This window comes from Flavobacterium sp. ASW18X (assembly GCF_005144745.1).
GTDB lineage: Bacteria > Bacteroidota > Bacteroidia > Flavobacteriales > Flavobacteriaceae > Croceivirga.
Window position 1 is genome coordinate 57,672 of record NZ_SWKK01000004.1, and the last position, 57,671, is coordinate 115,342.

Annotated in this window: 54 protein-coding genes and 1 other RNA gene (2 of these 55 cut by a window edge); 17 read left to right on the forward strand and 38 right to left on the reverse strand. The window is 35.5% G+C overall.

The genetic code is table 11. The features are described 5' to 3' along the window. Positions 1-564, forward strand: the 3' portion of a protein-coding gene (locus FBT53_RS03010; protein ID WP_136949695.1) for a response regulator transcription factor. The gene continues 159 nt to the left of window position 1, outside the view; the window shows 564 of its 723 coding nt (coding positions 160-723); its start codon lies beyond the left edge, outside the window; its stop codon occupies positions 562-564. Between the two features lie 53 nt (positions 565-617). Here the strand turns inward: FBT53_RS03010 and FBT53_RS03015 are convergent, their stop codons facing one another. The 9 genes from FBT53_RS03015 to FBT53_RS03055 are packed head-to-tail and all read right to left on the reverse strand — an operon-like array spanning position 618 to position 9,293. Then, positions 618-1,952, reverse strand: a complete 1,335-nt coding sequence (locus FBT53_RS03015) for a GntP family permease (RefSeq protein WP_136949696.1) — start codon at positions 1,950-1,952, stop codon at positions 618-620. Continuing rightward, the gene (locus tag FBT53_RS03020; protein ID WP_136949697.1) at positions 1,952-2,443 is read right to left on the reverse strand and encodes a gluconokinase; all 492 of its coding nucleotides are present in this window, start codon (positions 2,441-2,443) and stop codon (positions 1,952-1,954) included. The genes FBT53_RS03015 and FBT53_RS03020 overlap by 1 nt, the downstream gene beginning before the upstream one ends. A 6-nt stretch (positions 2,444-2,449) precedes the next feature. Continuing rightward, positions 2,450-3,358: a tRNA (adenosine(37)-N6)-dimethylallyltransferase MiaA gene (gene miaA / locus FBT53_RS03025; protein ID WP_136949698.1), complete on the reverse strand. Its 909-nt coding sequence runs from the start codon at positions 3,356-3,358 to the stop codon at positions 2,450-2,452. Continuing rightward, a complete protein-coding gene (locus FBT53_RS03030; protein WP_136949699.1) occupies positions 3,355-4,215 on the reverse strand; it encodes an ion transporter in 861 nt (286 codons plus the stop codon). Before FBT53_RS03030 ends, miaA begins: the two co-directional genes overlap by 4 nt. A 2-nt stretch (positions 4,216-4,217) precedes the next feature. Continuing rightward, on the reverse strand, positions 4,218-5,510 hold the full coding sequence (locus tag FBT53_RS03035) for an exonuclease domain-containing protein (RefSeq protein WP_136950122.1): 1,293 nt from the start codon (positions 5,508-5,510) through the stop codon (positions 4,218-4,220). 6 nt (positions 5,511-5,516) lie between these two features. After that, positions 5,517-6,179 carry a YggS family pyridoxal phosphate-dependent enzyme gene (locus tag FBT53_RS03040; protein WP_136949700.1) on the reverse strand — a complete coding sequence of 221 codons (663 nt, stop codon included), beginning with the start codon at positions 6,177-6,179 and terminating at the stop codon, positions 5,517-5,519. A gap of 3 nt (positions 6,180-6,182) precedes the next feature. Next, on the reverse strand, positions 6,183-7,418 hold the full coding sequence (locus tag FBT53_RS03045; protein WP_136949701.1) for a DUF1015 domain-containing protein: 1,236 nt from the start codon (positions 7,416-7,418) through the stop codon (positions 6,183-6,185). Positions 7,419-7,421: 3 nt separating this feature from the next. Continuing rightward, positions 7,422-8,309, reverse strand: coding sequence for a 3-hydroxyacyl-CoA dehydrogenase family protein (locus tag FBT53_RS03050; RefSeq protein ID WP_136949702.1), 888 nt, complete (start codon positions 8,307-8,309; stop codon positions 7,422-7,424). 12 nt (positions 8,310-8,321) lie between these two features. Further along, on the reverse strand, positions 8,322-9,293 hold the full coding sequence (locus FBT53_RS03055) for a Gfo/Idh/MocA family protein (protein ID WP_136949703.1): 972 nt from the start codon (positions 9,291-9,293) through the stop codon (positions 8,322-8,324). 90 nt (positions 9,294-9,383) lie between these two features. On the opposite strand from FBT53_RS03055, the gene FBT53_RS03060 reads away from it, so the two are divergent. Then, positions 9,384-10,025, forward strand: coding sequence for a protein-L-isoaspartate(D-aspartate) O-methyltransferase (locus tag FBT53_RS03060; RefSeq protein ID WP_136949704.1), 642 nt, complete (start codon positions 9,384-9,386; stop codon positions 10,023-10,025). Here FBT53_RS03060 and smpB read toward each other — a convergent pair. Beyond that, positions 10,022-10,480, reverse strand: a complete 459-nt coding sequence (smpB, locus tag FBT53_RS03065) for an SsrA-binding protein SmpB (RefSeq protein ID WP_136949705.1) — start codon at positions 10,478-10,480, stop codon at positions 10,022-10,024. The two genes, FBT53_RS03060 and smpB, sit on opposite strands and share 4 nt — an antisense overlap. 79 nt (positions 10,481-10,559) lie before the next feature. On the opposite strand from smpB, the gene FBT53_RS03070 reads away from it, so the two are divergent. Beyond that, entirely contained in the window at positions 10,560-11,294 is a 735-nt protein-coding gene (locus tag FBT53_RS03070; protein WP_136949706.1) for a DUF6503 family protein, read from the forward strand. A 2-nt stretch (positions 11,295-11,296) separates the two neighbouring features. On the opposite strand, the gene FBT53_RS03075 is transcribed toward FBT53_RS03070, so the two are convergent. The 3 genes from FBT53_RS03075 to clpB form a co-directional block, all read right to left on the reverse strand. Then, the gene (locus tag FBT53_RS03075; RefSeq protein ID WP_136949707.1) at positions 11,297-11,875 is read right to left on the reverse strand and encodes a histidine phosphatase family protein; all 579 of its coding nucleotides are present in this window, start codon (positions 11,873-11,875) and stop codon (positions 11,297-11,299) included. A gap of 91 nt (positions 11,876-11,966) precedes the next feature. Then, positions 11,967-12,563 carry a TetR/AcrR family transcriptional regulator gene (locus FBT53_RS03080; protein ID WP_136949708.1) on the reverse strand — a complete coding sequence of 199 codons (597 nt, stop codon included), beginning with the start codon at positions 12,561-12,563 and terminating at the stop codon, positions 11,967-11,969. 97 nt (positions 12,564-12,660) lie between these two features. Beyond that, the gene (gene clpB, locus FBT53_RS03085; RefSeq protein ID WP_136949709.1) at positions 12,661-15,261 is read right to left on the reverse strand and encodes an ATP-dependent chaperone ClpB; all 2,601 of its coding nucleotides are present in this window, start codon (positions 15,259-15,261) and stop codon (positions 12,661-12,663) included. A 133-nt stretch (positions 15,262-15,394) separates the two neighbouring features. Between clpB and ytxJ the strand changes: the two genes are divergently transcribed. Beyond that, the gene (gene ytxJ / locus FBT53_RS03090; RefSeq protein WP_136949710.1) at positions 15,395-15,781 is read left to right on the forward strand and encodes a bacillithiol system redox-active protein YtxJ; all 387 of its coding nucleotides are present in this window, start codon (positions 15,395-15,397) and stop codon (positions 15,779-15,781) included. Positions 15,782-15,816: 35 nt separating this feature from the next. On the opposite strand, the gene FBT53_RS03095 is transcribed toward ytxJ, so the two are convergent. Beyond that, positions 15,817-17,001 carry a hypothetical protein gene (locus FBT53_RS03095; protein WP_136949711.1) on the reverse strand — a complete coding sequence of 395 codons (1,185 nt, stop codon included), beginning with the start codon at positions 16,999-17,001 and terminating at the stop codon, positions 15,817-15,819. Positions 17,002-17,244: 243 nt separating this feature from the next. On the opposite strand from FBT53_RS03095, the gene glyA reads away from it, so the two are divergent. Next, entirely contained in the window at positions 17,245-18,519 is a 1,275-nt protein-coding gene (glyA, locus tag FBT53_RS03100; RefSeq protein WP_136949712.1) for a serine hydroxymethyltransferase, read from the forward strand. A 28-nt stretch (positions 18,520-18,547) separates the two neighbouring features. Here glyA and FBT53_RS03105 read toward each other — a convergent pair whose 3' ends face one another. The 8 genes from FBT53_RS03105 to FBT53_RS03140 form a co-directional block, all read right to left on the reverse strand. Beyond that, entirely contained in the window at positions 18,548-19,198 is a 651-nt protein-coding gene (locus FBT53_RS03105; protein WP_136949713.1) for a hypothetical protein, read from the reverse strand. Between the two features lie 185 nt (positions 19,199-19,383). Then, a complete protein-coding gene (locus tag FBT53_RS03110) occupies positions 19,384-20,052 on the reverse strand; it encodes a response regulator transcription factor (RefSeq protein ID WP_136949714.1) in 669 nt (222 codons plus the stop codon). 60 nt (positions 20,053-20,112) lie between these two features. Further along, positions 20,113-22,185: a sensor histidine kinase gene (locus FBT53_RS03115; RefSeq protein WP_136949715.1), complete on the reverse strand. Its 2,073-nt coding sequence runs from the start codon at positions 22,183-22,185 to the stop codon at positions 20,113-20,115. A 136-nt stretch (positions 22,186-22,321) separates the two neighbouring features. Continuing rightward, positions 22,322-22,585: a hypothetical protein gene (locus FBT53_RS03120; RefSeq protein WP_136949716.1), complete on the reverse strand. Its 264-nt coding sequence runs from the start codon at positions 22,583-22,585 to the stop codon at positions 22,322-22,324. 141 nt (positions 22,586-22,726) lie between these two features. Further along, positions 22,727-23,458, reverse strand: a complete 732-nt coding sequence (locus FBT53_RS03125) for a LytTR family DNA-binding domain-containing protein (RefSeq protein ID WP_136949717.1) — start codon at positions 23,456-23,458, stop codon at positions 22,727-22,729. A 103-nt stretch (positions 23,459-23,561) separates the two neighbouring features. Further along, a complete protein-coding gene (locus tag FBT53_RS03130; RefSeq protein ID WP_136949718.1) occupies positions 23,562-25,058 on the reverse strand; it encodes a hypothetical protein in 1,497 nt (498 codons plus the stop codon). Position 25,059: 1 nt separating this feature from the next. Continuing rightward, positions 25,060-25,449 (reverse strand): thioesterase family protein, encoded by a 390-nt coding sequence (locus tag FBT53_RS03135; RefSeq protein ID WP_136949719.1) that lies wholly within the window; start codon positions 25,447-25,449, stop codon positions 25,060-25,062. Between the two features lie 2 nt (positions 25,450-25,451). Then, positions 25,452-26,489 (reverse strand): glutaminyl-peptide cyclotransferase, encoded by a 1,038-nt coding sequence (locus tag FBT53_RS03140; protein ID WP_136949720.1) that lies wholly within the window; start codon positions 26,487-26,489, stop codon positions 25,452-25,454. Between the two features lie 80 nt (positions 26,490-26,569). Between FBT53_RS03140 and ffs the strand changes: the two genes are divergently transcribed. The 3 genes from ffs to fsa all read left to right on the forward strand — a co-directional run bounded on the left by ffs (position 26,570) and on the right by fsa (position 28,215). Further along, positions 26,570-26,668, forward strand: an RNA gene (gene ffs, locus FBT53_RS03145) — signal recognition particle sRNA small type. 50 nt (positions 26,669-26,718) lie between these two features. Next, positions 26,719-27,528 (forward strand): SDR family oxidoreductase, encoded by an 810-nt coding sequence (locus FBT53_RS03150; protein ID WP_136949721.1) that lies wholly within the window; start codon positions 26,719-26,721, stop codon positions 27,526-27,528. 30 nt (positions 27,529-27,558) lie between these two features. Then, positions 27,559-28,215: a fructose-6-phosphate aldolase gene (fsa, locus tag FBT53_RS03155; protein ID WP_136949722.1), complete on the forward strand. Its 657-nt coding sequence runs from the start codon at positions 27,559-27,561 to the stop codon at positions 28,213-28,215. 76 nt (positions 28,216-28,291) lie between these two features. Here the strand turns inward: fsa and FBT53_RS03160 are convergent, their stop codons facing one another. Next, positions 28,292-29,701, reverse strand: coding sequence for a transaldolase (locus FBT53_RS03160; RefSeq protein ID WP_136949723.1), 1,410 nt, complete (start codon positions 29,699-29,701; stop codon positions 28,292-28,294). Positions 29,702-29,864: 163 nt separating this feature from the next. On the opposite strand from FBT53_RS03160, the gene FBT53_RS03165 reads away from it, so the two are divergent. Continuing rightward, positions 29,865-31,493 carry an ABC-F family ATP-binding cassette domain-containing protein gene (locus tag FBT53_RS03165; protein WP_136949724.1) on the forward strand — a complete coding sequence of 543 codons (1,629 nt, stop codon included), beginning with the start codon at positions 29,865-29,867 and terminating at the stop codon, positions 31,491-31,493. Positions 31,494-31,498: 5 nt separating this feature from the next. On the opposite strand, the gene FBT53_RS03170 is transcribed toward FBT53_RS03165, so the two are convergent. After that, positions 31,499-32,173 carry a hypothetical protein gene (locus FBT53_RS03170; protein WP_136949725.1) on the reverse strand — a complete coding sequence of 225 codons (675 nt, stop codon included), beginning with the start codon at positions 32,171-32,173 and terminating at the stop codon, positions 31,499-31,501. A gap of 210 nt (positions 32,174-32,383) precedes the next feature. Between FBT53_RS03170 and FBT53_RS03175 the strand changes: the two genes are divergently transcribed. After that, a complete protein-coding gene (locus tag FBT53_RS03175) occupies positions 32,384-32,950 on the forward strand; it encodes a fasciclin domain-containing protein (protein ID WP_240729751.1) in 567 nt (188 codons plus the stop codon). Positions 32,951-33,025: 75 nt separating this feature from the next. On the opposite strand, the gene pheT is transcribed toward FBT53_RS03175, so the two are convergent. Then, positions 33,026-35,452: a phenylalanine--tRNA ligase subunit beta gene (gene pheT, locus FBT53_RS03180; protein ID WP_136949726.1), complete on the reverse strand. Its 2,427-nt coding sequence runs from the start codon at positions 35,450-35,452 to the stop codon at positions 33,026-33,028. 129 nt (positions 35,453-35,581) lie between these two features. Here pheT and FBT53_RS03185 point away from each other — a divergent pair, with 129 nt between their 5' ends. Continuing rightward, complete coding sequence (locus tag FBT53_RS03185; protein WP_136949727.1) at positions 35,582-36,805, forward strand: peroxiredoxin; 1,224 nt, start codon at positions 35,582-35,584, stop codon at positions 36,803-36,805. Between the two features lie 31 nt (positions 36,806-36,836). Here FBT53_RS03185 and leuB read toward each other — a convergent pair whose 3' ends face one another. Together leuB and FBT53_RS03195 are read right to left on the reverse strand one after the other, a co-directional pair. Then, positions 36,837-37,955 (reverse strand): 3-isopropylmalate dehydrogenase, encoded by a 1,119-nt coding sequence (leuB, locus tag FBT53_RS03190; RefSeq protein ID WP_136949728.1) that lies wholly within the window; start codon positions 37,953-37,955, stop codon positions 36,837-36,839. A 25-nt stretch (positions 37,956-37,980) separates the two neighbouring features. Next, positions 37,981-39,153 (reverse strand): 2-isopropylmalate synthase, encoded by a 1,173-nt coding sequence (locus tag FBT53_RS03195; RefSeq protein ID WP_136949729.1) that lies wholly within the window; start codon positions 39,151-39,153, stop codon positions 37,981-37,983. A 146-nt stretch (positions 39,154-39,299) separates the two neighbouring features. Here FBT53_RS03195 and FBT53_RS03200 point away from each other — a divergent pair, with 146 nt between their 5' ends. Next, on the forward strand, positions 39,300-40,844 hold the full coding sequence (locus FBT53_RS03200; RefSeq protein WP_136949730.1) for a hypothetical protein: 1,545 nt from the start codon (positions 39,300-39,302) through the stop codon (positions 40,842-40,844). Here FBT53_RS03200 and FBT53_RS03205 read toward each other — a convergent pair. The 4 genes from FBT53_RS03205 to panB are packed head-to-tail and all read right to left on the reverse strand — an operon-like array spanning position 40,834 to position 43,385. Continuing rightward, positions 40,834-41,355 carry a DUF4252 domain-containing protein gene (locus FBT53_RS03205; protein ID WP_136949731.1) on the reverse strand — a complete coding sequence of 174 codons (522 nt, stop codon included), beginning with the start codon at positions 41,353-41,355 and terminating at the stop codon, positions 40,834-40,836. The genes FBT53_RS03200 and FBT53_RS03205 overlap by 11 nt on opposite strands. A gap of 28 nt (positions 41,356-41,383) precedes the next feature. Next, positions 41,384-42,115 (reverse strand): RluA family pseudouridine synthase, encoded by a 732-nt coding sequence (locus FBT53_RS03210; RefSeq protein ID WP_370323663.1) that lies wholly within the window; start codon positions 42,113-42,115, stop codon positions 41,384-41,386. Beyond that, positions 42,055-42,555, reverse strand: a complete 501-nt coding sequence (lspA, locus tag FBT53_RS03215; protein ID WP_136949732.1) for a signal peptidase II — start codon at positions 42,553-42,555, stop codon at positions 42,055-42,057. The genes FBT53_RS03210 and lspA overlap by 61 nt, the downstream gene beginning before the upstream one ends. Before the next feature lie 11 nt (positions 42,556-42,566). After that, positions 42,567-43,385, reverse strand: coding sequence for a 3-methyl-2-oxobutanoate hydroxymethyltransferase (gene panB, locus FBT53_RS03220; protein WP_136949733.1), 819 nt, complete (start codon positions 43,383-43,385; stop codon positions 42,567-42,569). 71 nt (positions 43,386-43,456) lie between these two features. On the opposite strand from panB, the gene FBT53_RS03225 reads away from it, so the two are divergent. Further along, positions 43,457-43,915 (forward strand): nuclear transport factor 2 family protein, encoded by a 459-nt coding sequence (locus FBT53_RS03225; protein WP_136949734.1) that lies wholly within the window; start codon positions 43,457-43,459, stop codon positions 43,913-43,915. On the opposite strand, the gene FBT53_RS03230 is transcribed toward FBT53_RS03225, so the two are convergent. Next, a complete protein-coding gene (locus FBT53_RS03230; RefSeq protein ID WP_136949735.1) occupies positions 43,912-45,336 on the reverse strand; it encodes an L-serine ammonia-lyase in 1,425 nt (474 codons plus the stop codon). The two genes, FBT53_RS03225 and FBT53_RS03230, sit on opposite strands and share 4 nt — an antisense overlap. A 232-nt stretch (positions 45,337-45,568) precedes the next feature. Here FBT53_RS03230 and dnaK point away from each other — a divergent pair, with 232 nt between their 5' ends. Beyond that, positions 45,569-47,488, forward strand: a complete 1,920-nt coding sequence (gene dnaK, locus FBT53_RS03235) for a molecular chaperone DnaK (protein ID WP_136949736.1) — start codon at positions 45,569-45,571, stop codon at positions 47,486-47,488. A 69-nt stretch (positions 47,489-47,557) separates the two neighbouring features. On the opposite strand, the gene FBT53_RS03240 is transcribed toward dnaK, so the two are convergent. The 4 genes from FBT53_RS03240 to FBT53_RS03255 form a co-directional block, all read right to left on the reverse strand. Continuing rightward, on the reverse strand, positions 47,558-48,265 hold the full coding sequence (locus FBT53_RS03240) for a Bax inhibitor-1 family protein (protein ID WP_136949737.1): 708 nt from the start codon (positions 48,263-48,265) through the stop codon (positions 47,558-47,560). A gap of 129 nt (positions 48,266-48,394) precedes the next feature. Beyond that, on the reverse strand, positions 48,395-49,039 hold the full coding sequence (locus tag FBT53_RS03245; RefSeq protein WP_136949738.1) for a response regulator transcription factor: 645 nt from the start codon (positions 49,037-49,039) through the stop codon (positions 48,395-48,397). A gap of 473 nt (positions 49,040-49,512) precedes the next feature. Beyond that, entirely contained in the window at positions 49,513-51,192 is a 1,680-nt protein-coding gene (locus FBT53_RS03250) for a PorP/SprF family type IX secretion system membrane protein (protein ID WP_136949739.1), read from the reverse strand. A 53-nt stretch (positions 51,193-51,245) separates the two neighbouring features. Then, on the reverse strand, positions 51,246-52,340 hold the full coding sequence (locus tag FBT53_RS03255; RefSeq protein ID WP_136949740.1) for a PD40 domain-containing protein: 1,095 nt from the start codon (positions 52,338-52,340) through the stop codon (positions 51,246-51,248). Between the two features lie 276 nt (positions 52,341-52,616). On the opposite strand from FBT53_RS03255, the gene FBT53_RS03260 reads away from it, so the two are divergent. Further along, the gene (locus FBT53_RS03260) at positions 52,617-53,201 is read left to right on the forward strand and encodes a uracil-DNA glycosylase family protein (protein WP_136949741.1); all 585 of its coding nucleotides are present in this window, start codon (positions 52,617-52,619) and stop codon (positions 53,199-53,201) included. On the opposite strand, the gene rluF is transcribed toward FBT53_RS03260, so the two are convergent. Both rluF and FBT53_RS03270 read right to left on the reverse strand, forming a co-directional pair. Further along, entirely contained in the window at positions 53,198-53,917 is a 720-nt protein-coding gene (rluF, locus tag FBT53_RS03265) for a 23S rRNA pseudouridine(2604) synthase RluF (protein WP_136949742.1), read from the reverse strand. The two genes, FBT53_RS03260 and rluF, sit on opposite strands and share 4 nt — an antisense overlap. 58 nt (positions 53,918-53,975) lie before the next feature. Continuing rightward, positions 53,976-54,743, reverse strand: coding sequence for a DeoR/GlpR family DNA-binding transcription regulator (locus FBT53_RS03270; protein ID WP_136949743.1), 768 nt, complete (start codon positions 54,741-54,743; stop codon positions 53,976-53,978). 280 nt (positions 54,744-55,023) lie between these two features. Between FBT53_RS03270 and FBT53_RS03275 the strand changes: the two genes are divergently transcribed. Together FBT53_RS03275 and glpK are read left to right on the forward strand one after the other, a co-directional pair. Beyond that, positions 55,024-56,583 carry a glycerol-3-phosphate dehydrogenase/oxidase gene (locus FBT53_RS03275; protein WP_136949744.1) on the forward strand — a complete coding sequence of 520 codons (1,560 nt, stop codon included), beginning with the start codon at positions 55,024-55,026 and terminating at the stop codon, positions 56,581-56,583. 58 nt (positions 56,584-56,641) lie between these two features. Continuing rightward, a protein-coding gene (gene glpK / locus FBT53_RS03280) for a glycerol kinase GlpK (protein ID WP_136949745.1) crosses the window boundary here: on the forward strand, positions 56,642-57,671 show its 5' portion. Its footprint extends 467 nt past the window's final position; only the first 1,030 of its 1,497 coding nucleotides appear in the window; it begins with the start codon at positions 56,642-56,644; its stop codon lies beyond the right edge, outside the window.

The following is a 57,671-nucleotide window of genomic DNA, read 5'->3' on the forward strand; positions in this document are numbered from 1 at the left end:
ATCTTAGATGTAATGATGCCTTATAAGGACGGATTTACCCTTGCCAAAGAAATTAGAGAAAAGAATGAAAATGTACCTATTGTCTTTTTGACCGCAAAGACAATGAAAGAAGATGTACTAAAAGGGTACAAAGCTGGTGCAGATGATTATCTTAATAAACCTTTTGATTCGGAAGTATTGTTGATGAAGTTAAGGGCTATTTTACAGCGTAAAGCGTCTAGCACTTTAGCAGACAGCAAACAATTTGAATTTAAGATAGGTAACTTTCATCTTAACTCAAAGCTTCGCTTTTTAAAATATATGGAGGAAGAGCCTATTAAACTTTCGCCAAAAGAAAATGAATTACTGCGTTTGTTAGCTTTACATGAGAATGATTTGATGCCGAGAGAACTGGCGTTGACAAAAATTTGGAGAGATGACAATTACTTTACTTCTAGGAGTATGGATGTTTACATTGCCAAATTACGTAAGTATCTTAAAAAAGATGATGTTGTAGAAATACTTAACATTCACGGAGAAGGTTTCCGATTAGTGGTTAAAACTGAAGATGAAGCTGCTAGTTAATAGTAAAAAATAGGATAAAGATGTAAACCGTTACAGCAATGTAGCGGTTTTTTTTATACCATTATAAACAGCACACTAACTGTGATAAACCCTGTCAATGCCAAAATAGTGGTCATTAAGGTCCAAGATTTAAAGGTTTGCTTTTCTGTAATTCTCAAATATTGACCTACCAACCAAAACCCACTGTCGTTTACGTGAGAAAAAATACTTGCACCAGATGCAATAGCAATAACCAAACATGCCAATTGTGGTTGACTATAACTGCTTTCTGCCAGCAAGGGAGCTATTAAACCAGCGGCCGTAATCATAGCCACCGTAGAGGACCCTTGTATAATTCTTACAATTGCAGCGCCAATAAATGCAAATAAAATAACGGGGAAACCCAAATCGTTTAGCGAAGTAGCCAATAATTTACCAGCACCGGTATCTGTAAGCATTTGTTTAAAAACACCACCTGCACCTGTTAGTAGTATAATAGTACCAGCTGGCATTAAAGATTTGCTGGTAATTTTAAACAAATCTTCCTTAGTATATCCTCTTTTTAAGCCAAAAAAGTACCAAGCTAAAAGGTTTGCAATAATCAAAGCAGCAAAGGGGTGGCCCAAAAGCTCCATTGAGGCCACGAACTGCGAATTTTCAATACCTAGTATACCACTTTTAGTCAAGGTGTTTACTAATATGAGCACAATGGGTATTCCTATAATAATTAGCGTTAGTGCAATAGGAGGTGTGGCGGTAGGAGTTTCTTCTGCAACTGCTAAAGGTGCATCGACATGAATTTTTTTTGCGATGAATTTTCCAAAGAGTAATCCACTTGTAATTGCCGTGGGAATACCTACAATAAAACCAATTAAGATTACCCAACCCAACTCAGCGCCAAGAATATCTGCTACAGCAATAGGACCAGGAGTAGGTGGGATAAAGGCGTGGGTGATTGCTAATCCTGCCAAAAGAGGAATAGCATACAACAATAGTGATTTTCCTGTCTTACGCTGTAAAGCATAAATCATAGGAACTAAAATGATAAAAGCTACATCAAAGAATACGGGAATGGCAATTAAAAAACCAGATATAACCATGGCTAAGGGCGCATTTTTTAAACCAAAAGTTTTTACCATAAAATCTGCAATGGTTTTTGCGCCACCAGAACTTTCTAAAATGGCACCAAACATGGCGCCTAAACCCACAACTGTTGCTACAAAGCCAAGCGTGCCACCCATTCCTTTTTGGATGGTGTCTATAATGGTTGAGGGGGGCATCCCTGCAATTATACCGGTGAGGATGCTGCCCATTAAAAGTGCTAAGAAAGCATTTATTTTTAAACGTAAAATAAGGAACAATAACAAGGCAATCCCAGCAACAACAGCTATAAGCAGAGTAGTTTCCATCAATCTATAGCTTTTAAAATATTGTCAACAATCTCTTCTGGACTTGGTAATATAGAAACCGTAATAGCTTCTTTAGGTGGTTCTAAAGTATCAAATTGGGACTGCAGTAATTGTTTAGGCATAAAATGGTCTTTGCGCTTAGCTAAACGCGCTGCTATATCTTCTATTTGCCCTTCCAGATAAATAAATTTGCCTTTAGTCTCAATATTTTTTAGTAAAGAGGTTCTATATTTTTGTTTAAGGGCAGAGCAAGCAATTATAGCTCCATTTTGCAATTGTTCCTTAGCTAAATTGTTTAGCGATTCTAGCCATTCTTTCCGGTCGTTATCATTTAGCGGCTCGCCATTACTCATTTTTCTAATGTTAGCTTCGGGGTGGTAGTCATCACCGTCAAAAAAAGGGTAATTTAACGCTTTAGATAGTAATTTGCCAATAGTGCTTTTTCCGGTGCCAGAAACGCCCATGATAAAGTATATTTTGGTAGAAGGCATTTGGTTTTAAGTTAATTGTTGGTCTATAGTTTGTTTTAGTTTATCTGTGGAGATATCAAATGGAATCCAGCATATTTCTTTGTTCTTACGGTACCAAGTTAATTGGCGTTTGGCAAAGCGTCTTGTGTTCTTTTTTATTTCTTCAATAGCATCTTCTAAGCTAAAATTCCCTTCTAAATACGCAAACAATTCTCTGTAACCTACGGTTTGTAAGGCGTTTAATCCTTTAAACGGTAGTAATTGTTGTACTTCTTCTAGTTGCCCCATCTCTAACATCAAGTCTACTCTTCTGTTAATACGGTCATAGATAATTTTTCGGTCTGCTTCTAGCCCTATTAAAATATGATTGAAAGGTCTGGTTTTTTTTTCTCGTTTTAGAAATTCTGAATAGGGTTTTCCTGTACCTATACATACTTCTAAAGCACGAATTATACGATGGGGATTATGTATATCTACGCGCTGGTGATAATTAGGGTCTTTTTCTTTTAATAAATCTTGTAAAGTGGAAATGCCTTCTTTCTCTAGCGTTTCATTTAATTCTTTTCTAACAGATTCAGCTATTGTGGGGAATTCATCTAAGCCATACAAAATAGCATCAACATATAGTCCGCTGCCGCCAACGACTACCACTGTATTATGTGTTGTAAAAAGTTCTTGTATTTTTTTTATCGCATCTCTTTCAAAGTCGCCCACACTGTAGGGTTCATTAATACTTTTGTGTTGTATAAAATGGTGAGGAGCACTAGCTAATTCTTCTGCTGTTGGCACCGCCGTACCAATACACATTTCTTTATAAAATTGTCTGGAATCTGCAGAAATTATCTCTGTATTTAAATGTTTTGCTATACTAATGGCGGTACGTGTTTTACCAATGGCAGTAGGACCTACAATGGCTATTACAGTTTTGTTTTTCATAATAAATCTCCACAGTTATAGCAATGTTTGGCGTTGTCTCTGTGCCCTTCCGCTGCGCAGCTGGGACAAGACTGTGTATTTACGTGAACGTAATGTGCATTATCTTGCAATCCTCCAGCAGCTTGGTTCTTTTTATATTCTTTAGCAAATTCTGTGGTAACTATTCCGGTTGGTACTGCGATTATTCCGTAACCCAAAATCATAATAACTGTCGCAATAAATTGTCCAAGATTAGTTTGTGGAGCAATATCTCCATAACCCACTGTTGTAAGGGTTACTATGGTCCAATAAATACTTCTAGGAATACTGGTGAAGCCGGCCTCATCACCCTCTATAATATACATGAACGTTCCCATGATAACAGATAGGATTAGAACAACATAAATAAAAACAGCTATTTTGGTTCTACTTGCTTTTAATGCATGGCTCAACTGGGATGCTTCTCCAATGAACTTTACCAATTTGAGTATTCTAAAAATACGTAATAATCTAAAGGCTCTAACGGCTAAAAGTACCTGAGAACCAGCAAAAATATAGGATAGGTACAGTGGTATAGTGGATAGAAAATCGATAACGCCATAAAAACTAAAGATATACTTAAGAGGTTTTTTTATGCTGATAATCCTAGCAAAATATTCTACCGTAAAGAATACTGTTACTACCCATTCTAAAAACCACAAAACATTATGATATTTAGCATCAAACTCATCTACCGTTTCTAACATTACTAGAATTACGCTGATGACTATGAGGATAATCAGGGCAACATCGAACGCTTTACCCTTTGGGGTGTCAGCCTCGTAAATGATTTCGTGGAGCTTATGTCTCCAGCCAGAATGCACTTCGTGCTCTTTCAAAATTATTCTTGATTTAGTTCTAAAATCTTGATGCGCTCATTCTTTCGTAACAAGGATTCCACAATGTAAGTTAAATAAGGGTTTCCTTTTATGGGAGTTAAGAGCGATTCTAAGATAGTTATATTATTAATTTGATGATTTAACTCTGCGTAGCCCATGCCTGCCAATTCACCATTTTTAATGAGAAATACAGATTTTTCCCCTAGTTCTCTACCTTTATCTATTAGAATGATGTTTCTTTTATACGTGCTAAAGTCCAAAAACAATTCGTGCACCAACTCATTTTGATGTTCTTGGTGCCTTTCCATGTTTACTCCATACCGCTCTTTTAATTTTTGTAAAAAACTTTTAGCAGACTTTAAGGAAGAAAAACTACTTAATCTAGCATTTCTGTGGTTAGCACGTTCTGCAACTAGATAAATTATACCATCTTCATTCTCTTTAAGATAAATGCCGTGGCTAAACCCTTTTTGATTTGGCTTTTTATTGTATTTAGGTCTGTTTTTACGTATTTCTATAGCTTCCTTAATCAGCCCAGCCAATTCGCCTCCAGTACGTTCATAGCTTACCCGTTTTGTAGATTTTTGTAGTTTACGGGCAAAATCGCCTACATTGGTAAAGTGTTGATTTACTCTTTTTTTAATGTTACTGCTTTTGCTGATGTAGGTTATCTCCCCATCTTTATCGTGCATGTAATAAACACCAGTAGCAGACGGCAAAGCCTCAATAATATCTATTTGATTAGGAGAGAGTTCACCAAGGTTTTCTTCTTTTATAATCTGTTTTATGATGGTCTTATCGGTATCCTTAGCTAACAATAGCTTAAATAACTTTAAGGTTGCTATAGCATCTCCATTAGCTCGGTGTCTTTCCCCGACAGGGATGCCTAAAGAGCGGACTAATTTTCCTAAGCTATGGGATTCTGCATCTGGAATTAACTGTTTAGATAAATCTACGGTACACAGTGTTTTCCGTTTAAAATCGTATCCCAACCTTCTAAATTCTGTACGTAAAATTCTATAATCAAACTGTGCATTATGTGCTACTAGTACAGCATTTTCCGTTATCTCTACAATTCGTTTGGCAACCTCATGAAATTTAGGTGCAGTAGTTAGCATTCTTTCGTTAATACCAGTAAGCTTTACAACAAAGGGCTGTATATCTCTTTCTGGATTTATTAAACTTATAAACTGGTCTACAACTTGTTCTCCATTAAACCTATGGATAGCAATCTCCATAATGCCTTCTTCATTGTACTTACCACCAGTACTTTCTATGTCTAAGATTGCATACATCATAGATTATTGGTTGTAATTTCTTGCGCCAAAAATACTACTGCCAATGCGTACCATAGTACTACCTTCTTCTATGGCAATTTTATAATCTCCGCTCATCCCCATCGAAAGTATTTCACTTTGTGGTAAAAGGTCTTTTGTACTATCAAAAATGGACTTTAAGTATCTAAATTCCTTCCTTACTTGGTTTTTATTATCTGTAAAAGTAGCCATGCCCATTAAACCATTAATCTTGATGTTTTTCATTGCATTAAATTCATCAGAATTAATTACGGTCAAAAGTTCTTCTTGGTCCATACCAAATTTGCTGCTTTCTTCTGCAATATGCATTTGCAGTAAACATTGGATTGTTCTATCCAATTTTTCTGCCTGTTTGTTTATTTCTTTTAGCAATTTAAAGCTATCTACACCGTGTATTAAACCTACAAATGGTGCCATATACTTTACCTTGTTACGTTGTACATGACCTATCATATGCCATTGAATATCCTTGGGTAGTTCTTCCCATTTCTGGGTCATTTCTTGAATTTTATTTTCACCAAAAATACGCTGACCGGCCTCATATGCTTCTAAAACAGCTGCATTTGGTTTAGTTTTAGAAACAGCAACTAGGGTAACATGTTCTGGTAGGGTAGCGCGTATTGCTTTTAAATTTTCCTGTATTGCCATGGGCTATAGTTCGTATATAGTAAGTCCGCTTCTTAGTTTAGGTTCAATATAAGTGCTTTTTGGTGGCATCACAAGCCCTGCATCTGCAATCTGTCTTATTTCTTCTATTGTAATAGGGACAAGGCTAAAGCCAACTTTAAACTCGCCCTTATCAATACAATCTTTCATTTTTATAAGGTTATGCTTGCCGTAACCATAAGATATACGTTCATCATTCCGTAAATCCGTTATCCCCAAAATCGGCTCTAGAATAGTTTTGTATAGAATTTGAGTGTCTAACTTACTTAAGGCATCTGTAAAAGTATAAGATTGTTTTCTAAGGTAAAGCATGTAAAATTCGCCATCTAAATACATACTAAAATGATGCTTTTTTAAAGGACGATTACCGTTGTTTGAATTTTGCTCAATTCTAAAATAGGTATCTAATTTAATTAGAAACTCTTCTTTGGTTAAACCGTTTAGGTCCTTCACCATACGGTTGAAATCATAGATTTTAACTTGATGTTCAGGTATAAGATAACTCATAAAATAGTTATAGGCCTCTTGCCCTGTATGGTTGGGGTTGTTTTGTTTAATTTCATTTGCCAATAAGCTAGAGGAGGCGCTCCTATGATGCCCATCTGCAATATACATTTGGCTTATTTCTTTAAAAGCATTTTGTATGGCGTTTAATGGGGTATTGTCTGTTACTCGCCATAAAGTGTGGGTGACTTTGTCTGTGCACGTAAAATGGTATTCAGGGTCTTTTTTTGTCTCTGCCTTAAGAAGTGATGCAATAGTTTCGTTGTCTTTATAAGTAATTAAAACGGGTTCCGCATTAAATCCAACCGTTTGCAAATAATTGGCAAAAAGTGTTTCTCTACTTTCTAAGGTATTCTCGTGCTGTTTAATTAATCCCTTATCATAATCACTTACACTGGTAGCGCAGAATAGTCCAAGGCATTTAAAGTTTTCTTTTTTTATTTGATAGAGGTAAAAGCAGGGTGTATTATCCTTTATAAATGTTTTTTCTTCTAAAAATTCCCAATAGCGGTTTTTTACCAATTTAAAACGTTCTTCACCAGATAGACTTTTATGGAATTTAAATCCAGGATTAATTATGTGCAAAAAAGAGAAAGGATTGTGTTCTAAAGTGCACTGTAATTCTTTTTCTGAGTATTCCTCGTAGGAGCGAGAGGCCACCAAGGCCACTTTGTCCTTGGCGGGTCTTATCGCCTTAAAAGGTTTTATCAACGCCATAAATTACGCGAACTGTTTTGCTACTTTTTCTGCCTTTTTGACTTCTGAATAATCATAAAATCCTTCGCCTGACTTTACACCTAATTTACCCGCCATTACCATATTTACCAATAAAGGACATGGGGCATATTTCGGATTTTTGAAACCATCATACATTACTTTCAAAATAGAAAGACATACATCTAGACCAATAAAATCTGCCAATTGTAATGGCCCCATTGGATGTGCCATTCCCAATTTCATTACGGTATCTATTTCTTGAACGCCAGCTACACCATTATACAAGGTTTCAATGGCTTCATTAATCATTGGCATAAGAATTCTGTTAGCAACAAAACCAGGATAATCATTAACTTCTGTAGGGGTCTTACCAAGATTTTTAGAAAGTTCCATAATAGTGGCTGTTACCTCGTCAGTAGTGTTGTAACCACGGATAATTTCTACCAATTTCATGATAGGTACAGGGTTCATAAAGTGCATACCAATTACCTTTTCTGGTCTATTGGTGGCAGCAGCAATCTGCGTTATACTGATAGAAGAAGTATTGGTAGCTAAAATGGTTTTTTCTGAACAAATTAGGTCCAGTTCTTTAAAAATTTTTAATTTGATATCATGGTTTTCTGTAGCAGCTTCCACTACTAAATCTACCTGATTTACACCCTCTTTTAAAATGGTGTGTGTAGCAATATTATTTAGCGTATTTATTTTATCTTGCTCGCTAATACGTTCTTTAGCTAGCATCCGGTCTAAATTTTTGGTAATAGTTAGCATGCCTTTATCTAGAGCATCTTGGCTAATATCTATTAAATTTACTTGATAGCCGTTTTGTGCAAAAACGTGGGCAATACCGTTACCCATGGTTCCTGCACCGATTACTGCAATTGTATTCATTTTATTTAGTCTTTAGTTGTTGTTTTCAAAAGAAGAAATGATGGCTAAAGCCACACGTAAAGCTTCTGTCCCGTCTGCCAAACTAACAACAGGGGTCTTATTGTTGGCAATGGCATCAGCAAAAGTTTCTAGCTCGTCTAAAATGGCATTGTTCGGTGCTATTTCGGGATTTTCAAAATAAATTTGTTTCTTTTCGCCCTCAGCATTTTGTAAAATCATATCAAAATCACCTGGTTGCTCTGGAGCATCTTTCATTTTAACTACTTCTACTTTTTTCTCTAGAAAATCTACAGAGATATAGGCATCTTTTTGAAAGAAACGTGATTTACGCATATTTTTTAAGGAAATGCGACTTGCAGTTAAATTGGCAACACAACCATTTTCAAACTCAATACGAGCGTTTGCGATATCTGGCGAATTACTGATAACAGAAACACCACTAGCGTTTATATTTTTTACTTTACTGGGTACAACGCTGAGAATTACATCAATATCATGTATCATTAAATCTAAAACTACAGGTACATCTGTACCTCTAGGATTAAATTCTGCTAATCTATGGGTTTCTATAAACATAGGGTTATCTACCTTATGTTTTACAGATAAAAAGGCGGGGTTAAAACGTTCTACATGGCCTATTTGTCCTTTAACCTTATGTTTTTCTGCAAGTGCAATTAGGGTTTCTGCTTCTTCTATGGTATTGGTAATAGGTTTTTCTATAAAAACGTGTTTGCCTTTTTCTATAGCTTTCTTTGCACAATCAAAATGAGACAGCGTAGGGGTTACAATGTCTACTACATCTACCTCTTCTATTAAGGTATTAATATTAGCAAAGTAGGTGTAACCAAATTCTTTACAAACTTTTTGAGCATTAATTTCATCTGGGTCATGGAATCCAACAAGTATATACTTCTCTGATTGGTTTAACAGTCTAAGATGTATTTTTCCTAAATGTCCTGCTCCTAAAACGCCTACTTTTAGCATGTACTATAGTTTTTTCAAAAATAAGGATATCGCATTAAAAGGGTGTGATTTTTTTAAAGAGTTCAGTAATTTTGAGAACCAAACCAAAACATGCGAGATACGTTAAAACATAAAGGGATGCGCAATAAGTTGGCAAACTTATTGGCCGCTAAGGGTATAGAAGATGAGAAAGTATTAGCTGCGATAAGAGAGGTGCCTAGACATCTATTTTTAGATAGTAGTTTTGAAGCTCACGCTTACCAAGATAAAGCTTTCCCGATAGGTGCTGAGCAAACTATTTCTCAACCCTATACCGTTGCTTTTCAAAGTCAATTGTTGCAGGTTAAACCAAACGATAAAATTTTAGAGATAGGAACGGGTAGCGGTTATCAAACCTCTGTGTTGCTAAAATTAAAAGCAAGAGTGTATACTATAGAGCGCCAGCTAGAGCTTTTTAAGGCCACCAGTAGGTTTTTTGGCAAAATGGGCTACAGGCCTAAAAAGCATATTTTTGGTGATGGTTACAAAGGATTGCCAGAAGAAGCACCTTTTAACGGTATAATTGTAACTGCTGGAGCACCAGAAGTGCCCAAAGCGCTATTATCACAATTAGCAGTTGGGGGCAGATTGGTTATTCCTGTTGGTATAGAAGACCAAATCATGACTCTTTATGTGCGTAAAAGTGAGAAAGAATTTGAGAAAACTACCTTCGGAAATTTCAGATTTGTACCCTTGTTAGAAGATAAAAATTAGTTATTAAAGTTCTTTTTAACTCGAGCTAAATTACGCTTGCTGTCTCTATCCTTTATAGTTTCTCGCTTATCGTATTGTTTTTTACCTTTTGCCAAGGCAATATTCATTTTAGCAAGTCCTCTATCGTTAATAAACAGATTTAGAGGAACAATGGTTAAGCCACTAGTGGCAACCTCCTTATGTAATTTTTTAAGTTCTCGTTTGTTAAGTAGTAATTTACGTTCAGCTTTAGGTAAGTGGTTATAATGGCCGCCATAACTGTACTCATCTACCTGCATGTTTATAATAAATAACTCTCCTTTTTTGTTAAACTCGCAAAAACTTTGGGAAATAGACGCTTTCCCCAGCCTTATAGATTTTATCTCTGTTCCAGATAAAACAATCCCCGCGGTATATTTATCCAAGATTTCATAATCGAACTTGGCTCTCTTATTTTTTATGTTGATGTTATTCATTAAGACAAAAATAAGGGTTCTACTTTAATTTGTAATGTTGCATTCGTTTTTGCGATTAACTGATAAAATAAAGGATATCATGAAAAGGATTTTGACGGTAATGTTTTGCATTGGACTATTTTATTCTTGTCATCAAGAAGAAAAAATAAATGCACAGCAAATTGTAGATAAAGCAATTGCAGAAAGTGGGGGTATTTTATGGGAGACCCACAAAGTTACTTTTCAATTTAGGGAAAAGATGTATTCCAGTGACTATATTAACGGAAAGATGCAATTAACAAGAGAGTTTGTTAGCGGAGATAGCATAATTTTAGATACGAAGTATGATGGTAAGTTCACTAGGACTATAAATGACTCCATTGCCTTTTTAGCAGATACTACAGCGCGTAAATATGATAACTCCGTAAATTCAGTACACTATTTTGCTAAATTACCTTATGGTTTAAATGATGCTGCTGTAAACAAACAGTTTTTAGGAACAGAAACTATAAATGGAAAACAGTACTATAAAATTCAGATAGATTTTGACCAGACTAATGGTGGAGACGATTTTGAAGACGTTTATCACTATTGGATTGGTAAAGAAGATTTTAAAGTAGATTATTTAGCGTATACGTTTACGGTAAACGGAGGAGGAGTACGTTTTAGAAGGGCCTACAACGAGCGTTATATAGGTAAAATACGCTTTGTAGATTATGAAAATTACAAGCCGCGTAAGCACGTAAAATTTTCTAAAATTGCAGAGGCATTTGTTGGCAAAGAATTAGAATTAGTGTCTAAAATTGAACTGGAGAATATTAGAGTGGAACAATAGTGTTAGTTTTGATAAGCTTGTACATATTCCACCCTAGTTTGCGCAACTTGCCCTGTGCTGTCGGCTAATTTTACAATGTACATATTGCCATTATTATCATCGCTCATAGGCTCATATTTTTCTTTCCCTATAAGCTTATTAGCTAGAGCAGGGGTAGTATTGCTGTGGCCAACAATTAAAACATTGCCGCCAAAATTTTCTCTCAGTAATTGTTTTGTATCTATGGTATTAGGATTATAGAGTTGTATCTCTATATTGTGTTTTACAGACGCAGGAGCAGCCGTCATACGTGTCCTTTTGTAGTCTGTAGAATAGATAGCATCTAGTTGTAAAGTATCAAAAACATTAGCCCAGAGCATGGCTCTGCCTAAGCCATCTTGTGTAAGTTCAGGGTCATTATTCTCTGGATTACTACGGTCTTTTTCTGCGTGTCTTATCAAATAAAACGTTGTAATAACAGGAGCTTTTGCAGAAACGGGTGTTTTGGAATCTTTTTTACATGCTATAAATACAGTTCCTAGCATTAACAGTACTAATAATTGCCATTTTGTATTGCGTTTTATATAAAGTAGCTCGTTCATTATCTGGTATTATTTGGTCTGTAGGCAGCAGTATTCCCATAACGCAAAATGTTAGGGTTTATTTTATGAGTATAAAGGTAACCCACCGTTCCTATTTTTTTAATTCGCCATTTACTAAATAGGTTAAATAAGTAGCGGTATTACTTAAGTATTTGCGGTCGTTAGCCATAGTAGCCATGGCTACCGCACCCTGTAGCATGGTGTACAGTTGCTTTGCAAATTGTAATGGGGGAACGGATAGCTTTATTTCTTGCTGATTAAGTCCGTTTTCTAGAACCAAGGCTATTTTACCCTCTAACTCTTTTATGGTTTCTTTATTGGCAGCTGCTAGTAAATCATTATTATGTTTTGCATCTACACCTGTATTCAAAATGGGACAACCACCTAGTTCAGCCGTAAATACATCATACTGTTTGTAAAAGCTCAAAAGGTTATTCAATTTTGTTATTGCAGAACCTTCTACTGTTAATACTTCATCAAATTTGGTTAAAAGTATATTTTTATTGTATTCAAAAGCAGCAAGTGCTAAGGCTTCTTTGTTTTCAAAATTACCATAAATAGCACCCTTTGTTAATCCTGTAGCTTCGGTTAAATGGCTCATACTTGTGCCTACGTAACCATGTTTGCTAAAGATAGGTGCAACCGTTTCTATAATGTACTTTGTGGTACGTTCCGCTTTTGTGGTCATGATTTAAGTGCTTTTATTGCTAAGATACTATAAATACTGATAGGTATAAAAAAAGACCCCTTAATTTAGGGGTCTTAACACGCAAGTTTATAGGATTTTATTCTACCAACTCATTCTGATTTCTGAAGACCAACTCGTCATCAAACGCATCTAATAAGACAATGCTATCTGCCTTAATAGTCTCTTTTAATAATTCCTTAGACAATCTATTTAATACTTCCTTTTGTACCAATCTTTTTATCGGTCTAGCGCCGTATTGTGGGTCATACCCTTTGTTGCTCAAATATTCTACAGCTTCTGCTGTAGCATCCAATATAATGTTTTGCTGATTTAATAAACGCTTTAACTGTTCTATTTGTAATTGAACAATAGCTTTAATGTTTTCTTTGCTCAGCGGTGTAAACATAATTATGTCGTCTATTCTATTCAGGAATTCTGGGCGAATTGATTTTTTTAATAATCCTAATACCTCTACCCGGGCAGCTTCTGTAGCACTATAGATATCGTTAGAATTTTCAAACTTTTCTTGAATAATATGGCTTCCCATATTACTTGTCATGATAATGATAGCATTCTTAAAATCGGCTACACGCCCTTTGTTGTCTGTTAATCGTCCCTCATCTAACACCTGTAAAAGGATATTAAAAGTATCTGGATGCGCTTTTTCTATCTCATCTAACAAGACTACTGAGTAAGGTCTTCTGCGTACCGCTTCTGTAAGTTGGCCGCCTTCATCATACCCAACATAACCTGGAGGAGCACCAACTAGTCTGCTAACAGAATGGCGTTCTTGGTATTCACTCATATCTATCCGGGTCATGGCATTTTCATCATCAAACAGATAAGAAGCCAATGTTTTTGCCAATTCGGTTTTACCAACACCAGTTGTTCCTAAAAATAAGAAAGAACCAATGGGTTTTCTCGCATCTTGCAACCCAGCTCTGCTTCTACGTATGGCATCAGAAACGGCTTCTATAGCTTCTTCTTGGCCTACTACACGCTTGTGAAGTACGGCTTCTAGCTGTAAAAGTTTTTCTCTTTCGCTCTGTAACATTTTTGTAACCGGTATTCCGGTCCACTTGGCTACCACCTCTGCAATATCTTCATTGGTAACTTCTTCTTTTATCAGCGTGCTATTTTGCTGTTGCGCTTCTAAATCGGTTTGTAATTTTTCTAAAGCTGCTTGTGCCTCTTTAATCTTACCATAACGTAACTCTGCTACTTTACCATAATCACCATTACGCTCTGCACGCTCTGCATCTGCTTTGTAGTTTTCAATGTCCTGTTTTGTTTTTTGAATATTATCTACTACAGATTTTTCACTTTCCCATTGTGCAAATATTTCGTTTCGTTCTTCTTTTAAATTAGCTAATTCTAGATTTAAAGATTTTAGTTTGCTTTCATCGTTTTCTCTCTTAATGGCTTCAATCTCTATTTCTAGCTGCATAATTTTACGGTCTAGAACGTCTAACTCTTCTGGTTTAGAATTGATTTCCATTCGTAATTTGGAAGCCGCCTCATCCATCAAATCAATGGCCTTATCCGGTAAAAAACGATTGGTAATGTAGCGTTGCGAAAGTTCTACTGCCGCTATCACGGCTTCGTCTTTAATGCGTACCTTATGGTGTGCTTCATACTTTTCTTTAATACCTCTTAAGATAGAAATAGCACTTTCTGTATCTGGCTCATCTACTACTACTTTTTGAAAACGCCTTTCTAAGGCTTTGTCTTTTTCAAAATACTTTTGATATTCATCTAAAGTTGTGGCGCCAATCGCTCTTAATTCGCCACGCGCCAAAGCTGGTTTTAAAATATTTGCAGCATCCATGGCACCTTGCCCTCCACCGGCACCTACAAGAGTATGAATCTCATCTATGAAAAGAACTATATTGCCGTCAGAAGAGGTAACTTCTTTGATAACCGCTTTTAATCGTTCTTCAAACTCGCCTTTATATTTTGCCCCAGCAATTAATGCCCCCATATCTAAGGAATACAGTACCTTGTCTTTTAAATTTTCAGGAACATCTCCTTGTACAATTCTATGCGCCAAACCTTCTGCAATAGCTGTTTTACCTACGCCAGGTTCGCCTACCAACATTGGATTATTTTTGGTTCTACGAGAAAGGATTTGCAACACCCTTCTAATTTCTTCGTCTCTCCCAATAACTGGGTCTAATTTTCCTGAATCTGCTAATTTGTTTAAGTTTTTTGCAAATTTTTCTAGTGAATTATAGGTCTCTTCTGCACTTTGAGAAGTAACATTGCCGCCTTTACGTAATTCATTAATGGCTGCCTTTAAATCCTTTTCTGTGATTCCGTTATCTTTAAGTATTTGCGCAATTTTACTTTTAGATTTAAAGATGGCTAAAAGAAGATGCTCAACAGAAACATATTCGTCTCCCATGGTTTTAGCTTGTATGCTAGCCTCATTGAGTGTTTTGCCAGCCTCTCTAGAAAGGACAATGTCTGCACCACTAACCTTAGCAAATGTTTGTAGTTCTTTTTCTATTACTTGATTAATCAAGTTAATATTTGCATTCAATTTTTTTAGGATAAAAGGGAGTACGTTTTCATCTACTACCGTTATCGCTTTATAAATATGCTCATTTTCTATCTGTTGGTGCCCCATCTCTTGCGCTATTTGCTGCGACTGTTGTATGGCCTCCTGTGATTTTATAGTATAATTATTGAAATTCATTTTACTGTTTTTCTGTTCTATGGTCAAATAGAATACCAACTTAAAAACAGTGCCAATATGGCGTTAGTTTATGGAGTTTTGTGCGACAAATTGACGGTTTTAAAAGTGAAATAGAATAACGTAACTTTGTAGTATGGGATTATTTAATAAGATATTTGGTGGTTCTACAGATGAATCTAATGCTAGTGGTATTTCTTGGATTCCATTAGAAAATGAGGACCAACTAAACATTATAACGGAGCAATCTAAATTAAGGACACAAGTGCTTTTTAAACACTCTACCACTTGTGGTATCAGTAGGATGGTGTTAAATATGTTTACATCTAATTTTGATGTTCCAGAAGGAGAAATGGACATGTACTTTTTAGATTTGCATGCCTACAGAAATGTATCTAACAAAATTGCAGAAGTGTTTCAAGTAGTGCACCAATCGCCACAATTAATTATTGTAAAAGACGGCAAAGTGGTTTTCCATACTTCTCATGGCGCAATATCAGACGTGGATTTAAAGCAGTACTAATAAAACACCCCAACATAGTTGGGGTGTTTTTTGTTTTAGTTAAAGCGATGTTTTTTAACAATCTCTTTTAACCTTTGTTTTAAATCTTCACCTGCATCATAAACCATTTGTTCGTTGCTGGGAAATGGAACAGACTTAACCGCTAATAATTGAATAAGGTCTTCTTCTAAGGCTCTTTTATCGCCGCGGTGATTGGCATAAACATGGTCAAATACAAAGCCACTGCTTAAAGGATATGAGTTGATAACCTGATTGCTTTTTAAATCTGTAAAACTAACTTTAGCACCAATTTCTGCAGACTTGGTTTGGGTAAAACGATAAAATTCACATCTAACTGTTTTAAACTTATCCACTTTAATATCATTACCTAAACTATCTTTAGCTACGTTCCCATTTTTATCCAAAACATAGTCAAAACCATCTTTAACCACTTTTTCTTTTACCAGCTGTTTTTCTGTTACCTGCTCGGGTGAAATAAATATGTTTGTAAAATCTAAAGCCATTTCATAATCATAATGCAAATTTTGTATTGGGTTGGCATGGTATTGTGTCCAAAAATCATTAATCCCATAGGTGTTAAAATCTAGTAGTGCATCTTCTAAACGTTCTGGTATAATTTGCTCCGTAGCATTATAGAGAGCTACTCTTATATAATCTTGGCCTTTAACCCTTGCTTCTTCCATCTTAATAGCAGCATCTTTGTAGCCAGGGTTAATCTTTAATAAATAATCAAAGTCTGCATAAGCCTCTCTAAATTCTTGCTTATTAATAGCGTTTTTACTCAAGGTTATAGCATTATTATACAAGTAATTAGATAAGTCTTCTTTGGTACTTACAATAGCACTGTTAAAGTCTTTAAATTTGAATTTTGCATTTCTGTCTTGCTCGTAAACCGGTAATGGCAATAAGGGTTTAATCTGATTCTGTAGATTTCTGAGCGAAGTATAGCTGTTGTAAATCTTTTCTAGATGTACAGGATTGCCATCTTGTCTCCAAAAATTAATTTTATCAAGTTCACGTTGTTGATGTTTTTCAAAGGCCTCCTCCAGTAACAGCACATACTTCTGGTGTCCTTTTTTGGTCTTATTATCTCTAAGATTTTTGATAGCCTTGTTCATGGCCAAGTTGTATTGACCACTATTTAATGCTTCTTGAGTTTTCTTTACACCGCTACAAGCAATTAGGGTGATTGATATTACAAAGAGTAAAAGTTTTTTCATGGTCTTTGATTTTAAGGTTGATTAAAACATTTTCAACTAACGTGCCAAAATTGGTTTATAGGGTAGAACGTTTGTGCGGTAGTCCTAGTATAATTTTAAGTCTAAAGCTAGTGCTTAGACCTAATAGGAGCTGTTAACAACTTGATTAATTTTGGTGATAAAATAGACTTAAAAACAGTAGCGTAGCTTGCTAATTATGAATGGCTATTTGTATTTTTGAAGCCTTAATCCAACATACGTAAAATGCAAAGAGACGAAAGGATTTTTGACCTTATTCAAGAGGAAAAACAAAGACAGCTAAGAGGTATAGAGTTGATAGCCTCTGAAAACTTTACGAGTCCGCAAGTAATGGAAGCTGCAGGTTCTGTACTAACCAATAAGTATGCGGAAGGTTATCCTGGCAAACGTTACTACGGCGGTTGTGAGGTTGTAGACCAAGTAGAGCAGTTGGCAATAGATAGAGCAAAAGAGTTGTTTGGGGCAGTTTATGCTAATGTGCAGCCGCATTCCGGTTCCCAAGCAAACGCATCAGTATACCATGCTTGTTTGCAGGCGGGAGATAAAATTTTAGGGTTTGATCTTTCTCATGGTGGTCATTTAACCCACGGTTCTCCCGTTAACTTTTCTGGTAAACTCTATAACCCTGTTTTTTATGGGGTAGATAGAGAAACTGGAATGTTGGATTATGATAAGATTCAGGAAATAGCTGAGAAAGAGCAACCAAAACTTATAATTGCGGGAGCTTCTGCTTATTCTAGAGATATAGACTTTAAACGTTTTAGAGAAATTGCAGATAGTGTTAATGCTATTTTATTAGCTGATATTTCTCACCCCTCTGGGTTAATTGCTAAAGGAATTTTAAATGACCCTATTCCACATTGCCACATTGTAACTACTACTACGCATAAAACTTTAAGAGGGCCAAGAGGTGGTTTAATTATGATGGGTGAGAATTTTGAAAATCCTTTTGGTATTAAACTGAAGAATGGAAATTTGAGGAAAATGTCTGGTTTGTTAGATTTAGCTGTGTTCCCTGGAAACCAAGGAGGGCCTCTGGAACATATTATTGCAGCGAAGGCTGTAGCTTTTGGAGAAGCATTAACAGACGACTTTTTACACTACATGATACAGGTTAAGAAAAATGCAGAAGCTATGGCAAAAGCATTTGTAGCGCTAGATTATAAAGTAATTTCTGGCGGTACAGATAACCATATGATGTTGATTGACCTTAGGAACAAAGGGATTACGGGTAAGGAAGCTGAAGAGGTTTTGGGTAAAGCAGATATCACAGCCAATAAAAATATGGTTCCTTTTGATGACCAATCTCCATTTATCACCTCGGGAATTCGTTTTGGAACTCCAGCAATTACAACTAGAGGACTTAAAGAAGGGGATATGGAGACGGTAGTAGGTTATATAGATGAAATCGTTAAGAACTCTGGCAATGAAAGCTTGCTTTCTTCTATTAAGGATAAGGTAAACGAATTTATGGGTCCTAGACCACTATTCAATGCCTAACTAAAATAAATTTAAATACGGATTGTTACTACTCTTCTAAAAGGTAACAATCCGTATTTTTCATAAACACTTTACGTTGCACGTCAAAAATCTCTATTTCATCATTTGAGGGAAAATAGAGTCCCCAATGGTCTAGGTAGTCCATAAAGGGTTTTATCTTAAGAGTAGTTTCACTGCTCTTTTCATTAATAGTATCTTCATAGATAGTTGTAAATATTTCAAAAGGCATTTCTGTTAGGCCCTTGGTTATATTAACGTAGTTTAAACTTAAATTTTCTAATATTTCTTTAAGATTGTCTTCTATAGAAATACGCTCAATACAATTAATTATTAAGGAAGTATCCGTGAAAGAAAAGATGAGTTCTTCCACAGTTATTTTTCCATCATTTAAATTATTTAACTGTTCAAGTTCTTTTTTAAGGATAGATATATTTTTGTTTTCTACCGCATTTAAGTTACCCCAGTTATAATTAGTTAGTTGAAAAAGGGCAATATGTAGGGCATAATTACAATCTATATGCAGGGAAAGATTAAATCTGTTATTGGGTGTAGGGCTTAAACGTAAAGCCACCTTTGCTATAAAATCTTTCTCTAGGACTTTTGCAAATTTACTAAGTCCTTTAACACCATACTTTTGGCGGTACAGTTTGCATATACTTTTGTTAACCATCTTAGCCATAGTTTTTTGATTGTTTACCTAAAGTACTCAGAAAAATAATTTCTTGACTAGGTTTGAACCCTAAAAAAACTATGGAATTAGCAAATTTTAACATTTTTATCGTTAAAATTCGGTTAATAAATTGGTTTTAAAGTGAATTGCAACATTTTAAGCTGAAATGCAAAATATAAGGATTGAAGTGTAAATTAAATGAAACCTCTGTTTTTAGCAGCCAGTATAAGCGCTAAATCGTTTTCTTTTTCAGTTCCAAATAGGGTTTTTAAATGTCGTTTTCTGTTTTCAATAGAAGACGAAGACAACTTTATAAACTGCTCCAAATCCTTTGTTTTTGTACCTACAGAAAGGTGGTAAAGTATTTTTTTATCGTTTTCGTCTAAGCTAATATCATTGGCCATCTTTTTACGGATAGCAGATAAGGCTTTTGGGGAGTAATATGGAGGATGATTTAATACCGTTTTAACCGCTTGTTCCAAAGTTTTGGGGTCAATATCTGTTTTAACCATATAACCATCAGGATCAACAGATTTAAGAATACTATTTATACGGTAGTTATCACTAAAACTAGACATAAAAATTATTCTACTATCTGGCACTAGATTACGAGCTAAAATCCCTAAATCCTCACCGTTGTAGGGTTGGTTTTCATTAGGGGGGTACAATTGTATATCTAAAAAAATAATATTGTAGGGAAGGCCCTTTGCACTTTCTTCTATTTTACTTTTACCAGCATCAAAATTATTAGCAGTGTCTACTATTATAGTATAATCATCAAAAACAATACGTTCCAAGATGAATTTATAGCCTAACATCGTCATTTCATGGTCATCTATGGCTAGTATTCTAAGGGTTTTCATAAGCTATTTCTTACTAGAGTCTATAAAACTAAAACGTTAAAGTTAGTACTTTTCTTGTTTTTAGTATACTAGGTTTGTAGGAATATCTAACTTTATTTTTGTTCCTTTACCAGGTGCACTTTTTACAAATACTTTTCCGTTCAGTTTTGCTATTCTAGAATTAATATTTTTTAAACCAATACCTTTTCTTTCCTTATTAGGATCAAACCCCAAACCGTTATCTTCTATTAAAACTTCTAAGCGATTTTCTTCTTTAACAAATGTAATTTCTGCTTTCTCCGCTTGAGCATGTTTTATGCTGTTTTGTAGGCTTTCTTGGATAATGCGATAGATATTAATTTTTAATTCTCCAGGTAACACATCCCAATTAAGGTTAATATCATAATTAAAGCATACATTAATATGGGAAGATTCTGATACCTGTGATATGTAATTTTCTATCGTAGATACAAAATTTCCAAGTTTAGTGTGGCTAGCAGCATTTAGCTCATGAGAAACAGTTCTAATTTCTTCTTCGCATTGCTGCAATTTTAGAATTAATTCGTCCCGGTGTGCTATAGAGGCTTCATCAGTACGGTGGTTAAGACCGCTGAGCAGTAATCTAATGCCTAGCATTTCTCCTAGAATACCATCATGCAGCTCTTGTGATATTCGTCGTTGGGCCTCTTTTTTACCTTCTTCTAGTTTTCCCTGTTGGGAAAGCATCAGGTCATATATTTCCTGATTTTTCTCTTGCTGCCTTTGATTAAATCTAAGTTTTTGGTTGTTAATACGTTGTATTATGATGATGAATAAGCCAAAGCCCAGAACAAGTGTAGCTATACCAATCTTAGTATACAGTTCATTTTTCTTAGATAGTGTTAGGTTTTCATCTAAAATTTGGTCTGTTTCTAACTGAATACGCGCAAACTTGTCTCTAATTCTGCGTTCTTCTTGTTGCAATCGGTGGTTAAGATTAAAATAATCTTCGGCATGCTTAGCACTATTTTTATCATCGATTAGAGTTAGTAATTGCAAAGTACTTAGTAAGCGGTCTCTATTTTCAGTTTCTAACGCTACATTTTTAGAGGTATAGGCATATTCTATAGCTTTTGCTTTATCTTTCTTGGCTAAAATATCAGCTAAAAAGTAGTAGTTACGCGCATAATCATAAGTGTAATTAATGCTATCTAATAATTGGTTGGATTGTTTAATAACTTTAACAAGACTATCATTGAAAACTGATTTCTCTTTGTAGCTTGCGTATGCATAGCTAGATAGCGCTTTGGCGTAAAGTTTAGGCCGAATGGTTTTTAAAGACTCGCTTGCTAATAGCGAATTGAAAATTTTTTTAGCTTCGGAAAAATTTTCGCTTCTCAAATAGGTACTCCCTATATTATTTTGATTGATATATTGGTAAGATTCTTGTCTTTTTGGATCTGTGTATTTAATATATTTTTTGGCTTGATTATGATAATTTACTGCTTCGTCATAATTATCTAAACCATTTTGGATTATACCAAGTAAGGTGTAACCGGGAAAAAGCTTGTCCTTTAATCCATTTTCTTCTGCATAGGTGATTACTTGCGTTGCCTCTTTTTCTGCTCCAGCATAATCTTTATTGCGTTCCTTAATAGAGCCCATATAATACAGGGCTACAAGGGGCTTGTCTATTTCTGATGTTTTTAATTTGGCTTGCAGGTATGCATTATATGCTTCTCTAAAATGATAGTACGCGCTATCTACCTGTTTGTTAAAATAATACTGACCAAATTTAATATGTGCATCTCCTTTGCCTACATAATCCTTAGTTTGGTTCGCTAACGTAATATATTCTTCTTGTAGTTTTTTAAAACGAGAAGTGTCATTAAAAGAATGGTAGGTGCTGCTTATTTGATTTAAGTTCTTGAGTCTAATTTTTAAGCTTTTTTCTTTTTTAGCTTGCGAGTAGGCTTTTTCTAATAATGCTTTCCGTTCTTTAAGGGGTAGTGTTGTGCTGTCTTTTGCCCAAATGACGATATTGTAAATGCTATCCTTGTCTTGGGGTTTGATGTTCGTTTTTGTTTCTTTATCGTTGGTGCAACCAATTATAAGAAACAAAAGGGGGAGCAAAAGAGACATGCTTCCTTGTACAAATTTTGTGCTATAGTTCATGGAAAGTGCCTTACCTACAAGGTACAAAAAAACCCTAAATAAATTTTATTTAGGGCCAAAGTTAATGTTTTGTATTCTTATTCTGACAGGAGTTTACTTCATTCTTCCAAAATTCAGAAAGTTGCCTGTTACAGAATTAGTCCTCTATTTCTGGTAAGTCATCACCATCTGGGGAGTCTAAGTCCTCAATCTCAGGTAAATCGTCTCCGTCTGGGGAGTCAAGGTCTTCTATTTCTGGTAAATCGTCGCCATCTGGAGAATCGGTTTCTATTTCTGGCAAATCGTCTCCGTCTGGGGAATCAATGTAAACTTTTTCTTCATTAGCAACGCTATCGTTATCACAGGCAACAAAACCTAAAGTTAAAAGAGCTAATAAAAAAAGACTAAGTAAATTTTTCATGTTAAAAGATTTTAGATTGGATTTTTGATTTAATTACACTCCAAAACTAATGGCGCTGGGTAAGAAAATTCCTATTTAAAATCGATACCTAGTAGGCTGCACCTATCTGTGAGTATTTGACAGGTGTTTTAAAGAATTTGGTTAACTAAGGGTATTTATTGCGTTTTTGGATAGAATAGCTTTTAAATCATCTATCTTTTTGCGGTAACTTCTAGAAAAAGGCAGTTTTTCTTCGCTATTTTTTAATAGACACGTATTTTTTCCAAAATTGATTCTAGAAACGTAGTTAGTATTTAATATGTAGCTCTGGTGAATACGTATAAAGTTATTGGGTAATTTATTTTCAAAGGTTTTAAGGGTTTTAAAGGCGCTAACCACTTTTCCGTTTTTAAGGTAGAAATCTGTACTGTTATTATCTGCTTTTAGATAAAGGATTTCATTTGTGTCTAAATAATGAAAATCCTTATAGGAACTTAGGCATAGGGTTGGAGCCACTTTTTCTACAGGATGCTGTTTTCTTAGTTTGTAGACTGTTTTTCTAACCTCAAAAGCAGTATATGGTAAAAGCCAATAATCGTAAAAACCGTTTTTTAATGCTTGGAAGGCATGTTGCTCTGTTTTAGAAGCCCCAATAATTATAGGGGTTTTATCCATGTATTTAAGTAATTCAGTACATAGATTAAAACAAGAATCTGTTTGATAATCAAGATTTAGAATTAAAATTTCCGGATTGGTTTTTAGTACTAAATCTAGTGTTTCTTCAAAGTTGTCTCCAGTCCCAAAATGTTGAAAATCTGCATACTCGTGCAGCAACAGTTGCAATTGTACAGCTGTTGAGGTAGCAGAGTCCATTATGACGTAGCCATACCTCATGGTCAAGTAGCTTATTTACAGCAAGGTAGGCACAAATATCTAGTTTGTATTACAGTTTTACCTTAAAAATAGTAGGGTTTTCCTACAAATAATTAAGTTTTTTCTATGGTAGTAGTTCTTTTGCTCCCAAATCTGGAGAAGTCATTCTATCAACCCCGTGGATGTCTTTTGGGAAATCTGCCGAAATATTTGGGTCACCGATATCCAAGGTTTCAGAACCTGACTGTGGCCAGAACAATAATTTGTTGGGGTTAAGGTAGGTTAGGGCAGGATTGAGGATTGGATTTATAAAATATTCAGATGCTTCTATAGAGATATCTGGGGTTAAGTCTAAAGTTGTCGTTTTTAAACTGGTATGGTTAAAACGTAATTCTTGTATGGTACTTATATCTATACTCAAGGCTATTTCAGAAAAAGTACTTCCATCAATTATACTATTTTCCATTACTAAGGAAAGTGGATAGCTGCCTCCGTTTTCCGTAGCATGAATAAAAAATGCTGGCTGGGTTCTAAATCCTTCATTCCAATAATTAGCAAGCGTGCAATGCGTAAATGAATAAGATCCTCCTTTCTGCAATAAAACCGAATTGTTGCCGGCACTACCAAAAACTGAATTCACAGCGGTAAAACTTCCGCCTTGGCTCATCATATTAACTATACTAGAGTTGTGTATTTGGCAATTATTCAATTGTATGTTGGGAGCGTCATCATTAGGAGCGCCTTTAATCTGTATGCCTATTTGAGCGTTTTTAATGGTTAAATGATGTAGGGAATTGTTAATGCTATTTGCCTCAAAGATAATACCACCCCATTGGCCTGCTACATGAGCAAATTCTGGTTCTAGGCGGTCACCCTCAAAAATAACTTCATTTTCTAACTGGTTTATGTCTTCGCTTAAAACTCCATTTACATTTAATTGAGAATTGGAGCTAATGTATATGCCCGAATTTGAATGAAAATGCACACGACTACCTGCAGCAACGTTAAGTTGTTTATTTTCTGGAACAATAGCATACCCATAAACCACATAGGGTTGCGTGTTTACTAATTCTAATTGGTCATCTTTTAAAACAAAACCGTCTACCTGGATTGGGTTGCCATCTATATCTTGGCCAATTTGAATGGTTTTCTTACGTGATGTACCATCTGCATAAATGAAATTTGCTTGTTTAACAAGAGTGATAAGTGGAACTTCTTGGTAATTATCTTCTTGGCCTAATTGTAACACGTCTGTATACAAAAACTCGTTTTCGTTGACGTTAGTTACAGTAGTCTCTATAAATATAAAAAGGCTATCTTTGGCTAAAAGTGGAACATCTGTAAAAGAATTTCCTGCATTCCCATTTACATTTAATCTGTATTGACTTTGCTCACCATTTTTAAGCGTTACTGTGGGTATGCGTATATCTGTACTACTTGTATTATATACTGTAAGGCTATAGGTGCTACTACTGATACCTTTAAAAACAGTATCTAAAAAAACAGTGTCTTTAGAAAAGGAAAGCTGTCCAACGCTTGGTTCATAATCAAAATCTTCTCTGCAGGACCAAGAAAAGAGAAGAACTAAACCTATGATACTTAAAAACCAAGCCTTTTTCATACTAAACAAACATATTTGCAATATGTTCCGGAACCCTTTTTGGTCTAGCATTTTCTGGTTGCAATAAGCACCATTCTGTTTCTGCTGTTATTAGAGTTTTACCCGTTACTTTATTTTTAATTTCTACTTGTCTAATTGACAATGGTCCTCGCCAGCTTTTTATGTGAGTTGTAAGTTCTAAGGTGTCTTGTAGTAATGCAGAAGCATGGTAGGTAATATCATGGTGGCGTACCACCCAGATGTAGAGTTCCAATTCTTCTGTAGGGACGGTTTTTTGCCAATGTTCTTTAGAAATATCTTGAATCCATTCTATGTACCTTATATTATTAACATGGTCTAAATCGTCTAGGTCGGTTTCCTTAACTGTAATGGTCTTTTTATAGCTTTTCATTGCTATTTTTTCTTAATTTTTACTTCAAATAACTTATTCCAGCGTTTGCCCGTAACAAAGAATGTGCCTCTCTCAGGATGGTAAGCTACGCCATTTAATACATCTAACTTGCTATGTTGTTTTACTCTGTTTTTTAGACCACTAAAATTGATTACTCCTTCTATGGCACCACTATTGGCATCAATAATCATCATGCTAGGCTTTTGCCATACATTGGCGTAAATTTTTCCATCTACATATTCTAATTCATTAGTTTTATTGAATACAGAGCGATTGGTTACAGTTTGTATGTATTCCTTTTCGGTTAAACTGTCTGGGTTTAGCTTCCATATTTTTTCGGTACCATCGCTTTTGTAAATTGAAGTTCCGTCATTACAGAGTCCCCAACCTTCTTTACTGTTACCATAGGTGAAAGAACCAGTTTTTTCAAGGCTTGTAGCATCATAAACAAAGCCAAGTCCAGACTGCCATGTAAGTAGGTATACCTTATTGTTAAGAATGGTAATGCCTTCTCCAAATAGTGTATCGTCTAGGGCAACTTCTTGTAAAATTTCTCCTGTTTCGAAATTTACTTTACGTAAGGACGATTCTCCTTTTATTCCAGTGCTTTCATAAAGTACACCATCATAAAACTCTAACCCTTGTGTAAAGGCTTTAATATCATGCGGAAATGTGTTAATAACTTCATAGGTGTAAATATCAGGTGCATCCTCGGCTAAAATTTTGATGTCTTTTGTGATTTCTGCTGTCTTATCACCATAAGAAACTGTAGCCTTTAACACTTTAGAACCTAACTTTTTTGGGTTAAAAACCACTTTTCCATTAGTAACAGGGAGGGATTCGCCATCTAGGGAATACGAAATGCTGGTTACTTCAGTGTCTTTTTTATTGTTCAAGGCTATGCCTACTTGTGCTCCTTTTGTAAACGTCTTTTGGTTGCCTTCTAGCTGAATACCAAACAAGTCCGTAGCTTTAGAAGAGCTACTACAACTTGCCACAACCAAAAAAAATAAGCTTAAAATAAAAGATAAAATTCTCACAATCTATAGTTTATAAAATCTAAAGCAAATTACTGTTAACAAACGATTGTGGCAAATTTAAAAGATTGTATATTTGCACCCGGCAAGTCCTACACGACCAGCTCCTGCAGAATCCCCCAGGGTGGGAACGCAGCAAGGGTATGCGGTCGTAGCGGTGCGATGTAGGTAGCTTGCCTTTTTTTGTACCCAAAAGTTAGGTACTTTTCACCTAATAATTAAGCGTTTTTACATGGAACAAAAAATTGTACTAATTACCGGAGGTTCTTCTGGAATTGGCAAAGCAACCGGACAATTTCTTACCCAAAAAGGTTTTAAAGTTTACGGCACTACAAGAAGTTTAGGAAAATATGTAGATTTTAGGGAGTTTGAGTTGGTTGAACTAGATGTGACCAAAGAGGAAACTATTAGTACTGCAATCAATCACATCGTCACGCAGTCTGGTAAAATAGATATTTTAATTAACAATGCGGGAGTCGGGATTACAGGACCAATAGAGGAAACGCCCATTGATGAAATTAATAAAGCTTTTGACACCAATTTTAACGGGCCAATACGGTTAATGCAGGCCGTTTTACCTGTTATGCGAAACCAACAAAGTGGTCTAATTATCAATATTACTTCTATAGCTGGTTATATGGGATTGCCTTTTAGAGGTGTGTATTCTGCTAGTAAAGGCGCGTTAGAACTGGTAACTGAGGCTATACGTATGGAAACAAAGGCATCGGGTATCAAAATTACCACTTTGGCACCAGGAGATTTTGCAACTAACATTGCAAACGGAAGATACCACGCTCCTGTGATTAAAGGTTCTACTTATGAAAAAACCTATGGCGATTCCTTGGCATTGATGAATGAGCACGTAGACCATGGCGGAGACCCTTTACTGGTAGCTAAAGCCGTTTATAAAATAATAGATACCACCAATCCAAAGGTACACTATAGGGTAGGAGAATTTACGCAAAAAATTTCGCAAGTATTAAAGCGATTATTGCCAGATAAAGCCTTTGAAAAATTACTTTTAAAGCATTATAAATTGTAGTTTTACATAGAACTTAAAAAGCATTGAAAAATGAAATTTTTTATAGATACCGCTAATTTAGAGCAGATTAAAGAAGCACAGCAATTAGGCGTTTTGGATGGTGTTACCACTAATCCATCTTTAATGGCAAAAGAGGGTATTACAGGACAAGAAAATATTTTACAACATTATAAAGACATCTGCGCAATTACAGAAGGTCATGTATCTGCAGAGGTTATAGCTACAGATTTTGATGGCATGGTAAAGGAGGGTGAAGCTTTGGCAGCCTTGAATCCGCAAATTGTAGTAAAATTACCAATGATTGCAGATGGAGTAAAAGCTTGTAAGTATTTTTCTGATAAGGGGATAAAAACAAATGTAACTTTAGTTTTTTCTGCTGGTCAGGCTTTATTAGCAGCTAAGGCCGGAGCTACATATGTGTCTCCATTTATAGGTCGTTTAGATGATATATCTACAGATGGCCTTAACTTAATAGCGGAAATTAGACACATTTATGACAACTATGGTTTTGATACAGAAATTTTAGCAGCATCTGTTAGGCATACCATGCATGTTATAGATTGTGCTAAAATAGGCGCAGATGTAATGACAGGACCTTTATCTGCTATTACTGGTTTGTTAAAACATCCATTAACAGATATTGGTTTAGAAAAGTTTTTGGCGGATTACAAAAAAGGAAATAGCTAATTAATTTTAGCGTTGTAAATAAAAAATGCCCTTGGATTTCCAAGGGCATTTTTGTTTTAAATACTATAAAGAATGTTTATTCTATGGCAACTGGTTGATAAATGTTAGAAAAACCATTGACCACTTTAGCGTCTTTTGCCAAAATGCATTTGTTTAAATTATCTACTATCAATTTTTTTTGAGCCATTTCAAAATCAGATGCCCAGTATTGATTTTTAGTATTCATATTTTTTTCTGCCATCAATTTTTGCCATTCATCATTACCTGTTTTAAGGTTGATGCCTATAAATTGAATGTCTGGATATTCTTGCTCTAACTTATTTATCCTATTGGTAGCATTTCTAAAATGTCTTTTGCGGTCTGCTGTCCAAAAATAAAAAACTGTTTTGCGGTCTTTTGCTAATTCTGAAAGTGTTTTGGGGATGCCTTGTACACATTGCACCGTTAATTCTGGCAATGTGTTTTCTGCTTGTAAAGATTTTATGTTGCCATATAAATCGTTTATTTCTGTAACGTAGGCAGGATTGGTACAGAGCTCTTCAAATTCTCTTATGAAATCACGACAAGATTCACTCGCTTCGTGTTCCTTTAAGAGGTAATCCATTGCAATATTTCTAAAAAGATTGTTGCGCAATTTTTCCTCAACTACAATACTATCGATGATGGATAGTTTATGTTTATTGTGGTGCAGGCGTGTTAAGGTAGTCGTTTCGGCACCTTCTTCCGTGGCACATTCTTTATGACAAGCCATATAAGAAAGGTTTCCAAAATGAAATTTTAGAAAATCATAATAAGGTCTAAAATAGGATAACTCCTCATTATTAAGGTCTAAAGTTTTTCGGTAATCATAAAAATCATCACTTAAGTTATGAAGTGTATTTTCACCCGTGTATTTTTTATGATAAAAAGGATATTTCTCTTTATACAAATAGCTATTATATAGCACGGCTGCTTTTGCTATTGCCATGGCTTTATCTGTTAAATTAGCATTGTTGCCAGTTAATGTTTTTAACTCCACTAACTTCATTTCTTTTAAAGAATCAATTTTTTTGCTAAAATCTGCAGGAGGTAAACTATAAAAACTGCGAACTAGTGGGTCTTCATCTTCATAGGTAAGAAACATCTCAATCATAAAGTTGTTCACCTCTTCATTACTTCCAGAAAACACCAAAGACTCATCAAAATAAGAAGGTGTAGCGTTCAATCTAATTAAGACGCTGTCGCCTTTTTCTAGATAAACATATTGGTACTGTGGAGCGTGATTAAAGTGATATAAACCTTCGTCTATATTCTTTAATTTAAAAGCAAATCTATTGTTGGGGTCTAAAGCGGCGGAATCTACCACCTCATTATTCTTGTATAATACAACGTGTTGGCTACTTGGATTGACAATCTCGCCAGCAAAAAAAACCAAATCCTTATCGGTTTTATCTTTCTTGCACGCAACGAGTCCCCATAAAAATAGTAGTGGTAGTAGTCTATTCATACAAACTTAGTCTAAGCAAATCTAACATTTAGAGGGTATTCCATGTTGTTAAGGAGCAGTTAAATGTTGTTAAACGGCAAAATTATTAGATTTAATACTTTGTTGTTTGCTTGTAAAGCCCGTTTAAATTTGGCTATTTTTGCAAAAAATTAAATAGAAATACATGCTATCAGTATCTAATTTATCTGTACAATTTGGTAAACGAGTACTTTTTGACGAGGTTAATGTTGCCTTTTTACAAGGGAACTGTTATGGTATTATTGGTGCCAATGGTGCTGGTAAATCTACCTTTCTAAAAGTACTATCAAAAAAAATAGACCCTACTTCTGGGCATGTACATTTAGAGCCTGGTAAACGTATGTCTATTCTTGAGCAAAATCATAATGCTTATGATGATTTCTCCGTATTAGAGGCGGTAGTTATAGGGAATAAGCCTTTGTATGAAATAAAGAAGCAGATAGATGCGCTTTATGCAGATTACACCGATGAAAATGCAGATAAGATTGGAGAGTTGCAGGTGCAGTTTGAAGAGATGAATGGATGGAATGCTGATAGTGATGCTGCAGCCTTGTTGTCCAATCTCGGTATCGCTGAAGATTTGCATTACACTACTATGGGTGATATGGATGCTAAGCTTAAGGTTCGTGTACTTTTAGCTCAAGCTTTGTTTGGGAATCCAGATGTGTTAATTATGGATGAGCCTACAAACGATTTGGATTACGATACCATCCACTGGTTAGAACACTTTTTAGCAAATTACGATAATACGGTTATCGTAGTTTCTCACGATAGGCACTTTTTAGATGCGGTTTGTACGCACATTGCAGATATAGATTTTGGCAAGATAAATTTGTTTAGTGGTAACTATACCTTCTGGTACGAGAGTAGTCAACTGGCTGCAAGACAACGTGCTCAGCAAAATAAGAAAGCAGAGGAGAAAGCAAAAGAATTACAAGAATTCATTCAGCGTTTTAGCGCTAATGTGGCTAAAAGTAAACAAGCTACTTCTCGTAAAAAGATGTTGGATAAATTGAAGGTAGAAGACATTAAACCATCGAGTAGACGATATCCGGCCATTATTTTTGAGCGAGAGCGAGAGGCTGGTGACCAAATTTTAAACGTAGAAAACCTTTCTGCTGTTACAGAAGAAGGTGAAGTACTTTTTAGTAACGTCAATATTAACTTGGCAAAGGGGGATAAGGTTGCATTGATTTCTAAAGATTCTAGAGCAACTAGTGCATTTTACGAAATAGTTAACGGAAACCAAGCGGCTAATGCAGGAGAATTTCAATGGGGAGTAACTACTACGCAGTCTTATTTACCAGCAGATAACGAGGCTTATTTTGATGGCTCAATGAATTTGGTAGATTGGCTGCGTCAATATGCTAAAACCGATGAAGAAAAAGAGGAGGTGCATATTCGTGGATTCTTAGGAAAAATGCTATTTAGTGGAGAAGAGGCTCTAAAAATGAGTAATGTATTATCTGGAGGAGAAAAAGTGCGATGTATGCTTAGTAGAATGATGTTAATGCGTGCCAACGTTTTAATGTTAGACGAACCTACCAATCACTTAGATTTAGAAAGTATTACTGCCTTTAATAACTCTCTCAAAAATTTTAAAGGCACTGTTTTAATGACTACCCATGACCACGCTTTTGTGCAGTCTGTAGCTAATAGGATTATAGAAATTACACCTAATGGAGTTATTGATCGTTATTTAACTTTTGACGATTATATGTCTGATAAATCCATTAAAGAGCAAAGACAAAAAATGTATGCAGTCAATGCCTAATAAAATTAGGCATTGAAGTATTTACTATTCCAAATAAAAGGATTAAAGTTTTTGCCTAAAGCGAAACCATAAAACAAGGCTACTGAGGCAAGAGATTTAAACACAAAAAAGAATATTATCCAAAACTGACTTGTAGAGCTGGTTTTGGAGAATAAACCTTGTGGCAATAAAACTGTAGCTAATAAACTAATAGCTAGTAGAACTAAGAGTAAGTTGCCAATACTTTTAAAGGGCCAAACCAGTATTTTTCTCAAGGGGTGTAAATCATTACCCCATTGGTGTATTAAGTAGTAATAATCATTGCCAAGAGGTACAAATAACAAAGGATCATCCTTGTCTTCTAGTTTAAATAATTTTGAGGGCGCCATAACTTTAAAGCCTTCTAGTTTGGTTTGATGTTTCTTTTCTAACATTCGGATTTCTGAATGCGCCTCTTCTGGTAACTCTGGCTTAAAATATTTTAAATCCAAAAAGCGTAAACGATAGGTTGTACAAATATGTTTAATGGTATTTATATGATATATTCGGTTAGTTTCTAAAGCATCAAAATTAAATTTGTTTGTGGCGACTTTGTGGTGTTTTAAAATAGCTTTAACCTCATTTATTACCTGCTTTTCTTTAATGGTTTTAGCCTGTCGCTGTTGCAATCGGTTCTGTAAATTGGTACGTGGTACATTCATTTTCTTTTTTTTAGCAATTACATCAAAATTACTGAATGAATTAAGACGATAAAAAAACTGTTTAATCTGTAAAAAGTTAAATAATTGTTAAATTCTATAAACGACATGTTAGTATTGTGTGGATAAGTTTTAAAGAGTTAACTTACCGAAGAATTTTGCAGTTGGTCGATGATTTGGCCATAAAATAAACCAAACAAACCTAGCTTACTAATGAATGTCCCCCAGACAAAAACCTACTTTGTAGCCTTATTGTGCTGTTTTTCTCTATTTTTATCTGCTCAAAATCAAGGACTTAGTGCTATTCCTGCCGGAATGTATTTTTCTGCAAAAAAAACAATTGCAGAAAAAACGGCTGATTCCGAACATTTTAGAACTTTATTTGCGGCCTTAAAAGCAGCCGATTTAGAGGATGTTTTAGATATGAACGGACCATTTACTTTTTTTGCTCCTTCTGAAGTAGCCTTCAACAAAATGAGCAAAATGGAGTTATCAGAGTTGTTTAAAGAAGAAAATAAGTCTGATTTAAAAGAATTACTGACCTATCATTTGGTGGCCGGTAATTATTCTGCATCTAAAATTTTAAAGGCAATGTGCAGGGGAGGAGGGAAAGCTTCTTTCACTACTATACATGGCAATAAAATTATAGCTACAATGTCTGGGTTAGATATTGTGCTGACTGATGCTTTAGGAAACAAAGCTGTAATTACCAATGCAGATGCTACCCAGAGTAATGGCGTCATTCATCAAATAGACCAAGTGATACGTCCTTCTAAATAATAAGAGTTTATATATGAATTATAAAAAAAGCTTTAGGGATTCCTAAAGCTTTTTATTGTTTGATGTTGTTTTGATTTATCTAAGACTAGCTCCTAGTTTATCCACAAAATTCTTTTCTAATTTAGCCATGATTTTATCAATCTGTTTATCGGTTAGCGTTTTGTTTTCATCCAATAATGTAAAACTAACTGCGTAAGACTTTTTGCCTTCTGGTAAATTCTTACCGGTATAAACATCAAAAAGACTTACTTCTTTTAAAAGTTTCCGTTCGGTTTCTAACGCCATTGCATGTATATCCTTAAAACTAATAGACTGGTCTAGCAGTAAGGCAAAATCCCGTTTAACCTCAGGAAATTTAGATATTTCTTTATATATAATATTTTGTTGTTGTACTAAACGTAGGATACTATCCCAATGAATGTCGGCATAAAAAACTTCAGTTTTAATACCAACTTCTTTTAGTATTCTATTGTGTACAAGTCCAAAACTTACGACAGTTTCTTTCTTAACTTTTAAATCAATTCCTTCGCTCAATAGGGCGTTAGAAGTAGGGTTTTCTTTTAAGATGTTAATGCCTAATCGCTCTAAAACATTGGTAATTAATCCTTTTAGATAAAAGAAATCTCCTTTTCTATCGGTTTCTAACCAATTCCCATCATTTTGATTACCACTTAAATAAACTCCTAAATGATTTGCTTCTGCATATCCGTCCCTGGTTTTATTATAGGTCTTACCAAACTCAAACAATCTTAGATTGTTTTGTCTTCTATTTTGGTTGTATGCAATACTCTCTAATCCAGTAAACAGTAGTGATTGGCGTAATTTGGATAAATCATTACTTAATGGATTAAGTAAATACACCGCTTTTTCATCATCTGGTAGATTGGCATCGTTTTTTTGAGATTCTGGAACCAAGCTATTGGTCATTATTTCATAAAAACCTTTATCTGCTAATAAGTTACCTATTATATTTTGTAGACGGTGGTTATCAAATTTAGAAGTGCTAGCTACAGATGCGGTTATTTTTTCGCTGATATTAATATTATTGTAGCCGTATACTCGTAAAATTTCTTCTATAACATCTACCTCTCTTTCCACATCTGTCCGGTAAGATGGTATAGTTAACCCTAAACCAGCTTCAGTAACATTGTTTACTTTAATTTCTAAAGCTGTTAGAATGGATTTGATAGTGTCTTTTTTTAGTTCTTCACCAATGAGTTTATTTATTTTTTCAAAGGTTAGGAATACTTGGTGGTCTTCTTTCTTTACCGGATAAAGGTCTACAATCTCTGAGCAAATTTCACCACCTGCAATTTCCTTTATTAAAACAGCAGCACGCTTAAGTGCATATTTGGTAAAATTGATATCTATTCCGCGTTCAAAACGAAAAGAGGCATCTGTATTTAACCCATGTCTTTTTGCGGTTTTACGAACGGTAACTGTTTCAAAATAAGCACTTTCTAAAAATACAGTGGTAGTATGTTCTGTTACGCCAGAATGTAACCCTCCAAAAACTCCAGCAATACATAAGGGTTTTTCCGCATCGCAAATCATTAAATCATCTGCATGCAAGGTACGTTCTTCCCCATCTAAAGTAACAAATTTGGTGCCTTCTTCTAAAGTTTTTACTTCAATCTTATTCCCTTTAATTTTACTCGCATCAAAAGCATGTAAGGGTTGTCCAAGTTCGTGTAGTACATAATTGGTGATGTCTACAATATTATTGATTGGGGCTAAGCCAATAGATTTTAATCTGTTTTTTAACCAATTAGGCGATTCTTGTACTAATACATTTTTTATAGTAACACCGCAATAACGTGGAGCTAGTTTACTATCTAAAACATCCACGTCTATTTTAATAGAACGCTCAGCTACATTAAAATTGCTAGTAGATGGCGTAATTAATTCTGCAAATACCTCTTTTTGTTCTAGCCCAGCCTTTAGATCTCGTGCTACGCCAAAATGACTCATTGCATCTGAGCGGTTTGGAGTAAGACCTATTTCAAAAACTTCATCAGTTTCAATCTCAAATATTTCGGCACAGGCTGTGCCAGGCAGTAAATCTTCATCTAAAACCATAATACCTTCATGGCTTTTGCCCAGACCTAATTCGTCCTCAGCGCATATCATACCATGGCTTTCTTCACCTCTTATTTTGCCTTTTTTTATGGTCCAAGCTTCTCCTTCTGGTGTATATAAAGTAGTGCCGATTGTAGCAACAGGTACTTTTTGACCAGCGGCAACATTGGGAGCGCCACACACTATCTGTACGGGCTCCTCTTGTCCAATATTTACAGTGGTTACTTTTAAGCGGTCTGCATTGGGGTGTTGCTCACAAGTAAGTACATGGCCAATAACAACGCCTGCTAAGCTGCCTTTAATAGACTCAAATTTAGAAATGCCTTCTACTTCTAATCCCAAATCGGTTAATAATTCGCCTGTTTTATCGGCTTCCCAATCTAATTGTATAAACTGCTTTAACCAGTTGTAAGAAATCTTCATCTACCTATATTAAAGTCCGCAAATATAAAACATTGCCATGGTACATTCAATGGCATTTGTACTTACATTTTTTTGTAATGGGGCTAAGCATTACCTTTATTTTTTAAAATTTCACGAAAATTTAATTTTATGCTTAAGAAGATTGTTTTGTTGCTGTTATGTGTGGTATTCTTTGCTTGTAAAGAGACACCTAAGAAACCAAGTTTAAATACAGGTCCTTGGCGTGCGGTTATGGAAGTATCGGAAGGGCATGAATTGCCTTTTACTTTTATGCTACAGCAGCAAGATAGTTCTTATGTAATGACAATTAGCAATGCTGATGAAAAACTTACCGTAGACGAAATCATGGTAAAAGGAGATAGCATAAGGATACAAATGCCTGTTTTTGAGGGGTACATCAATGCTACTTTTACAGAAAACCGTATTGCAGGTAATTTTATAAAAGAAAGTTTAGGACGCTCTGTGCCTTTTGAGGCCAGCTATGGAGAAGCACCTAGATTTTCTGTTCAGCAAGACGCGAAGGCATCTGTATCTGGAATCTGGAAAGCAGAATTTGAGTACGATTTGCCTTCTGCATATATGGCAAAAGGTATTTTTTATCAGTCTGATGATAAGGTTACGGGGACCATTAGAACTACTACTGGAGATTACAGGTATTTAGAGGGTGTTATGGATGGAGATAGTTTAAAGCTTTCCACTTTTGATGGTGCTCATGTATTTTTGTTCTTGGCCAAAGTAGAGGATAATGTGCTTAATGGTAAATTTTACTCTGGCAAACATTATGTAGCAAATTTTAAGGGTAGTAGAGACGAGACTTATGAGCTCCCTGATGCTAACGAACTAACCTTTTTAAAGGAGGGGTATGAGACATTCGATTTCAGTTTCCCAGACGTGGACGGACAAATGGTAAGTCTTTCTGATGACCAATTTAAAGATAAGCCAGTATTGGTGCAGATTATGGGAACTTGGTGTCCTAATTGTCTGGATGAAACAAAGTTTTATGTAGAGTATTTGCAAAATAATCCTGATGCGGATGTAGAAATGGTGGCATTAGCTTTTGAATATGCAAGAACAGAGGAGAAGGCTTTTGAAGGAATAAAGCGGTTAAAAAAACGTGTGGGAGTAGACTACCCAATTTTATTAGCGCAAGTTGGTACATCTGCCAAAGACAAGGCTAATGAAAAATTACCGATGTTAAATCATGTTCTCTCATATCCAACCACTATTTATATAGATAAAAAAGGTGCGGTAAGAAAAATACATACTGGGTTCAATGGCCCTGCAACTGGGGAGAAATATGAAGAATTTAAAAAGGAATTTGATAAAACAATAAAAGAACTACTTAATGAGTAGTTCTTTTATAATGTTAAGCTTGCAGTAAAGTTTAGATAATTGTAGACCTTCCTAGATTAATATTTTCATTATTCATATTAAACTGGTCGTCATTATCTACAATGTGGTTGGCAATAAAATCCCCTACGTGGCTTGTTCCATAGGTACTATTGGCATCTAAATCTTTAGTAACAATACCAAGATTTATGGCTTTATTTACCGCTTCTCTTATGGCCATAGCTTCCTCAAACATTTTAAAATATTCTAATAACATGGCAGCAGCCAAAATAGCGGCTATAGGATTGGCAATATTCTTATCCTTTTGTTCTGGATATGCACCATGTAAAGGATGAAATAGCCCATTATTATCCCCTATAGCTGCTGAGGCTAAAGTATAACTAGTACCACTTATTACGCCACCTTCATCAGCAATAATATCACCAAACATATTCTCTGTAAGTAATACATCAAAAACATTTGGATTACTAACTAATTCCGTGGCTGCATGATCTACAAACATGTATTCCAACTTAACATCTGGATAGCTCTGAGCAATTGTGCCAACCACTTTTCGCCATAATTTAGAAGATTCTAAAACATTAGCTTTATCAATAAGAGTAACTTTGTTTTTTCTGTTTTTTGCAGCTTTAAATGCCAAGTGAGCAATTTTACTGATTTCCTTTTCTGTATACTCACAAACATCAGAGGCTTTTGTGCCTTCTGCGTTCATATTTTTTTCTCCAAAATAGATACCACCTGTTAGTTCTCTATATACTATAAAATCGGTTCCCTTAATAATTTCTGGTTTTAAAGGGGATTTATTTACAAGCGACGGAAAAATTTTAACTGGTCGTAAGTCGGCATATAAATCTAATGCTTTACGGAGTTGTATTAAACCATGTTCCGGTCTTACCTGAGCAACAGGATTGTTGTTAAATTTTGGGTCGCCCACTGTACCAAAGAGTACGGCATCTGCATTTTGGCATATTTCTAAAGTTGTCTTAGGTAATGCACTCCCGTAGGTTTCTATGGCTTGCGCACCTACGATGGCGGGGGTAAATTTAAAATTATGATTGTAAATCTCCTCAATGGCCTCCAAACACTTTACCGCTTGTTGGGTAACTTCTGGTCCTACACCATCTCCGGCTAATAAGGCGATGTCTAAATTCATAAAGCTTTTATTTTAAATGGGGGGATTAAGCTAAACTTGTCATGTCTATGGCGCTAGTTTCCACAATTTCATGGATATCCGCATCCACAATTTCTTTTTTACGGTCTGCGTACTTTAAAAAGTTTTCATAAACCTTGTCTAATTGTACTTTAGTTAATTCATAGCCAACGTTTTTTGCGCGGTAGGCCAAGGCAGCTCTACCACTACGTGCGGTAAGTACGATAGAAGATTGGCTAACGCCTACATCTGCAGGGTCAATAATTTCATAGGTTTCTCTATTTTTTATAACGCCATCTTGGTGTATGCCGGAGCTATGTGCAAAAGCATTTGTACCTACAATAGCTTTATTGGGTTGTACAGGCATTCCCATTTTTTGAGACACCATTAAACTAGTGTCATACAGCAACTTACTGTTAATATTAGTATCTAAGTGTAAGTCTGGATGTTGTCTCATAATCATTACTACCTCTTCTAAAGACGTGTTTCCTGCACGTTCTCCAATTCCGTTTATAGTACATTCTATCTGGCGAGCACCGTTTATGGCGCCAGCAATAGAATTTGCAGTAGCCAAACCTAAATCGTTATGGCAATGACAGGATAAAATGGCTTTATCTATGTCCTTTACATTTTCTTTAAGGTATTTCATTTTGGTACCGTATTCATCTGGTAAACAGTAGCCTGTGGTATCCGGGATGTTTAGTACGGTTGCTCCGGCTTTAATTACAGCTTCGCATACTCTTGCTAAATATTCATTATCCGTTCTGCCAGCATCTTCTGCATAGAACTCCACATCTTCTACAAAAGTTTTTGCATATTTTACAGCAGCAACAGCTCTTTCTATAATGTCTTCTCGGTTAGATTTGAATTTATGGGTAATGTGGGAATCAGAGGTTCCTATTCCAGTGTGTATTCTAGGTCTTTTGGCAAATTTAAGGGCTTGGGCGGCAACTTCAATATCTTTTTTAACGGAACGGGTTAAACCACAGACCGTTGCATTTTCAACCAATTTGGCAATCTCTTCTACAGATTTAAAATCTCCAGGGCTAGATATGGGAAAACCTGCCTCTATAACATCCACACCCATCTCATCTAAGCGGCTTGCAATGACCAATTTTTGCTCCGTGTCTAATTTACAACCTGGAACTTGTTCGCCATCCCTTAGTGTTGTATCAAAAATATGTACCTTATCTTTACCCATAGTTTACGTAGATTTTATCTAATCCTTACGAATGTATTAATGCTGGGATTAAATAAATATCGTAAGCACTTTCTGTTACAATGTTTATCTAGTAATGGAATATATTAAGTTGTTATAAATCAGTTGTATAGATATAATTTTTTACGATGACAAGCACTGCTAAGGATACCTTGTTTATTTTGATTAAATCCCTTTCTAAGTCAGAGAAAAGGCAGTTTAAATTGTACGTGGGTAGGCTAGGGGTTAATACCGATGCAAAATTCTTAGCACTTTTTAATTTGTTGGATAAGATGAAATCTTATAACGAAAAGCAAATTTTAGAGAGTGGTATTGTTAAAAAAGCGCAGTTATCTAACTTAAAAGCACATTTGTATAAGCAAATATTGATTAGTTTAAGGTTGAATCCTGTTAACCAGAATATTAGAGTGCAAATAAGGGAACAATTAGACTTTGCTACTATTCTCTACCAGAAAGGATTATACAAACAAAGTTTAAAGCTTTTAGACAAAGCAAAAACCATGGCAATAGAGAATGAAGAAAAGAATGTTGCCTATGAGATTGTGGAACTAGAAAAGATTATAGAAACCCAATATATTACCCGCAGTATACCAGATAGAGCTGATGAACTTGCTAGGCAAGCCAAGGATTTAAGTAGACAAAATGTAGTAACAAGTAAATTGTCTAATCTTTCTTTACAGTTATATGGTATGATGCTTAAAGTGGGTTATGTTCGGAATGATAAAGACCTAAAACTAGTAAAGGAATATTTTGAAGCACATTTACCCGAATATAAGATTGAGGATTTAGATTTTAGAGAAAAGCTATGGTTGTACAAGGCGCATTTATGGTATAGTTTTTTAACCCAAGATTTTTTATCAGCTTATAAATATAGTACTAAATGGGTAGAATTATTTTACTCAAACCATGAAATGATTTATCTAAATCCTGTTTTTTATTTAAAGGGAAATCATTATTTGTTAGAATCGCTTTTCTATGTAAAATATAGAAGTCTATTTAAAGAGACTTTACAAAAGTTAGAGGATACAGTTGCCAATAAAAGCTTTCCTAAAAACGATAATGTTACATCTCTAGCCTTTTTGTACATCAACAGTAATAAATTAAATCTTCATTTTTTTGAAGGTACGTTCGAGAGTGGCTTATATCTTGTAAATGTTGTTGAGTATGGTATTAGGAAGCATAAAGATAGAATTGATGAACACCACGTAATGTTGTTGTATTACAAGATTGCGTGCTTGTATTTTGGTGTTGGAGACAATAAAAATTGTATAGCATATTTAAAACGAATCATCAACAATAAAAATCTTAAAATGCGAGAAGATTTAATGTGTTTTGCTAGAGTTTTAAGTCTGGTAGCGCATTATGAGGCGGGTATGGATTATCATTTAGAGGTGCAGTTAAAGAACACCTATAAGTTTTTATTAAAAATGAACGATTTGCATGCTGTACAAAAGGAGATGATAAAATTCTTGCGTAATCTTGGAGAGATATATCCAACAGATTTAAAAGCAGAATTTCAGAAACTATATAATGAGCTTAAGAAATATGAGGACCATCCTTATGAAAAAAGAGCGTTCTTGTATTTAGATATTTTGTCATGGTTAGAAAGTCACTTACAAAATAGACCCGTTTCAGAAATCATCAGAGAAAAGTCTTTAGCTATTACTCGGTAGGTGGTACATTGGTATTTAACATTTGGGGTAACAAGCTTTGACTAAAACTTTCAAACTCATTATTTGCGGCCATTTTTCTTACTTGCACGGGGTCAAAATTACCTTTAAAATATAAAAAAGAGCCGTTTATATTATCGTTTTTGTACACCAATATTTCTTTAATAACGTCTCGCTTTTCGCGGACAGAAATCACATTGCGTTTTAAATGATCGTTTTTACGGTAAATCTCTATAAAAGAATTGCCCGTAAAACTATTCATTTGGTTGTTTAAGAATTGAGATTGTGTATCTGTAGCACTAGGGAATTGCATGTATCTTAAATCTTTGGTATCCCCTATAATACTATTCATTTCTGGAGATATACTTCGTACTAGAGAAAACATGAATTGTGGTACTCTAAAGGCAGTAACTTGATTGTCATTTTTGTGCGCTTCGTAAAAATCAGCAATGGAGTTATAGCTACTACAAGAAGCAAGTATCAATAAAAATACAAAGGAGAGAAGCTTTTTCATGTTTCTGAGTTTCTTCTAAAGTAAGACTTTAATAGCAAGAATCCCAAATAGGGTCTTTAGGTGGGTTGGCTACCACAGTAATATGTTCTTTGCTAACAGGATGCGTAAAGGTCAATTTGCGTGCATGTAGATGAATACTACCATTTTTGTTGCTACGGTCCGCCCCGTATTTTAAATCGCCCTTAATAGTACTACCTATAGCTGCTAATTGTGATCGTATTTGATGGTGTCTGCCGGTATGCAAATCTACTTCTAGTAAAAAATAATTATTCAATACTTTAATAGTTTGGTAACTCAATATTGCCTTTTTACTGTCTGCAACTTCTTGAGGGTATGCGTAAGATTTATTTTGTTTTGGATTACGTTTAAGCCAGTGCGTAAGTGTGGCTTCTTTTTTGTCGGGAACCTGTTTAACAACTGCCCAATAGGTTTTTTCTGTCTTACCTTCTGCAAATAGTTTATTTAATCTGGGCAGAGCTTTACTAGTTTTAGCAAAAAGTACTATGCCAGAGGTAGGGCGGTCTAATCTGTGTACAACGCCCAAATATACATTGCCTGGTTTGTTGTATTTTTCTTTTAGAAAACCCTTAACTATTTCTGACAAGGGAGTGTCCCCAGTTTTATCACCTTGTACAATATCTCCAGGACGTTTATTTACCACGATTAGGTGATTGTCCTCATACAAGACGTCTAAATTTTTTATGCTAGATTTTTTGATGATGTTTTCTTTTGTTGTTGCATTACAGAGATCAGTAGACAAATAGCGCCAAGGGTCACGGATACATCTGCCATGTTAAAAATTCCTGTTCTTAAAAAGCCGATTTTCAAATGAAAAAAATCAGTAACCGAGCCATATAAAAAACGGTCTATTAAGTTGCCTAGGCCTCCACCAATTAAAAAAGCGAAAGCAACTAAATTCCAATTTGGCAAATTTTGCTTTTTAAATATGCGAACTAATAAAATTAACAGCACAACAAGTGGTAAAAAGTTGAGCAATACATTTTTTAGTACGGGAGAAAAATTAGCGCCAAAACCCAGTGCTGCTCCCGTATTTTCTACTTTGGTTAATATAAAATTGTCCTTTACCAAAGGTATGTATGCATTGTCTTCTACCTTTTTGCGCACCAGTTCTTTAGAAATTTGGTCGCATCCAAAATTCACCAAAATCAGAAGTAAGATTACAATCGATTTGGTTCTCAAAACACTTATTTTTAATAGGATTCTTCGTCGTTAGGAAAGTCTTTGCTTTTTACATCTTTCACATAGTTAGAAATGGCGCTTTCCATTTCATCATACAAATTCATGTATCTACGTAAAAACCTTGGATTAAACTCGTGGGTCATTCCTAATAAATCATGCACCACCAATACTTGGCCATCAACACCGCCACCAGCACCGATTCCTATTACAGGTATAGAGACACTTTCTGCCACCTCTTGTGCTAGTTTTGCTGGTATTTTTTCTAAAACCAAAGCAAAACAGCCTAATTCTTCTAGGAGCTTGGCATCACTTTTTAGTTTTTCTGCCTCTTCCTCTTCTTTAGCACGAACGGTATAGGTGCCAAATTTGTAAATAGATTGTGGGGTTAATCCTAAATGTCCCATAACAGGTATGCCAGCTTCCAAAATTCTACTGATAGAAACTTGTATTTCCGAGCCACCTTCTACTTTAACAGCGTGTCCGCCACTTTCCTTCATTATTCGGATAGCAGAACGTAAGGCTTCTTTAGAATCTCCTTGGTAGCTGCCAAAAGGTATATCTACAACTACTAATGCTCTAGTCGCTGCACGCACAACAGAAGTAGCGTGGTAAATCATTTGGTCTAATGTAATAGGTAGCGTGGTTTCGTGACCAGCCATGACGTTACTAGCAGAATCGCCTACCAAAATCACATCTACATTAGCAGCGTCTACAATTTTCGCCATAGAATAATCGTAGGCCGTGAGCATGGAGATTTTTTCTCCATTTTGCTTCATTTCTACCAAGGATTTCACGGTAACCCTTTTATATCGTTTTTTAGCTACAGACATTATATTGTACTTTGATGCCTAAATGTAAGCAGTTTTGTTTAATTTGATTGCAGGAACTGTAATTGAACCTTATGAAAATTGTCGTTTTAGTTATTCTTTATTTGTTTACCAATGCTTTAGGTTTTTCTCAATCTCCAGAAGAACAAGTAAAAAAAGCAATTACTATTTTTTTTAAAGGTTTTCATGCAAAAGATTCTCTAATGATGAAACAAGTGGTGGCAGACCATGTAGTGGTGCAAACTACAAGTGTAACCCAAGAAGGGAAAACGCTATTTAAGACAGAAGACATACACACCCTTTATAAAAATATTGCGTCAATACCAGCTAAGGTGGAGTTTAAAGAAGAATTAACTAACTTTTCTATACAGGTAGACCGTACCATGGCGAATGCATGGGTAGATTACACATTTTTTTTAAATAAAGAATTTAGTCATTGTGGCGTCAATTCTTTTCAGCTCATAAACTTTGATGGAAATTGGAAGATTATTTACCTCATAGATACGCGCGGTAAAGAAGGTTGTGAAAACTAGCAATCACTCAAATTTACTCCTACAGCCAGACCACCTTCAGAGGTTTCTTTGTACTTGCTGCTCATGTCTTTGGCAGTTTCCCACATGGTATTCACTACCTTATCTAACGGAACTTTAGCAGAAGATGGGTCGCTATCTAATGCCAGTTCCGAAGCGTTTATGGCTTTAATAGCACCCATGGTATTACGCTCTATGCATGGTACTTGTACCAAACCACCAATAGGATCGCATGTAAGTCCTAAATGATGTTCCATTGCAATTTCTGCGGCCATGAGAACTTGTTCCGGAGATCCCCCCATAAGTTCGGTTAATCCTGCAGCTGCCATTGCAGAAGAAACGCCAATTTCTGCTTGGCAACCACCCATAGCAGCAGAAATGGTAGCTCCTTTTTTAAAGACACTACCAATTTCCCCAGCTACTAACAGAAATTTTTTAATGTCGTCAAAATTACCGTCATGGTTTTCTATGACTAAATAATACATTAAAACAGCAGGGATTACACCTGCACTACCATTGGTAGGCGCAGTAACAACTCTACCTAAGGAAGCGTTTACCTCATTAACTGCCAAGGCAAAACAGCTCACCCACTTTATAATTTGTCTAAACTTAACTTCTGTGTCTCTTATGGCTTCTATCCATTCTTGCGGTGACTTATAGGGTTTGTCGCCAATAAGCTTTTGATTCATGTCAAAAGCACGTCTCTTTACCTGTAAACCTCCAGGCAAGATGCCTTGTGTATGGCAACCAAGAAACATGCTCTCCAGCATAGTGTTCCATATATGCTGTAATTGCAAATCTATTTCTGCATCTGTCCGCAGTGCGCGTTCGTTCTCTAAAACCAATTCAGAAATAGACCATTGATTGCTTTTACAATACTGTAAAATTGCTTCTCCATTTTCTATGGGGTAGGGGAATACGGTTGTAGCTAAGGCAGTGTTGGGCAATAAATCTATCTTTTCTTGTGCCACAAAACCGCCACCGATAGAGTAATAGGTTTCTGTTACTTTGGTGTTATTTTCTAGGGTAGCTTCAAAAGTGATTCCATTGGCATGAAACGGTAAAAATTCTTTTAGAAACTTAATGTTCTCTGTAAAGGAAAAATCAATTTCATGTTTAGCATCCAAACAGATTTTACCAGTCTTTTTTACTGTATTTATAATAGGGTCAATAGTATCACAATCTATAAATACTGGGTCTTTACCCAATAAGCCTAAAACTGCTGCTATATCTGTGGCATGTCCTTTACCTGTTAACGATAGTGAGCCATAAAGCAATACATTTACTTGAATCACTTTTTCCAGGTTTTGTTCTTTTTTTAATACTGCCAAAAACTGTTCTGCTGCGCGCCAAGGTCCAAGCGTATGAGAACTAGAGGGACCTACGCCAATTTTAAGCATATCAAAAACACTAATGCATTCCATGATTCAGATTATTAGATAATCAAATATAGGTTAAATACACCCTAAGTTATTAGGAATAATTTTAAGAATCTTTAAGGTTAATATCATATTGATAATTTCTTTTCTTGTCTAAAGAAATTAAGTTGACAAAAAAATGACGCTATACTGACACCTTGTCATAGGCTTAAGGCATGGCATAATCATTGACATTTATGCAGTGTAAAATGAATAGAAAAAAAATAAAATAATAAGCATGAGTAAAATAATAGGTATCGATTTGGGTACGACCAACTCTTGTGTTTCCGTAATGGAGGGTAACGAGCCTGTGGTTATACCTAATGCAGAAGGTAAAAGGACAACTCCGTCTGTAATTGCATTTGTAGAAGGAGGAGAGATAAAAGTGGGGGACCCTGCAAAAAGACAAGCAGTGACTAACCCAAATAAAACCATTTATTCCATAAAAAGATTTATGGGAAATAAGTTCTCTGAAAGTCAAAAAGAGGCCAACAGAGTACCTTATAATGTTGTAAAAGGAGATAACGATACACCAAGAGTGGATATTGACGGTCGTTTGTATACCCCACAAGAATTGTCTGCTATGATTCTTCAAAAAATGAAGAAAACTGCAGAAGATTATTTAGGGCAAGATGTAACTAGAGCTGTAATTACTGTACCAGCTTACTTTAACGATTCTCAAAGACAAGCTACTAAAGAAGCTGGTGAAATTGCAGGTCTTAAAGTAGAGCGTATTATTAATGAGCCAACAGCAGCCTCTTTGGCTTATGGTTTGGATAAAAAAGATTCTGACCAGAAAATTGTAGTATTTGATTTTGGTGGTGGTACACATGATGTTTCTATCCTTGAGTTAGGAGATGGCGTTTTTGAAGTATTAGCAACAGATGGCGATACGCATTTAGGAGGTGATGATGTTGACCAGAAAATAATCGATTGGTTGGCAGAAGAGTTTAAGGCAGATGAGTCAATGGATTTGCGTGAGGATGCTATGGCATTGCAAAGACTACGTGAAGCTGCTGAAAAAGCGAAGATTGAGCTGTCTTCTTCTGCACAGACAGAGATTAACTTGCCTTACGTAACAGCGACTGCTTCTGGACCAAAGCACTTAGTGAGAACACTGAGCCGCGCTAAGTTTGAACAACTTATAGATGATTTAGTAAAGAGAACAATTGCTCCTTGTGAGTCTGCATTAAAGTCTGCAGGTTTATCTAAGAGTGATATTGATGAAATTATCTTAGTTGGTGGTTCTACGAGAATCCCTGCAGTACAAGAAGCTGTTGAGAAATTCTTTGGTAAAAAGCCAAGCAAAGGGGTTAATCCGGATGAGGTAGTTGCTGTAGGTGCTGCAATCCAGGGTGGTGTATTAACAGGAGATGTCAAGGATGTATTGTTGCTAGATGTAACGCCACTTTCTTTAGGTATTGAAACCATGGGTGGTGTAGCTACTAAATTGATTGAAGCTAATACAACAATTCCAACAAAGAAGTCTCAAGTATTTTCTACGGCGGCAGATAACCAGCCTTCTGTAGAAATACACGTACTACAAGGAGAAAGACCAATGGCTGCGGATAACAAGACCATCGGTAGGTTCCATTTAGATGGTATTCCACCTGCGCCAAGAGGTACGCCTCAAATTGAAGTAACTTTTGATATTGATGCCAACGGTATCATTAAAGTATCTGCAACAGATAAAGCTACAAATAAGTCTCAAGATATTAGAATTGAAGCATCTTCTGGATTGACGGAAGAGGAAATTCAGAAAATGAAAGCAGAAGCAGAAGCTAATGCCGAGGCAGACAAAAAAGCTAAAGAAACAGCAGATAAGTTAAATGAAGCTGATGGTATGATTTTCCAAACAGAAAAGCAATTGAGCGAGTTTGGAGATAAACTTTCTGATGATAAGAAAAAGCCAATAGAGGAGGCTTTGGAAGAATTAAAGAAGGCTTATGAAACCAAAGACCTAGCAGTTATTTCTCCAGCATTAGAGAAAATTAACGAAGCTTGGAAAGTAGCATCAGAAGAGATGTATAAAGCGCAAGCAGAGGCTGGCCAAGCTGGTGGTGACCCAACTGCAAATGCAGGTGGTGCGGCAGGAGCAAACGGACAAGCGTCTGAAGGTGATAACGTGGAAGACGTAGATTTTGAAGAAGTGAAATAAACTTCTAAAATATATTAAAATAAAAACCCTGATGATTTTCATCAGGGTTTTTTTATGCAATTTTTATTCTTAGTCTCTAGATAAAATACTTAGAATGTACCAAAATAGAAGCATTAAAGAAGCAAACAAACCTAAAGATGCAGCAACATATTGTTCTTCATTGTATTTATGGATAAGATTAGAGGTCTGGTATAGAATAGAACCAGAGGCTAAAACTACCATACCCACGCTAAACCATAATCCTAAGTTAAAGCCAAAAAGCACTCCAGCAACTATTAAACCTAAGGCAATAAAAAAGCCAATGGTTAAAATAGAGCTTAAAAAAGAGAAATCTTTTTTAGTAATAAATACTACGGCAGTTAAACCAGAAAATAACGCTAAGGTCAATATAGCAGCTTGATTCAGAATTTCAAAACCACCATCTTGAGCCATATACATAGCTACAAAAATTAAGGGAATAAAAATAAATGCTTCTGCCACTACATATAATGCAAGACCTGCATAATGCATCTTTTTATCGTTACTACCTAAAGCTAATTTTTCAGCATAGTTAGTAACTAGCATAAATCCGCCTAATAATAGCAACCAACTTACGCCACCAGTAAGAGACAAGGCTAAATTTAATATACCATCTAATTGAAAAAATAAGGTTTCTACCAGAATAAATAATAACACCGCACCTGCTAAATGTGCATATGTTTTTTTGTAGAAAGCAACTCGGGCTTGGTCTTCTAACTGACTAACGAGTTTTGGTGTAGTTGTGAATTGGTTTTCCATGAAAATATATTTAATAGTATTGAGATAACAATTAAAGTAACTGTTATCGTATATGAATATACTATTAAATACAAAACAAACCCCATAAAATAGATGAACAGCACTATCCTATGGGGTATTTTGTTAAAGTTAAGCAGATTTTAGCTCTGCCATTTCCATTTCTCTCAATTTTTCTAAAGCTTCCCACTTAGAGTTTACATTCAGTTTTAAATAAATATTCTGAATATGAAAGTTTACGGTACTTGGTGTTACATACAGTTGTTGTGCAATAGTCTTGTAGGTATGACCTTGCATTAATAAATCTGCAATCTGATTTTCTCTCTTTGAAAGAAAATCGAATTGTTTTTTTTGAAATACAGCGACAACTTTTTTAGCAACATCATAACTTAAAGCAGTACCTTCTTGTTTAACAGATTCTAAAGCATTCAGTAGTCTGTCTAAGGTAAGAGGTTTGCTTAAAAAACCATTAACACCAACTTTAAATGCTTTTTTGATTAGGTCTAAATTATTCTCTTCACTAATCATTATACATTTGGTGTCTACCTTTTTGTCTCTAAGGGCACGCACACCTTCTAAACCACTAATTCCTTGTAATTTAACTTCAGATATAATAATGTCTGGATTCAGTTTTTTATAATTGTCCAAAACAGGTGTAAAGGAATCATAGGTGCCAATAAGGCTATATTGGCCTAGGTGTGAAAAATAGTTCTCGAATTTCTTTTTAGAAATGGGGTCATTGTCTATAACAATAACTTTAATGGTGTTAGCGTTCATTATACAAAGATTTGGGGTTGTAACATTTGTATTAAGTAATGGAAATATCCATACTTATTATGGGCATAAAAGTTACTATACCTAAAGCATAATAGACTTTTATTTTGGATAGTAAATAGGGCTGTTTTGCTAATGCCGCGAAACTATAGCAGAACGGTTTCTAAAACCATCGTAATTTTTTCTTGTAGGTTACTGGTCAGGACTGCCAGAACTTTTGATAAGTATAAAAGTAGGTATTCATAGACTCGGGGGTTTAATAATTAATGGCAAGTTAAAAATTATATCCAAATCTGAAAATTAGTTGTAGGAAATTTCGACCAAATTCAAGTGTAGTTTATCGAAAAATTTGTATATATCTGATTATCAGAAAAATAAAAGTGGTCCTAAGTGCGCTAACTCACTTAAGACCACGTAAAAACTTCCCCAAGTCTTTATTTTTAATATGTTTAAGTCTATTGCTAGACCTTAATTTCTTATTCTGTAAAGGTTACATTGGCAGTTGCCATAGGTGTGTTGTACACTTCCATAACCCATTTTTCATCCTCGTAGGCACCATTTAAATTGCTCACCATAGCGGTAGATGCATCTGCCTTACTTTTGTAATCTGCTAAGTACACATAGTATAAGCCGTTTTCTTTGTTATAAAACTTTTTAGCATCCAATCCTTTTTTGTTTAGCTTGTTCATGAAGCTTTGTAAATAAGTTTTGTTTTTGAATACATTAGCTATTACGTAGTATCCAGAACTTATTCCTAGGTGGTCTGCATTTTTTTGCTGACGGATAAAGGAGTCGTCATAATCTCTTTTGATAGGTGTGCTCTTGGTAGTAGTGCTGTTGGTTTTAGTATCGTTTTGTGCCAAACGAGAACCGTAATATTGTTTTTTCTCTTTTCTTGCAGGCTCAGGTCTGTCTAATACTTGCTTAACCTCATGTCTAATTAAGCGTACCATAGTCTCAAACCTTCTTTCAAACATTTCATCTCTGGCTTTTTCTATAGAGTCTTGTCTTAACATTAACTCGTCTAAAACTAGTCTGTTTTCATAAGCTAAGCTATTTTTATCTTCAATTACAGCCTCCTTTTTCATTTGTTGTTTTAGAGAAGTCAATTGCTCTTCGTAATTTCTTACAATCTCATCTACTCTTGCGTCTTCTGATTTGCTAGCATCTGCAATGTTTACATTAATCCCAACCCCTCTTAAATCATCTTTAAAGTTGTATGCTAAAGAAAGTTCATGATTCCATCCTAGATTATCACCTGTTTTGCTCATGTCTTTCCCCATAACATAGCCAAGAGATAATTTTTTATTCAAATTAAACCCTACACCAGAAGAGAATCCATAATCCGCATCATAAGTTCCTTGTAGCCATCCAAACTTAGGCAAGTCTACTAACAAAGAACCGGTGTAAGAGAAGTTGCCTTGTACATTATTCCCCACTTGTACTAAAGGCATTATTCTACCATCTTCTAAGATTCCCCTGGTGTTTTTAAACTTGTGTGTGTATTGCACGGTAGAACGCATACCGTTAAAACCAAAGTTAGTTTCTAATGTTTCGTTAGTTTGGTTGTAGGCCACCATATCTGTCATGTGTACTCCAAAATCAAACATACCCAATGTTAGATTGATACCTGGCTCTAATGCTACCTTATTTTGTTTTGGCGCCTCTTGTATAAGTGGGTCATCTTCATTGGCTATGGTTCTGTTTCTGTCTAAACCGATAGTCATGTATTTAACGTTAGCACCAAAAGTTAAGGCACTTTTTTCTCCTAAAGCTACCCCAGTAGCGTAGTTCGCGTTTATCCCAAATTCTTGTATAACCCCAGACCAATTTCCGTAGACTCCAAGACCAAGTGCAGTGTTTTGGTCCAATTTGTTACTAAATCCAAGATAGTAGTTCTGATTGTTGTCTTGGTAGCCAGAATACTGGTTTCTTAAAAGCACGTTTAGGTATGATTTGTTTTCTCTTACCAAAGAATAGGTAGGGTTAATCATAAACCTGTTAAAGAACAACTGATTGTGAAACGGGCTAACAACGTTATAATTATTGTTAGGAGCAGTCTCTTGCGCCTCTGTTACGTTAGGCATTACAGCTACCATAAGTACTATTGCCAATGGTAGAATGTTTTTTCTAAAGTTGTTAATAAATGCTTTCATGACTTGGGGTTTTATAAGTTTTGGGAAATTTCTGGGGGGAAGCTTAAGGAGTCTTATTCATCAAATACTGTTGTAGATAATTCTTTAGAAGAGTCGTCATTCAACGCTCGTAATAAACCTTTCTCGTCTTTTAAAACAACAGGGCTTTTCTTTTGCGGAAAGCTTACAGCAATTTGACTTAAGCTTTTACTGCTATTTCTGTTGGTGGTTACATGAGCCATACCAGTGTTGGCATCAAACTTAATTGCAATATCATCTTTGCTGCTGTTAACGGTATTACCTAGATTTCTGGAACTACCTAGTTTGTTACCATTTACCTGCACAGCAAACAAATCCATACCACCATAGCCTTTTCTACCGTTAGAAGCAAAGTAAAGTGTGTTATCTGCACCATAAGTAGGATTCATATCATCCTTTTTAGAATTTACTTTTGGGCCTAAGTTCATAGCTTGTCCTAAAGAACCGTCTGCTTTAATGTTTGCTACGTATATGTCATACTTTCCATAGCTGCCTGGCATATTAGAGGCAAAAAACAATTGAGAACCATCTTTAGATACTGTAGGGTGCTTAGCAGAAAAATGCTTTGGTGTTACCGCTAACTTTCTAAAGTTAGACCACTTTCCATTCTTATTTTCTGCACGGTACAATTCGTATACAATTTCTTTTTTAGAGAAAACTCCATATTCTGGTTTTTGCTCGGATTCTTTGCTGAAAAATGCGAATCTACCATCAGGAGATAATGCCACCTCTTCTAAATTATTTGCAATTTTAGTAGAAGCTACCTTATAATCACCCTCTACCGCTGCTAACCAATCTTTGTTAGCTTTTTTTGTAACGCTCTTACCGTTTGTTTTAGACTGTGCAAAAGCCAATCTTTCTTGGTATTTTTCTTTATCGCTAAGCGCCACATTGCTAGCTAACAATTTCTCGTACCAAAAAGCTGCGTTTTCATAGTTTTCTACGATAAAGTTAACGTTACCTAAGTCTTGGAAAATTTCGGTTTCTGAGTAACCCATTTCCATCAACTCTAAATAGTCGTCAATGTTTTTAGTCATTGTGGCCTTGTCCATTTCTTGCGCATTTACAGCGACGTTGGCTGCCATGATGGCTAAGCAGGTAAGTAAGCCGTTTTTAAGTTTGTTTTTCATAACATTTAGATTTAGAACTATTGAACAATACAAAGGTCAGTAAAGATTTGACCTGTTTACTTATGAAAAATTCATAGGTTTTGCACTTTAAACGACAAAAAAGTGCATTTCAACGAAGATTATTGTGCATTTCGTCGTAGGATTAAGTGTTTTAATCTATCGATGAATGGTTTTTTTACTTTTAGATGCATCATTTAAATTGCTTGAAAAGCACCTTTTATGAAAGAAAATTAAAAAAGGACCTACTATACATATACTATTTTATAAGATATAGGTATGCTTAACCCATTACTAGAACAAATACGGATGTGCACTTTGTGCCAAGAAAAATTACCATTAGGACCACGACCTATTATTAGTGCGCAACCTAATAGTAAATTGCTTATAATTGGCCAAGCACTAGGCAGTGTAGTGCATAAAACTGGTATACCTTGGGATGATAAAAGTGGAGAAAACTTGCGTCATTGGATGGGGATTTCAGCAAACGATTTTTACAACGAAGAAATAACAGCCTTAGTTCCGATGGGATTTTGTTATCCAGGAAAAGGAATATCTGGAGATTTGCCACCACATCCAGAATGTGCTGAAACTTGGCATTCTAGGGTTTTACAGCAATTGCCAAGCGTTAGTCTTACCTTATTAATAGGTAACTATGCACAAAATTATTATTTAAGAGCAACAAAAAAATCCACCTTAACCAAGACCGTGAAGGCGCATAACGAATATTTGCCTAGTTACTTTGTTTTGCCACATCCATCACCTAGAAATGCTATTTGGCAAGCTAAAAACCCTTGGTTTAAAACAGAAGTTTTGCCCAGATTAAAAGAAGAAGTAGCTAAAGCGTTAGCAGAAATCAATTAGAATTCACTGGTTTTAGAGGAGTCGGCCACTAAATCTTGGAGTGTACTTAATTCTTCTGTGGTTAGGTTTCGCCATTTACCTAAAGGAGTGTCTAGATGAATATTCATAATACGTTTACGTTCTAATCGGGTTACTTTATTCCCCAGGTATTCGCACATTCGTCTTATCTGTCTATTAAGACCTTGGGTGAGAATTATTTTAAAACGATACTCATCTAGCTGTTCTACGTAGCATTTTTTAGTGACTGTATCTAGAATAGGGACACCGTTTCCCATTTTCTGTATAAATTTTTGGTTGATGCGCTGTTTTACGGTAACAATGTATTCCTTCTCATGATTGTTCTTGGCGCGTAGTATCTTGTTTACAATATCACCATCATTAGTCAATAAAATAAGACCTTGGCTGTCCTTATCTAAACGGCCAATAGGAAAAATACGTTCCTTATAATTTATAAAGTCTACAATATTGTTCTTCTCCCTTTTAGTATCTGTAGTACAAACAATACCTCGAGGCTTATTAAAAGCCAAATACACATAGTTACTTTCTTTTTCTGCAATGAGTTTGCCATCTAACCGTACTTGGTCTTCTGGCCCAACCTTGCTGCCCATTTCTGCGGTTATACCATTAATAGTGACTCTTTTCTGGGCTACCAATTTATCGGCTTCTCTGCGAGAGCAATAACCAACTTCACTAAAGTATTTATTTATTCGTACCAAGGTGTTAAAATTTGGGAGCAAGTTACTACAAGTAGAGGAAATGCTATTTTAAAACGAATTAAACAATGGTGAGTTCAACCCCCAATTCAATTAAACGTTCTTTGGTGCGGTTATCAATACCCGAATCCGTAATAATTTGGTCTACCTCTTCTAAACCGCAAATACGACCAAATCCTTTTTTATTAAACTTAGAAGAGTCTGCAAGCACAATAATTTTCTGTGCAGCTTTTATCATTTCTTTATTTAAAGAGGCCTCCATAGCACTGGTGGTTGTTAATCCAAAATCAAGATCAATACCGTCTACACCAACAAATAATTTGGTAAAAGTAAATTCAGAAAGCATTTTTTCTGCAATAGGGCCCACTACAGAAGAAGCACTAGATCGCACGCTGCCACCTAATTGCATAACTTCTATTTCTTTAAGTTCCGCTAAAATTATAGAAGCATTTAAAGAAGCAGATAATACGGTTAAGCCGTTGAGAGGGGGAATATGTCTTGCGAACTCAATTACAGAAGTACCAGAGGCTAATATAATACTGTCATTAGGTTCTAAAATGGCAGCGGCAGTCGCTGCTATTTTACTTTTTTCTTTACTGTATAGTTTTTCTTTAATGGTAACATGATGTTCAGTAATATATGGGTTTGCAGGAATTGCCTTGCCATGCGAACGAAACAAAAGATTTCGTTCTTCTAATACTTTTAAATCCTTACGAATGGTCACCAGAGAAACATTGAACTCCTCACTTAGCTCGTTTACCTTAACATAGCCGTTGGTCTCTAATTTGTCTAAAATGCGTTTGTGTCGGTCAACAATATTAATAGACATAAGGTTTCGTTTTGAGCAAAGATAGCCATAACTGCTTCAAAACGCTACTATTTAATATTTCGATTCAGTAAAAACGAAATATAACGAAGTTTTTTTATGCTTTTTTTTAATTTATAACCATAAAAGGTAGTAATGGGGTAATACATGTAAAGCGAAGGACAAAAATTTATCGTTTTGATCTAGACTTGCAAATCAAAATAACAAAAAATAAGTTTTGAATTGTTTCGTTTTTGTATAATTTTATGTCGAATTAATATTTCGAAATAAAAAATAGCACATCATGAATAGGGATGAGATGATTTCCAAAATAACAGAAACCAAAAAAATATATGATTTTGTGGTCATTGGTGGTGGGGCAACAGGTATAGGTATTGCTTTAGAAGCTGCGGCAAGAGGCTATGCTGTAGTGTTGTTAGAAAAATCTGATTTTGCCAAATCTACCTCTAGTAAAAGCACAAAATTAGTACATGGTGGTGTGCGTTATTTGGCACAGGGGAATGTAGGTTTGGTAAGAGAAGCGGTGATAGAGAGAGGGCTGTTGGCAAAGAATGCACCACACCTAGTAAAAGACCAAAGTTTTGTAATACCAACACATGGTTTGTTTGATGAAATAAAATATACTGTTGGACTAACCTTGTACGATTGGCTTGCGGGTTCCTTAAGCTTAGGTAAGTCTAAAAGAATCAACAAAAAGAAAACCCTTAAACGTATTTCTACAATTAAACCTGATAAAATTTCTGCGGGAGTGGTGTATCATGATGGACAGTTTGATGATACCCGATTGGCTATTAATTCGCTACAAACTGCAGTTAAACAGGGAGCTTTAGCGCTGAATTATGCTGGAGTTACTTCGGTTTTAAAAAATGATAATGGAAAAATTTGTGGTGTAACTTTTGTAGATGAAGAAACTGGGATAACACATCAACTTAACGCGAAACAAGTAGTGAATGCCACTGGCGTATTTGCAGACCATGTCTTAAAAATGGATTCGCCCAATGCTCAAAAAACTATTGCACCTAGCCAAGGGGTACACGTAGTTTTAGACCAATCTTTTCTTCCTGGAACAGATGCTATTATGATTCCTAAAACAGATGACGGTCGTGTGTTATTTTTAGTACCGTGGCACAACAAGGTGGTTGTTGGTACCACAGATACCCCGGTGGAACAAGAATCTTTGGAACCTGTGGCTTTAGAAGAAGAAATTGATTTTATTTTACGCACAGCTACACGATATTTAACAAAAGCCCCCAAGCGTAACGATGTATTGAGTGTATTCGCAGGATTGCGCCCCTTAGCGGCTTCTAATGAAAAAGGAAAGAAAACGAAAGAAATCTCTAGAAGTCATAAAATTTTCACCACAAATTCAGGGTTATTAACCATGGTTGGTGGTAAATGGACTACCTACCGTAAAATGGGGGAAGACCTAGTAGACCAAGCAGAGAAAAATCAAGGTTGGCCAAAAACCCAAACCCAAACCAAGGATTTAAAAATACATGGTTACCAAGCTAATGTGGATTTGCACAATCCATTGTACTTTTATGGTAGTGACCAAGAGCTTTTGTTGCATCTAGCAAAGCAAAATACTTGGGAGGGCAGTATAAGTACTGCTTTAGGTGTAATAGAGGCGCAAGTGGTATGGGCGGTTCGTTTTGAAATGGCTAGGACGGTAGAAGACTTTTTAGCAAGGCGTACACGATGTCAATTATTAGATGCTAAAGAAAGTCTAGAAATGGCTCCTAAAGTTGCAGAAATTATGGCAAAAGAACTAGGAAAAGACCTAGAATGGCAACAACAACAATTAGCGGATTATAAAGCCGTAACTGCAAATTATATATTATAAATTTTTAAGTTTTAACCTTTACCCACAGCGGGTTAAAACCACTTAAACTGAAAAATAAATGAAAACTAAACTAATTTTAGCCCTAGATCAAGGGACTACCTCTTCCAGAGCCATTTTGTTTAATCATGATGGTGAAATTGTTCGTGTATCTCAAAAGCCTTTTGAACAAATATTTCCAAAACCAGGATGGGTGGAGCACGACCCAAACGAGATTTGGTCCTCTCAAATATCTGTGGCAGCAGAGGTGATTGCAAAACAGGGAATTACAGGAGAAAATATTGCGGCTATAGGAATTACTAATCAGCGAGAAACGGTAGTGGTATGGGATAGAGAAACCAGCGAGCCTATTTACAATGCTATAGTTTGGCAAGATAGAAGAACAGCAAAATACTGTGACCAGCTAAAAGAGGAAGGTCATATCGATTTAATTAAAAAGAAAACGGGCTTGGTCATAGATGCCTATTTTTCTGCTACCAAGGTTAAATGGATTTTAGATAATGTAGATGGCGCAAGAGAAAAAGCGGAGGCTGGTAAGCTTTGTTTTGGCACCGTGGATACTTGGTTGATTTGGAAACTTACTCGCGGAAAAATGTTTGTCACTGATGTTTCTAACGCTAGTAGGACCATGTTATTTAACATCCATACCCTTTCTTGGGATGATGAATTACTTACTTTGTTAGACATACCCAAAGCAATTTTACCAGAGGTAAAAGAAAGTAGTGAAGTTTATGGAACAACAGCAACTACTTTATTTTCTACTAAAATTCCGATAGCGGGTGTAGCAGGTGACCAGCAAGCTGCTTTATTTGGACAAATGTGTACCAAACCTGGTATGTTAAAGAATACGTACGGTACGGGTTGTTTTCTACTCATGAATACGGGAGATAAGGCTGTATATTCTAAGAATAATTTGTTAACCACCGTAGCATGGAAAATTAATGGTAAAACCACTTATGCGCTAGAAGGCAGCGTATTTGTAGGTGGTGCTGCCGTACAGTGGTTAAGAGACGGAGCAAAAATGGTAAAAACTGCCCCAGGGATAAATCATTTAGCAGAAACTGTAGAAGATAATGGTGGGGTGTACTTTG

Excerpts from the sequence above, each read along its gene's own strand:
- FBT53_RS03160 (WP_136949723.1), bottom strand. The coding sequence starts at position 29,701 with ATGAATAGACTACTACCACTACTATTTTTATGGGGACTCGTTGCGTGC.
- FBT53_RS03270 (WP_136949743.1), bottom strand. The coding sequence starts at position 54,743 with ATGTCTATTAATATTGTTGACCGACACAAACGCATTTTAGACAAATTA.
- FBT53_RS03200 (WP_136949730.1), top strand. The coding sequence starts at position 39,300 with ATGACAAGCACTGCTAAGGATACCTTGTTTATTTTGATTAAATCCCTT.
- FBT53_RS03130 (WP_136949718.1), bottom strand. The coding sequence starts at position 25,058 with ATGAAAAAGGCTTGGTTTTTAAGTATCATAGGTTTAGTTCTTCTCTTT.
- FBT53_RS03120 (WP_136949716.1), bottom strand. The coding sequence starts at position 22,585 with ATGAAAAATTTACTTAGTCTTTTTTTATTAGCTCTTTTAACTTTAGGT.
- dnaK (WP_136949736.1), top strand. The coding sequence starts at position 45,569 with ATGAGTAAAATAATAGGTATCGATTTGGGTACGACCAACTCTTGTGTT.
- FBT53_RS03165 (WP_136949724.1), top strand. The coding sequence starts at position 29,865 with ATGCTATCAGTATCTAATTTATCTGTACAATTTGGTAAACGAGTACTT.
- FBT53_RS03020 (WP_136949697.1), bottom strand. The coding sequence starts at position 2,443 with ATGCCTTCTACCAAAATATACTTTATCATGGGCGTTTCTGGCACCGGA.
- FBT53_RS03240 (WP_136949737.1), bottom strand. The coding sequence starts at position 48,265 with ATGGAAAACCAATTCACAACTACACCAAAACTCGTTAGTCAGTTAGAA.
- FBT53_RS03245 (WP_136949738.1), bottom strand. The coding sequence starts at position 49,039 with ATGAACGCTAACACCATTAAAGTTATTGTTATAGACAATGACCCCATT.
- FBT53_RS03115 (WP_136949715.1), bottom strand. The coding sequence starts at position 22,185 with ATGAACTATAGCACAAAATTTGTACAAGGAAGCATGTCTCTTTTGCTC.
- FBT53_RS03195 (WP_136949729.1), bottom strand. The coding sequence starts at position 39,153 with ATGGGTAAAGATAAGGTACATATTTTTGATACAACACTAAGGGATGGC.
- FBT53_RS03050 (WP_136949702.1), bottom strand. The coding sequence starts at position 8,309 with ATGAATACAATTGCAGTAATCGGTGCAGGAACCATGGGTAACGGTATT.
- FBT53_RS03135 (WP_136949719.1), bottom strand. The coding sequence starts at position 25,449 with ATGAAAAGCTATAAAAAGACCATTACAGTTAAGGAAACCGACCTAGAC.
- FBT53_RS03260 (WP_136949741.1), top strand. The coding sequence starts at position 52,617 with ATGCTTAACCCATTACTAGAACAAATACGGATGTGCACTTTGTGCCAA.
- FBT53_RS03255 (WP_136949740.1), bottom strand. The coding sequence starts at position 52,340 with ATGAAAAACAAACTTAAAAACGGCTTACTTACCTGCTTAGCCATCATG.
- clpB (WP_136949709.1), bottom strand. The coding sequence starts at position 15,261 with ATGAATTTCAATAATTATACTATAAAATCACAGGAGGCCATACAACAG.
- smpB (WP_136949705.1), bottom strand. The coding sequence starts at position 10,480 with ATGAATAACATCAACATAAAAAATAAGAGAGCCAAGTTCGATTATGAA.
- FBT53_RS03275 (WP_136949744.1), top strand. The coding sequence starts at position 55,024 with ATGAATAGGGATGAGATGATTTCCAAAATAACAGAAACCAAAAAAATA.
- ytxJ (WP_136949710.1), top strand. The coding sequence starts at position 15,395 with ATGGGATTATTTAATAAGATATTTGGTGGTTCTACAGATGAATCTAAT.
- miaA (WP_136949698.1), bottom strand. The coding sequence starts at position 3,358 with ATGAAAAACAAAACTGTAATAGCCATTGTAGGTCCTACTGCCATTGGT.
- FBT53_RS03170 (WP_136949725.1), bottom strand. The coding sequence starts at position 32,173 with ATGAATGTACCACGTACCAATTTACAGAACCGATTGCAACAGCGACAG.
- FBT53_RS03225 (WP_136949734.1), top strand. The coding sequence starts at position 43,457 with ATGAAAATTGTCGTTTTAGTTATTCTTTATTTGTTTACCAATGCTTTA.
- FBT53_RS03105 (WP_136949713.1), bottom strand. The coding sequence starts at position 19,198 with ATGGCTAAGATGGTTAACAAAAGTATATGCAAACTGTACCGCCAAAAG.
- FBT53_RS03075 (WP_136949707.1), bottom strand. The coding sequence starts at position 11,875 with ATGAACGAGCTACTTTATATAAAACGCAATACAAAATGGCAATTATTA.
- FBT53_RS03175 (WP_240729751.1), top strand. The coding sequence starts at position 32,384 with ATGAATGTCCCCCAGACAAAAACCTACTTTGTAGCCTTATTGTGCTGT.
- FBT53_RS03040 (WP_136949700.1), bottom strand. The coding sequence starts at position 6,179 with ATGGCAATACAGGAAAATTTAAAAGCAATACGCGCTACCCTACCAGAA.
- FBT53_RS03035 (WP_136950122.1), bottom strand. The coding sequence starts at position 5,510 with ATGTATGCAATCTTAGACATAGAAAGTACTGGTGGTAAGTACAATGAA.
- FBT53_RS03185 (WP_136949727.1), top strand. The coding sequence starts at position 35,582 with ATGCTTAAGAAGATTGTTTTGTTGCTGTTATGTGTGGTATTCTTTGCT.
- FBT53_RS03055 (WP_136949703.1), bottom strand. The coding sequence starts at position 9,293 with ATGCTAAAAGTAGGCGTTTTAGGAGCAGGACATTTAGGAAAAATACAT.
- FBT53_RS03205 (WP_136949731.1), bottom strand. The coding sequence starts at position 41,355 with ATGAAAAAGCTTCTCTCCTTTGTATTTTTATTGATACTTGCTTCTTGT.
- FBT53_RS03060 (WP_136949704.1), top strand. The coding sequence starts at position 9,384 with ATGCGAGATACGTTAAAACATAAAGGGATGCGCAATAAGTTGGCAAAC.
- FBT53_RS03070 (WP_136949706.1), top strand. The coding sequence starts at position 10,560 with ATGAAAAGGATTTTGACGGTAATGTTTTGCATTGGACTATTTTATTCT.
- FBT53_RS03015 (WP_136949696.1), bottom strand. The coding sequence starts at position 1,952 with ATGGAAACTACTCTGCTTATAGCTGTTGTTGCTGGGATTGCCTTGTTA.
- leuB (WP_136949728.1), bottom strand. The coding sequence starts at position 37,955 with ATGAATTTAGACATCGCCTTATTAGCCGGAGATGGTGTAGGACCAGAA.
- FBT53_RS03080 (WP_136949708.1), bottom strand. The coding sequence starts at position 12,563 with ATGACCACAAAAGCGGAACGTACCACAAAGTACATTATAGAAACGGTT.
- glyA (WP_136949712.1), top strand. The coding sequence starts at position 17,245 with ATGCAAAGAGACGAAAGGATTTTTGACCTTATTCAAGAGGAAAAACAA.
- FBT53_RS03110 (WP_136949714.1), bottom strand. The coding sequence starts at position 20,052 with ATGAAAACCCTTAGAATACTAGCCATAGATGACCATGAAATGACGATG.
- FBT53_RS03125 (WP_136949717.1), bottom strand. The coding sequence starts at position 23,458 with ATGAGGTATGGCTACGTCATAATGGACTCTGCTACCTCAACAGCTGTA.
- fsa (WP_136949722.1), top strand. The coding sequence starts at position 27,559 with ATGAAATTTTTTATAGATACCGCTAATTTAGAGCAGATTAAAGAAGCA.
- FBT53_RS03095 (WP_136949711.1), bottom strand. The coding sequence starts at position 17,001 with ATGAAAAAACTTTTACTCTTTGTAATATCAATCACCCTAATTGCTTGT.
- FBT53_RS03230 (WP_136949735.1), bottom strand. The coding sequence starts at position 45,336 with ATGGAATGCATTAGTGTTTTTGATATGCTTAAAATTGGCGTAGGTCCC.
- FBT53_RS03150 (WP_136949721.1), top strand. The coding sequence starts at position 26,719 with ATGGAACAAAAAATTGTACTAATTACCGGAGGTTCTTCTGGAATTGGC.
- FBT53_RS03250 (WP_136949739.1), bottom strand. The coding sequence starts at position 51,192 with ATGAAAGCATTTATTAACAACTTTAGAAAAAACATTCTACCATTGGCA.
- panB (WP_136949733.1), bottom strand. The coding sequence starts at position 43,385 with ATGTCTGTAGCTAAAAAACGATATAAAAGGGTTACCGTGAAATCCTTG.
- pheT (WP_136949726.1), bottom strand. The coding sequence starts at position 35,452 with ATGAAGATTTCTTACAACTGGTTAAAGCAGTTTATACAATTAGATTGG.
- FBT53_RS03045 (WP_136949701.1), bottom strand. The coding sequence starts at position 7,418 with ATGGCGTTGATAAAACCTTTTAAGGCGATAAGACCCGCCAAGGACAAA.